This window comes from Phenylobacterium sp. P4_E10, from assembly GCF_056401675.1.
This window is the reverse complement of sequence record NZ_JBFUIW010000005.1, coordinates 220068-276169: the sequence shown is the minus strand read 5'-3', so window position 1 is coordinate 276169 and position 56102 is coordinate 220068. Positions and strand designations below refer to the sequence as shown.

At 67.8% G+C, this 56102-nt stretch carries 51 protein-coding genes, 1 tRNA gene and 1 riboswitch (2 of these 53 cut by a window edge); of the genes, 33 read left to right on the top strand and 19 right to left on the bottom strand.

The genetic code is table 11. The annotated features are described in order from the left end of the window. A protein-coding gene (locus AC1DQJ_RS08420) for a hypothetical protein (RefSeq protein ID WP_477602157.1) crosses the window boundary here: on the top strand, positions 1-228 show its 3' end. The gene continues 468 nt to the left of window position 1, outside the view; 228 of the gene's 696 nt are visible here — the last part of the coding sequence; the start codon falls outside the window, past its left edge; it ends in the stop codon at positions 226-228. On the opposite strand, the gene AC1DQJ_RS08415 is transcribed toward AC1DQJ_RS08420, so the two are convergent. From AC1DQJ_RS08415 to AC1DQJ_RS08405, 3 genes are read right to left on the bottom strand one after another with little or no spacing between them, the layout of a single operon-like run. After that, positions 225-1352, bottom strand: coding sequence for a glycosyltransferase family 4 protein (locus AC1DQJ_RS08415; protein ID WP_477602155.1), 1128 nt, complete (start codon positions 1350-1352; stop codon positions 225-227). The genes AC1DQJ_RS08420 and AC1DQJ_RS08415 overlap by 4 nt on opposite strands. After that, a complete protein-coding gene (locus tag AC1DQJ_RS08410) occupies positions 1349-4546 on the bottom strand; it encodes a glycoside hydrolase family 99-like domain-containing protein (RefSeq protein WP_477602153.1) in 3198 nt (1065 codons plus the stop codon). Before AC1DQJ_RS08410 ends, AC1DQJ_RS08415 begins: the two co-directional genes overlap by 4 nt. A 22-nt stretch (positions 4547-4568) precedes the next feature. Next, positions 4569-5588, bottom strand: a complete 1020-nt coding sequence (locus AC1DQJ_RS08405) for a sulfotransferase family protein (RefSeq protein ID WP_477602151.1) — start codon at positions 5586-5588, stop codon at positions 4569-4571. A 150-nt stretch (positions 5589-5738) separates the two neighbouring features. Between AC1DQJ_RS08405 and AC1DQJ_RS08400 the strand changes: the two genes are divergently transcribed. From AC1DQJ_RS08400 to AC1DQJ_RS08390, 3 genes are read left to right on the top strand one after another with little or no spacing between them, the layout of a single operon-like run. Beyond that, positions 5739-7601: a hypothetical protein gene (locus tag AC1DQJ_RS08400; RefSeq protein ID WP_477602149.1), complete on the top strand. Its 1863-nt coding sequence runs from the start codon at positions 5739-5741 to the stop codon at positions 7599-7601. 2 nt (positions 7602-7603) lie between these two features. Further along, positions 7604-8650, top strand: coding sequence for a hypothetical protein (locus AC1DQJ_RS08395; protein ID WP_477602148.1), 1047 nt, complete (start codon positions 7604-7606; stop codon positions 8648-8650). Between the two features lie 56 nt (positions 8651-8706). After that, positions 8707-9924, top strand: coding sequence for a hypothetical protein (locus AC1DQJ_RS08390; protein ID WP_477602146.1), 1218 nt, complete (start codon positions 8707-8709; stop codon positions 9922-9924). On the opposite strand, the gene AC1DQJ_RS08385 is transcribed toward AC1DQJ_RS08390, so the two are convergent. Further along, entirely contained in the window at positions 9906-10676 is a 771-nt protein-coding gene (locus tag AC1DQJ_RS08385) for a DUF6270 domain-containing protein (RefSeq protein WP_477602144.1), read from the bottom strand. The two genes, AC1DQJ_RS08390 and AC1DQJ_RS08385, sit on opposite strands and share 19 nt — an antisense overlap. A 158-nt stretch (positions 10677-10834) precedes the next feature. Between AC1DQJ_RS08385 and AC1DQJ_RS08380 the strand changes: the two genes are divergently transcribed. From AC1DQJ_RS08380 to AC1DQJ_RS08370, 3 genes are all read left to right on the top strand, one after another. Then, complete coding sequence (locus AC1DQJ_RS08380) at positions 10835-12613, top strand: type I secretion system permease/ATPase (RefSeq protein WP_477602142.1); 1779 nt, start codon at positions 10835-10837, stop codon at positions 12611-12613. Further along, positions 12610-13980: an HlyD family type I secretion periplasmic adaptor subunit gene (locus AC1DQJ_RS08375; protein ID WP_477602140.1), complete on the top strand. Its 1371-nt coding sequence runs from the start codon at positions 12610-12612 to the stop codon at positions 13978-13980. Before AC1DQJ_RS08380 ends, AC1DQJ_RS08375 begins: the two co-directional genes overlap by 4 nt. Positions 13981-14196: 216 nt before the next feature. Then, a complete protein-coding gene (locus AC1DQJ_RS08370; RefSeq protein WP_477602139.1) occupies positions 14197-16488 on the top strand; it encodes a beta strand repeat-containing protein in 2292 nt (763 codons plus the stop codon). Between the two features lie 294 nt (positions 16489-16782). Here the strand turns inward: AC1DQJ_RS08370 and AC1DQJ_RS08365 are convergent, their stop codons facing one another. Together AC1DQJ_RS08365 and AC1DQJ_RS08360 are read right to left on the bottom strand one after the other, a co-directional pair. Further along, complete coding sequence (locus AC1DQJ_RS08365; RefSeq protein ID WP_477602137.1) at positions 16783-17844, bottom strand: M23 family metallopeptidase; 1062 nt, start codon at positions 17842-17844, stop codon at positions 16783-16785. 53 nt (positions 17845-17897) lie between these two features. Beyond that, on the bottom strand, positions 17898-18629 hold the full coding sequence (locus AC1DQJ_RS08360; RefSeq protein WP_477602135.1) for a sulfotransferase domain-containing protein: 732 nt from the start codon (positions 18627-18629) through the stop codon (positions 17898-17900). A gap of 152 nt (positions 18630-18781) precedes the next feature. On the opposite strand from AC1DQJ_RS08360, the gene AC1DQJ_RS08355 reads away from it, so the two are divergent. From AC1DQJ_RS08355 to AC1DQJ_RS08325, 7 genes are read left to right on the top strand one after another with little or no spacing between them, the layout of a single operon-like run. Next, entirely contained in the window at positions 18782-19549 is a 768-nt protein-coding gene (locus tag AC1DQJ_RS08355) for a cephalosporin hydroxylase family protein (RefSeq protein WP_477602133.1), read from the top strand. Between the two features lie 3 nt (positions 19550-19552). After that, the gene (gene rfbF / locus AC1DQJ_RS08350; RefSeq protein ID WP_477602131.1) at positions 19553-20326 is read left to right on the top strand and encodes a glucose-1-phosphate cytidylyltransferase; all 774 of its coding nucleotides are present in this window, start codon (positions 19553-19555) and stop codon (positions 20324-20326) included. Continuing rightward, complete coding sequence (gene rfbG, locus AC1DQJ_RS08345; protein WP_477602129.1) at positions 20323-21381, top strand: CDP-glucose 4,6-dehydratase; 1059 nt, start codon at positions 20323-20325, stop codon at positions 21379-21381. The genes rfbF and rfbG overlap by 4 nt, the downstream gene beginning before the upstream one ends. Beyond that, the gene (locus AC1DQJ_RS08340; RefSeq protein WP_477602127.1) at positions 21381-22622 is read left to right on the top strand and encodes a methyltransferase domain-containing protein; all 1242 of its coding nucleotides are present in this window, start codon (positions 21381-21383) and stop codon (positions 22620-22622) included. Before rfbG ends, AC1DQJ_RS08340 begins: the two co-directional genes overlap by 1 nt. Further along, entirely contained in the window at positions 22622-23152 is a 531-nt protein-coding gene (locus tag AC1DQJ_RS08335; RefSeq protein WP_477602125.1) for a dTDP-4-dehydrorhamnose 3,5-epimerase family protein, read from the top strand. The genes AC1DQJ_RS08340 and AC1DQJ_RS08335 overlap by 1 nt, the downstream gene beginning before the upstream one ends. Before the next feature lie 6 nt (positions 23153-23158). After that, positions 23159-23650: an acyltransferase gene (locus tag AC1DQJ_RS08330; RefSeq protein ID WP_477602123.1), complete on the top strand. Its 492-nt coding sequence runs from the start codon at positions 23159-23161 to the stop codon at positions 23648-23650. Then, a complete protein-coding gene (locus tag AC1DQJ_RS08325; RefSeq protein WP_477602121.1) occupies positions 23647-24465 on the top strand; it encodes an NAD-dependent epimerase/dehydratase family protein in 819 nt (272 codons plus the stop codon). Before AC1DQJ_RS08330 ends, AC1DQJ_RS08325 begins: the two co-directional genes overlap by 4 nt. Here the strand turns inward: AC1DQJ_RS08325 and AC1DQJ_RS08320 are convergent. The 4 genes from AC1DQJ_RS08320 to AC1DQJ_RS08305 all read right to left on the bottom strand — a co-directional run bounded on the left by AC1DQJ_RS08320 (position 24462) and on the right by AC1DQJ_RS08305 (position 29909). Further along, on the bottom strand, positions 24462-26777 hold the full coding sequence (locus tag AC1DQJ_RS08320) for an O-linked N-acetylglucosamine transferase, SPINDLY family protein (RefSeq protein ID WP_477602119.1): 2316 nt from the start codon (positions 26775-26777) through the stop codon (positions 24462-24464). The two genes, AC1DQJ_RS08325 and AC1DQJ_RS08320, sit on opposite strands and share 4 nt — an antisense overlap. Positions 26778-26885: 108 nt before the next feature. Beyond that, positions 26886-27152 (bottom strand): SemiSWEET family sugar transporter, encoded by a 267-nt coding sequence (locus tag AC1DQJ_RS08315; RefSeq protein ID WP_477602117.1) that lies wholly within the window; start codon positions 27150-27152, stop codon positions 26886-26888. A 99-nt stretch (positions 27153-27251) separates the two neighbouring features. After that, entirely contained in the window at positions 27252-28304 is a 1053-nt protein-coding gene (locus AC1DQJ_RS08310; protein WP_477602115.1) for a sulfate ABC transporter substrate-binding protein, read from the bottom strand. Positions 28305-28394: 90 nt separating this feature from the next. Continuing rightward, entirely contained in the window at positions 28395-29909 is a 1515-nt protein-coding gene (locus AC1DQJ_RS08305; RefSeq protein ID WP_477602113.1) for an OprO/OprP family phosphate-selective porin, read from the bottom strand. 300 nt (positions 29910-30209) lie between these two features. On the opposite strand from AC1DQJ_RS08305, the gene AC1DQJ_RS08300 reads away from it, so the two are divergent. Continuing rightward, positions 30210-31526, top strand: a complete 1317-nt coding sequence (locus AC1DQJ_RS08300) for an ATP-binding protein (protein ID WP_477602111.1) — start codon at positions 30210-30212, stop codon at positions 31524-31526. A 69-nt stretch (positions 31527-31595) separates the two neighbouring features. Here AC1DQJ_RS08300 and AC1DQJ_RS08295 read toward each other — a convergent pair whose 3' ends face one another. Continuing rightward, positions 31596-34022: a TonB-dependent receptor gene (locus tag AC1DQJ_RS08295; RefSeq protein ID WP_477602110.1), complete on the bottom strand. Its 2427-nt coding sequence runs from the start codon at positions 34020-34022 to the stop codon at positions 31596-31598. Positions 34023-34303: 281 nt separating this feature from the next. Between AC1DQJ_RS08295 and pstC the strand changes: the two genes are divergently transcribed. The 5 genes from pstC to phoB are packed head-to-tail and all read left to right on the top strand — an operon-like array spanning position 34304 to position 39337. Further along, positions 34304-35746: a phosphate ABC transporter permease subunit PstC gene (pstC, locus tag AC1DQJ_RS08290; RefSeq protein WP_477602108.1), complete on the top strand. Its 1443-nt coding sequence runs from the start codon at positions 34304-34306 to the stop codon at positions 35744-35746. Continuing rightward, positions 35739-37031, top strand: coding sequence for a phosphate ABC transporter permease PstA (gene pstA, locus AC1DQJ_RS08285; RefSeq protein ID WP_477602106.1), 1293 nt, complete (start codon positions 35739-35741; stop codon positions 37029-37031). The genes pstC and pstA overlap by 8 nt, the downstream gene beginning before the upstream one ends. A gap of 36 nt (positions 37032-37067) precedes the next feature. Then, positions 37068-37916: a phosphate ABC transporter ATP-binding protein PstB gene (gene pstB, locus AC1DQJ_RS08280; RefSeq protein WP_477602104.1), complete on the top strand. Its 849-nt coding sequence runs from the start codon at positions 37068-37070 to the stop codon at positions 37914-37916. A gap of 11 nt (positions 37917-37927) precedes the next feature. Further along, positions 37928-38623 carry a phosphate signaling complex protein PhoU gene (gene phoU, locus AC1DQJ_RS08275; protein ID WP_477602102.1) on the top strand — a complete coding sequence of 232 codons (696 nt, stop codon included), beginning with the start codon at positions 37928-37930 and terminating at the stop codon, positions 38621-38623. A 21-nt stretch (positions 38624-38644) separates the two neighbouring features. Then, positions 38645-39337: a phosphate regulon transcriptional regulator PhoB gene (phoB, locus tag AC1DQJ_RS08270; RefSeq protein ID WP_477602100.1), complete on the top strand. Its 693-nt coding sequence runs from the start codon at positions 38645-38647 to the stop codon at positions 39335-39337. 77 nt (positions 39338-39414) lie between these two features. Here phoB and AC1DQJ_RS08265 read toward each other — a convergent pair whose 3' ends face one another. Both AC1DQJ_RS08265 and AC1DQJ_RS08260 read right to left on the bottom strand, forming a co-directional pair. Beyond that, positions 39415-40005: an HD domain-containing protein gene (locus tag AC1DQJ_RS08265; RefSeq protein WP_477602098.1), complete on the bottom strand. Its 591-nt coding sequence runs from the start codon at positions 40003-40005 to the stop codon at positions 39415-39417. A gap of 185 nt (positions 40006-40190) precedes the next feature. Then, complete coding sequence (locus tag AC1DQJ_RS08260; protein ID WP_477602096.1) at positions 40191-40883, bottom strand: PEPxxWA-CTERM sorting domain-containing protein; 693 nt, start codon at positions 40881-40883, stop codon at positions 40191-40193. A 298-nt stretch (positions 40884-41181) separates the two neighbouring features. Between AC1DQJ_RS08260 and AC1DQJ_RS08255 the strand changes: the two genes are divergently transcribed. From AC1DQJ_RS08255 to AC1DQJ_RS08245, 3 genes are all read left to right on the top strand, one after another. After that, positions 41182-41256 (top strand) — tRNA-Gly (locus AC1DQJ_RS08255). Positions 41257-41484: 228 nt separating this feature from the next. Continuing rightward, positions 41485-42186 (top strand): DUF2092 domain-containing protein, encoded by a 702-nt coding sequence (locus tag AC1DQJ_RS08250; protein WP_477602094.1) that lies wholly within the window; start codon positions 41485-41487, stop codon positions 42184-42186. A 9-nt stretch (positions 42187-42195) separates the two neighbouring features. Further along, entirely contained in the window at positions 42196-42588 is a 393-nt protein-coding gene (locus AC1DQJ_RS08245) for a hypothetical protein (RefSeq protein WP_477602092.1), read from the top strand. 18 nt (positions 42589-42606) lie between these two features. Here the strand turns inward: AC1DQJ_RS08245 and AC1DQJ_RS08240 are convergent, their stop codons facing one another. The 3 genes from AC1DQJ_RS08240 to AC1DQJ_RS08230 are packed head-to-tail and all read right to left on the bottom strand — an operon-like array spanning position 42607 to position 45580. After that, positions 42607-43662 (bottom strand): sensor histidine kinase, encoded by a 1056-nt coding sequence (locus AC1DQJ_RS08240; protein ID WP_477602090.1) that lies wholly within the window; start codon positions 43660-43662, stop codon positions 42607-42609. After that, positions 43663-44103 (bottom strand): response regulator, encoded by a 441-nt coding sequence (locus tag AC1DQJ_RS08235; RefSeq protein WP_477602088.1) that lies wholly within the window; start codon positions 44101-44103, stop codon positions 43663-43665. Between the two features lie 10 nt (positions 44104-44113). Then, a complete protein-coding gene (locus AC1DQJ_RS08230) occupies positions 44114-45580 on the bottom strand; it encodes a sensor histidine kinase (RefSeq protein ID WP_477602086.1) in 1467 nt (488 codons plus the stop codon). Between the two features lie 285 nt (positions 45581-45865). On the opposite strand from AC1DQJ_RS08230, the gene AC1DQJ_RS08225 reads away from it, so the two are divergent. Continuing rightward, complete coding sequence (locus AC1DQJ_RS08225) at positions 45866-47134, top strand: hypothetical protein (protein WP_477602084.1); 1269 nt, start codon at positions 45866-45868, stop codon at positions 47132-47134. A 7-nt stretch (positions 47135-47141) separates the two neighbouring features. Here AC1DQJ_RS08225 and AC1DQJ_RS08220 read toward each other — a convergent pair whose 3' ends face one another. Beyond that, positions 47142-47369, bottom strand: coding sequence for a hypothetical protein (locus tag AC1DQJ_RS08220; protein ID WP_477602082.1), 228 nt, complete (start codon positions 47367-47369; stop codon positions 47142-47144). Positions 47370-47413: 44 nt separating this feature from the next. Further along, positions 47414-47626, bottom strand: coding sequence for a cold-shock protein (locus tag AC1DQJ_RS08215; protein ID WP_477602080.1), 213 nt, complete (start codon positions 47624-47626; stop codon positions 47414-47416). A 387-nt stretch (positions 47627-48013) separates the two neighbouring features. Here AC1DQJ_RS08215 and AC1DQJ_RS08210 point away from each other — a divergent pair, with 387 nt between their 5' ends. Together AC1DQJ_RS08210 and AC1DQJ_RS08205 are read left to right on the top strand one after the other, a co-directional pair. After that, positions 48014-48205, top strand: a complete 192-nt coding sequence (locus AC1DQJ_RS08210; protein ID WP_477602078.1) for a hypothetical protein — start codon at positions 48014-48016, stop codon at positions 48203-48205. A 161-nt stretch (positions 48206-48366) separates the two neighbouring features. Continuing rightward, positions 48367-48990 carry a PEPxxWA-CTERM sorting domain-containing protein gene (locus tag AC1DQJ_RS08205; protein WP_477602076.1) on the top strand — a complete coding sequence of 208 codons (624 nt, stop codon included), beginning with the start codon at positions 48367-48369 and terminating at the stop codon, positions 48988-48990. Between the two features lie 58 nt (positions 48991-49048). On the opposite strand, the gene cobU is transcribed toward AC1DQJ_RS08205, so the two are convergent. After that, the gene (cobU, locus tag AC1DQJ_RS08200) at positions 49049-49555 is read right to left on the bottom strand and encodes a bifunctional adenosylcobinamide kinase/adenosylcobinamide-phosphate guanylyltransferase (RefSeq protein WP_477602074.1); all 507 of its coding nucleotides are present in this window, start codon (positions 49553-49555) and stop codon (positions 49049-49051) included. Positions 49556-49583: 28 nt separating this feature from the next. Beyond that, a riboswitch (cobalamin riboswitch) is annotated at positions 49584-49771 on the top strand. A 107-nt stretch (positions 49772-49878) separates the two neighbouring features. Here cobU and AC1DQJ_RS08195 point away from each other — a divergent pair. The 7 genes in view from AC1DQJ_RS08195 to AC1DQJ_RS08165 are tightly spaced (at most 5 nt apart) and all read left to right on the top strand, a layout consistent with a single transcriptional unit that may run on beyond the window. After that, positions 49879-51822, top strand: coding sequence for a TonB-dependent receptor plug domain-containing protein (locus tag AC1DQJ_RS08195; protein WP_477602072.1), 1944 nt, complete (start codon positions 49879-49881; stop codon positions 51820-51822). After that, on the top strand, positions 51803-52798 hold the full coding sequence (locus AC1DQJ_RS08190) for an aminotransferase class I/II-fold pyridoxal phosphate-dependent enzyme (RefSeq protein WP_477602070.1): 996 nt from the start codon (positions 51803-51805) through the stop codon (positions 52796-52798). The genes AC1DQJ_RS08195 and AC1DQJ_RS08190 overlap by 20 nt, the downstream gene beginning before the upstream one ends. After that, positions 52795-53409 carry a cob(I)yrinic acid a,c-diamide adenosyltransferase gene (cobO, locus tag AC1DQJ_RS08185; protein ID WP_477602068.1) on the top strand — a complete coding sequence of 205 codons (615 nt, stop codon included), beginning with the start codon at positions 52795-52797 and terminating at the stop codon, positions 53407-53409. Before AC1DQJ_RS08190 ends, cobO begins: the two co-directional genes overlap by 4 nt. A gap of 5 nt (positions 53410-53414) precedes the next feature. Next, on the top strand, positions 53415-54263 hold the full coding sequence (locus tag AC1DQJ_RS08180; protein ID WP_477602193.1) for an ABC transporter substrate-binding protein: 849 nt from the start codon (positions 53415-53417) through the stop codon (positions 54261-54263). After that, positions 54260-55237, top strand: a complete 978-nt coding sequence (locus tag AC1DQJ_RS08175; RefSeq protein ID WP_477602067.1) for a FecCD family ABC transporter permease — start codon at positions 54260-54262, stop codon at positions 55235-55237. The genes AC1DQJ_RS08180 and AC1DQJ_RS08175 overlap by 4 nt, the downstream gene beginning before the upstream one ends. After that, positions 55234-56010 carry an ABC transporter ATP-binding protein gene (locus AC1DQJ_RS08170; protein WP_477602065.1) on the top strand — a complete coding sequence of 259 codons (777 nt, stop codon included), beginning with the start codon at positions 55234-55236 and terminating at the stop codon, positions 56008-56010. Before AC1DQJ_RS08175 ends, AC1DQJ_RS08170 begins: the two co-directional genes overlap by 4 nt. Next, positions 56000-56102 carry the start of a CobD/CbiB family cobalamin biosynthesis protein gene (locus tag AC1DQJ_RS08165; RefSeq protein WP_477602063.1) on the top strand. The gene runs 920 nt beyond the window's last position, so only the first 103 of its 1023 coding nucleotides appear in the window; its start codon is at positions 56000-56002; its stop codon lies off the right edge, out of view. Before AC1DQJ_RS08170 ends, AC1DQJ_RS08165 begins: the two co-directional genes overlap by 11 nt.

The following is a 56102-nucleotide window of genomic DNA, read 5'->3' as shown; positions in this document are numbered from 1 at the left end:
GGCGGCGCTCCGGCGCTCAACGAGACGGTGGTGCTGGTCTACGACATGGCCAACCTGACGCGCGGCGGCGACGACTGGACCAATTCGCTGATCGACCAGATCCGCGTCGACACCGACGACGCGGCCGGCGGCGAGTTCCGGGTCCACCAGATCGCGGTCACCGAGAACCCCGGCGCCGTCGCCCTGGCCCAGGCCCCGATCGGCCCGACCGCGGTCGCCTCGCGCTAGGCCAGTTCCTCAAGCCGCGAGACGTAGCGCAGGCCGATGGCCCGAGCGCTGAAGTTCGTGCGGATATGACGGCGGGCCCGTTCGCCCAGCGCCCGCGTCCCGTCCGGATCGTCGACCAGTCCCCCGATCAGCTCCACCGCGTGATCGACCGACGGATCGGCCCAAACCTGGCCCTCGCCGAACAGATAGGCCCCCTCGGCCACGGGGATCAGCTTGCAGTCGACCAGCTTGCTGGTCTCCGGCGTCATGAAGTCCAGATTGCCGGAATAGTTGGTCGCCACCGCGGCGCGGCCCATGATCATCGCCTCGGCCGGGCCGCGGCCGAAGCCCTCGGAACGGTGCAGCGAGACGAAGGCGTCGCAGCAGCGCACCAGGTTCTTGATCTCGTTATCGGACAGCTGGCGGGTGATGGCCTGAATCTGGCCACCCATCGCTCGGATGCGGGCCTCCAGCGCCTTGCGGGCTGGATTGCCGTCGTCGCCGCCCTTGTACTTGACCACCGCATGCAGCGGCGCGTGCGGCCGCTGGGCCGCCAGCTTCTCGAACGCCTCCAGGATCGCGAACGGGTTCTTGCGCTCGGCGTAGGAGGAGAAGTCGAAGAAGAACAGGCAGACGAAGGCGTTTTCCGGGATGCCGAAGTGCCGGCGGCCGAGGAACGATGACATGGTCAGCTCGACCGACAGCGGCATGTGGGTCACCGGCCGCTTCGTCGCCGGCCTCACCGCCTCCTCGATGAACTTCGACGGCGCCCAGACCTCGTCGAAGCGGTCGAGGATCTTGGCCCACGGCGCGGGGTACTTCGACAGCTCCCAGGCTGGATAGATGATGTTGTAGGCCTTCTCGAACGCCGGCCCCGACCCCTGGTGCTCCAGCACCCCCATCGCCTGCTCCACCTCGTCGGCGTTGATGCAGAAGAGGTTGGTCTTCTCGCTGAGCCGGGGAACCAGGCAGCCCGCGAACTCGCGCTCGAAGTCGGCGTCCTTGTTGCGGTCCATGCCGTAGATGTCGATCAGCCCGGGGGTCGCGCCCGCCGCCCGGAAGGCGCGGAACGCCGAACGCACGTGCTCGGCCATGCCGATGGCCGAGAACGGGTGGCCCACGAGGACGAGGTCGGACGGGCTCATGGTTTGTCCAGCAGGTCGGCGTCGGCGGCGTTCTTCACAGCCTCCAGCCAGGCATGCCCGAACCGCTGGTCGGGCTCGAGGTGTGCGCCCTCGCCCCACTCGTTCCAGGCGTTGATGAAGACGATGCGTTCGTCGCCGAAGTTCTGCCGGCGGGTCTCCTCGAACATCGCCTCAGCCCAGGCCTGGAAGGCGCCCGGCGTGGCGTGCTGATAGACCCAGCCGCCGTCCTGGCGGCGCGGGGTGTTGTCCCAGGAGGGCATGATCCCGCGGAAGCGCTTGTGGCCGTTGATCTCGGCCCCGAGAAAGCCGCGCACCATCTGGCGGTAGTCGTTCACCCGGCCTTCGAAACGGGCGTTGAACAGCGGCCCCGGCGGGTGAATCAGCGCCCCGGCGCCGGCCGGCGGGAACTCCACCGAAGCGTCGAAGCCGATGCTGGCCGGATCGACCTTGCCGCCGGCCTTCTCAAAGCTCTCGACGAAAGCCAGGTAGATCTCGCCGACCCCGACCTTGCGGCAGTGATCGCGCCAGGCGTCGGCCCAGGCCTTGGGATCCGGCAGCAGGCCGGGACGATAGATCAGCAGCAGCGGCTTGCCGCCGACCCGGATGTAGTTGGGCTGCACCAGATAGGGCTCGATCTCGGCGATCGAGGCTTCGGCGTCGCCGGGCTCATAGGTCTGGGCCAGCAGCACGTCGCGTTCCTGGCCGTCCCAGGTGCGGGTCCAGTTCTCGTTCGCCCAGCAGAGGCAGAACGGGAAGTCGCCGGCCACGCTCTCGAGCAGCGGCTCCAGCGGCTTTTCGAGGATCCGCCGCCCGCCGGTGAACCAATAGAAGTAGTGGCAGAAGCCGCCGATCCCGTAGCGCGCCGCCAGCTCGGCCTGGCGCTTCATCGCCGCCGGATTGGACAGGTCGTAGAAGCCGAGGTCGGCCGGCACGTGCGGCTGGTAGTGGCCGCGGTAATTCGGAACCGCGCGGCTGACATTGGTCCACTCGGTGAAGCCCGGGCCCCACCAGCGGTCGTTCTCGGCCACGGTGTGGAACTGCGGCAGGTGGAAGGCGATGGTGCGGATCTTGTTGAGCGCTTCCAGCCGCTCGCCCCAGCGCTCGACGAACCGCTGCTGATTGCGCGTCGCCAGCCGGAGTTTGTAGCCGCTGTCGATCGAGTTGGCGGTGATGCTGAGGTGATGGACGATCTGCGAGGTCGGCTCGTAGATGATCCGCAGACCCCGCTCGCGCAGGCGGAAACAGAGGTCGGCGTCCTCGCAATAGGCCGGCACGAACGCCAGGTCGAAACCGCCCAGCTCGCCGAACACCTTGCGGCGGACCGCCAGGCAGGCGCCGGAGGCGTAGTCGACCTCGCGCCGCACGTTCCAGCGCGGCAGTTGTGGGTCTTCGAACAGGCCGATCATCTCAGCCGTGCCGTCGACGGCGATGCGCGCGCCGGCTTCCTGCAGCCGCCCGTCGGGGAACAGCATCTTCGGGGCGCTGGCCCCGACGTCCTTCTCCTCGGCGAACGGACGCAGGAGGGCCGGCAGCCAGCCGTTACGCACCTGGACGTCGTTGTTCAGGAAGATCAGGAATTCGCCCTTAGCCGCCTCGGCTGCGCGGTTGCAGGTGCGGATGAAGCCGAGGTTTTCGGGATTGGTGATCAGCCGAAGGCCTGCGACCTTGGCCAACACCTTGGAGGTCTCGTCGCTGGAGGCGTCGTCGATGACGATCACCTCGGCGGTGTCGAGCTCGCCCGCCGACTGCAGCGCAGCCAGGCATTCCAGGGTGAAGGTCAGGTTGTTGTAGGCTGGGATCACGATCGACACCGTCGGCTTGGCGACGCTGGCGAACTTCAGCTCGGCGGCGGACTTGGCGATATCGCGCTCAGCCACCTTGATCAGGTTGAAGGGCTTGACCCTCACGTCGCCGACGGCCCGCTCGCGGATGCGGCGGCGGGCGGCCTTCGTGTCGCGATAGGCCTGCAGGTCGTAGGCGCCCGGGTCCTTGGCCCGGCCGGCGGCGCGCAGCTGCTCGAATAGGCCCGCCTCGCCCGAAGGCCGCACCGTGGTGGCGCCCGGCTCGGGCTTGGGCGCGCGGCTGATCGCCCAGTGCTCGAGCGAGGAGACCGGATGATCGGCCGCCGCCGGGTTCTCCAGCAGGTAGGTCAGCTCGTTGAAGTCGGCGGCCGGCGAGACGCCCTCGAAGGCGCCCTCGGTCAGGTAGTGGATCACCGGGTGCGCGGCGTCCGAGGTTTCGGTCTGCTGCTCGAGATAGTATGCGGTGTCGAAGTGGATCGACGGGTCGCGGCGCTCTTCGAAGCCGTGGGCCAGGAAGTGCGCCAGGGCGCTGGTCCCCATCGGCGCCGCGTCGCGATAGCGGTCCATGTACCAGGCCGGATCGAACAGCGGGTGCGGGCTGCGGCCTTCCGAGGCTCCGCTGGCGGCGTAGTGCAGCAGCGGCGCGATCCCCGTCTCGGCCACATCCGCATTGATCGCCAGGTACCAGGAGCCGTTGAACAGCGGGTGGGGCTCGTAGCCCTTGCGCCAGCCTTCGCGCAGGTAGTGCAGCAGCGGGTTCTCGCCGCTGTCAGCGACTTCCTCGGCCTGGCCGACATAGTAGCGGACATCGAACAGCGGGTGCGGGTCGTAGCCCTCGGTGACGCCGCGATGCACGAAGTGCTGCAGGGCGGTCAGGCCGGTCGCGGCCACCTTCACCGCGTGGCGGCTGCGGTAATCCTTCAGGTCGAACAGCGGGTGCGGATCGCGGCCTTCCTTGTCGCCGGCGACCAGATAATGGGCCAGCGGCGCCCAGCGCGAGCCGGCCAGGTCGTCGTTGCGCTGGACGTACCAGGCCTGGTCGAACAAGGCCTTGGGATGGGCGCCGGCGTCGGGTCCGGCGCGGACATAGTCCACCAGGCCCTTCACCAGTCCACCGTCACGGCCGACGCCGGTCTTCAGGCGCACGTCCCACAGGCCCGATCGGGCGATCAGCGCGGCGCGGCCCGGCCACTTGGCGCGGGCCAGCATCAGGTCGAAGCGCTGCTCGGCCTCGCCCTTGTCGGCGACGCCGACGCGGCGGGCGGCGGCCTTGCGGAAGCGGTTCCAGCGGTCCTCGGCCACCACGCGGCGGGCGCGGTGCAGGTCGCGCCGCTTGGCCAGCAGAGCTTCGGCGGAAGGGTCGCTGGCGGGATTTTGGGTGTCGTTGGCCAAGGCTAAATCTCGGTCGCGGTAATTAGCGGCCGGCCAGCGCAGTGTCGACCACCGCTTCGATCCGGGCCCGTTCCTGGCGCAGGAGGGCGGCCTCGCGCTCCAGTTCCTTCAGGCGGCGGTCCTGCAGGTCGCCCAGCTGCCGCTGATAGAGGAGTTCGGCTCGGGTCGAATCAAGGGCGCTGGTCACTGGCGAGACGAATACGCCCATCTGAGTCTTCATTTGGACGATCTGGGCGGCGGCGCGGTCCAGCGGGGCGCGATCGGGTTCGGCTCCAGAGGCGGCGGTCTCGAACCAGGTCAGCACTTCCTGCGCCATCTGTCCGACCAGCGGAACCGCGGCGAGCTCGCCCAACCCGTCGTTGTGTCGCAGATCCTTGGTCAGGAAGCCGTCGATCTCGCGGGCGGCGCGTTCGTCCAGCCGCGGCAGCGGCGCGCCGTGCGCCTTCTCCATGGCGGCGACTTCCTTGCGCCAGTCGGCCAGCAACCCGTCATAGGAGACGAAGGCGCGTGGCAGGTCGCGCGTGCCGGCTTCTGAGGCCAGCATATAGAGCGTCCAGATCAGCACCGACTTCTCGACCGGGAAGGCGTCGCGGCGCGACAGCGACCCAGCCACCGCCAGCGGATGGCGCACCGGGATCACGACCCGGGCGGCGACGCCGGCCTCGTCCAGCACGCCGCGCCAGAACGGCAGCAGCACCGAGACGCGCGGATCCTTCAGCAGCGGGTGCAGCGACTCGCCGAACTCGGCGCGGAACAGGTCGACGGCGCGGACCTTCCAATCGGCCTCGGCCGCCTCGCCCAGCGGCGCGTAGGGTAGGTTGAAGGGGTCGTCCCAGGCGCTGCCCCCGGCGCGCAGGCGCTGGTCGTTGAACACCGAGATCTTCCAGGGCTCGAAGTAGCCCTTGGCGTTGTGCTCGTCGCCGGGCATCACGTTGTCGGGCAGTTCGGCGCCGGCCAGGGCCAGCAGCTGGGCGGTTGCGGACGTGCCGGAGCGGTGCATCCCCAGGACGAGGTAGGCCGCGCGCTCGGTGGTTTGTCGCATCTTGGATCGTCTCGTCTCGCCGCCTCAGGCGGCCCGATGGCATCCGCTGTATGGCCGCTTGCGCACTGCTGCAAGGGCGTGGCTGTTGATCGGCCTGTGCATCTGATGCACACCCAGTCCGGGCTTGGCGTCGTACGGGAAGATCGCAGCATGGCCGCCTTGGCCTCATCGGATCGTGTCCATCGCCTGCTGATGGTCGCCCTCGACACCGATTTCTATCGTCAGGCGCACGACGATCTGACCTATGCGCCGATCGATCCGCCGCGGCACTACGACGTGCAGGGCTGGCGCGAGGGGCGCGACCCCGCCCCCTGGTTTTCGACGCAGGGCTACCTGGCCCTCAATCCCGACATCGCCGCCGCCGACCTCAATCCGTTCGTCCACTACCTGCAGACCGGCCAGCGCGAGGGGCGTGAGATCGAGCCCTCCGAGCGGGCCGGAGCCTACTATGCCGAGATGGGACAGGCGCGGATCACGCCCCAGGAGCGGGCGCAGGCCGCCGAGGCCTTTGATGCGCGTTATTATCTGGCCATGAACCGCGACGTCGCCGAGGGCGGCGGCGATCCCCTCGATCACTTCCTGCGTCATGGCTGGCGCGAGGGCCGCGATCCCAGCCACGCCTTCAGCGTCTCCGACTATCTCGAGCTCAATCCGGACGTAGCCGCCAAGGGCGTCCACCCATTCATCCACTACCTGACCCAGGGGCGCTCGGAGGGTCGGATCGCCAGGGCCGACCTCGGCTTCCGCCATGATGCGCTGGTCAAGCTGAAGCCGTTCGAATCAAGGCTCGCCGATGCGCGGCGCTGGGCGCGGCCGGTCGAGCTTTCCCGCGCCGAGGACCTGATCGCCGCGCTGAGCGGCGCGAAGCGTAGCGGCCTGCACCTGACCTTCAGCCAGGACGATTACAGCCGCTCGGTCGGCGGCTCGCAGCTCTGCGTTCAGCGCGAGTCGGCCGCATTCGCGCAGATGGGGCGCAACCACCTGCACGTCCATCCGGCCAACGGTTGGCCAATGGTCCGGAGCGGTCCAACCGAAACGCCGATGGGCGTGCTGCTGAACGGCGAGAGCGTCGGGAACTTCGCCCCGCCGGCCATCGTCGAGGCGCTGAAGGCGGCGACGCCGCAGGGACCGAGCAGCTTTGCGATCCACAACATGCTCGGCCATTCCAGCCGCGACGTCGTCGACATCGTCCGCGCGGCCGGCCTGAACGCAGGCTTCTTCTGGCTGCACGACATGGGCAGCCTCTGCGCCGGCATCCATCTGCTGCGCAACGACGTGGAAAACTGCGGCGCGCCGCCGGCCGGCAGTCCGGCCTGCGGGATCTGCATCTACGGCCCAGTGCGCGCGGCCCAGGTGCGCGAGCACCAGCGGCTGTTCGAACGGCTGGACCTGACCCTGGCTGCGCCCTCGGCCGTGGCTTTGGATATGTGGCGGGGCGGCGGCGGCCTCGCGGCCTGCTCAGAGACTGTTCGGCCGCTGGCGACCCTGGCGCAATCCAACCAGGCCCCGCCGGTTCGCGAGGGTCCGTTCCTCTTCGCATTTCCAGGCACGCCCTCAATGCACAAGGGCTGGCCGATCTTCAACGACCTGGCCGCGCGCTTCGCCGCCGATCCGCGCTACGACTTCGTCCACCTGGCCACCCGACCGGTTGCCGGATCGATGGCGCGCCACCACGCTGTCACCGTCACCGCCGCCGATCCCCTGGCCATGCGCCAGGCGATGATCGAGCTCTGCGTCGATGCAGCCATGATCTGGTCGCTGTGCATCGAGACCTTCTCCTTTGCGGCCTATGAGGCGGCCTCGGCCGGCGCGGCGGTGGTCACCGGACCCGACAGCGGCAATGTCGCCGCTTTCGCGGCCGCCGAGGATCATGGCCTGGTGCTGCCGGACGAGAAGGTGTTGGCCGATTGGTTCGAGAGCGGCGAGATTCTGAAGCTGGCCCGCACCCGGCGCGGCGCGGCGCTGCAAGACTTGGCGTTCAGCACCCTGAGCGCCGAGCTGGTGGAGAACTGAAGTTGAAGGTCATCTGCTTCTCCAGCTTCACCTTTTCGTACCTGAACCGGGCGCGAGTGTTGTTCGCGTCGTTGAAGCGCTTCCACCCCGACTGGGATCTCGTCGCCCTTATCACCGACGATCCGCCGCCCGGGTTCACGCTGCGCCTGCGCGATGAGCCGTTCGACCGGGTGGTCTATGCCAGCGAGCTGGGAATCGCCGACTACAAGGCCTGGCTGTTCAAGCACGACGTCGTCGAGGTTAGCACCGCGGTGAAGGGCCCGTTCCTGCATCAGGCCTGCGCCGCCGGGCAGGCCGACGCAGTGATCTATCTCGACCCCGACACCGCGCTGTTCGAGAGCCTTGATCCGGTGGTCGCACGGCTGGAGGCCAGCGACATCCTGCTGACCCCGCACCTGCTCGACCCCAACACCGATCACCAGGCCATTCTCGACAACGACCTGTCGGCCTCGCGGACCGGGATCTTCAATCTCGGCTTCGTGGCGGTGCGGACGACCGGCGAGGGCGCGCGCTTCGCCGAGTGGTGGAACGATCGCCTGCTGGAGTACTGCTACGACGACATTCCGGCTGGCCTGTTCGTGGACCAGAAGTGGTGCGACCACGTCCCGGCCCTGTTCGAGAGGGTCGGAGTGGTCCGCGATCCGGGCTGTAACGTCGCCAGCTGGAACCTCAGCCAGCGGACGGTCGCTGTCGGCCGCGACGGGGCGATCACCGTCAATGACGCGCCGCTGCGCTTCTGGCACTTCACCAAGCTGGGCCCGACCGGCGATGTGATGACCAAGCGCTACGCCGGGGACAACCACGCCGTCTACGAGGTTTGGCGCTGGTACAAGGAGGCGGTGGCCGCCGCCAGCGATCCGGTGATCCCCGAGCGCTACTGGGCCTACGCTTCCTATGCCGACGGCACGCCGGTCGATCGGGCGCACCGCCTGCTCTGGCGCGAGCGCGACGACTTGCGAGACCGCTTCCCCGATCCCTTCGCGACCGAGGGCGGCGGTTACCTTGGCTGGCTCCGCGATGCGGGGCTTGCTCAGGACACGGCGGCTTGACAGGCGTCGAGCTGCGACCGACACGAAGCGCGAAGTCGAAGGAGGGCGGGGCCAGTATGGCGGCCGACATCACCGCCGGGGAAGGCCCTGATCTGGTCGCCAAGGTCGAGGCGCTGGCGCGCCTCAGCCAGACCCTGCAGCGAGCCAATCAACGCGCCACGACCCAAGGCGGCCTGACCCAGGCGCGGCTCGGCCTGGCGCTGTCCGAGGCGTTGCTGGCCCGCGAGGCGGACGCCGTTCGCGCCGGGGAATTGGCCATGGCCGGCTACCGCGGTGTGGCCGCCCGCCATCAGCGTCCGCGCCGCCGCAATCGAGTCGCCAAGCGGATCGACGATGCGCTCGACCGGTTCCTCTCGCCTGGCCGCGCCCTGGTGATTGCGCGCTCTGGGGTTTGGAGCGGCGAGGGCGGGCGACTGAGCCGGCTGCTGGCCATGGAGTCCTACGCCCGGCGCGGCGGCGATCCGGCGGCGGCGCCAGCGGCGCTGTTCGACCAGGCCTGGTATCTGAAGGCCCGGCCCGATCTCGCCGGTTCGGGCGTCAGTCCGCTGGTGCACTACCTGCTGCGCGGCGCGGCCGAGGGCGTCGATCCGCACCCGCTGTTCGACACAGCCTTCTACGCCGAGCGCAATGCCGCTGAACTCGCCGCGACCGGGCTGACGCCGCTGGAGCACTTCGTCCGGCTGGGCGCCGCGCAGGGGCGCGATCCGCATCCGCTGTTCGACGTCGCCTACTACCTGCGCCAGACGCTGGATCTGGTCGGCTCGGGCGGAAATCCGCTCCAGCACTATCTGGCGGCGGGGGCGGGGCTCAGCCCGCACCGGCTGTTCGCCCCTGACTTCTATGCCGGCCAGGTGGCCGCGGCCGGCCTGACCACCGCACCGACCCTGCTGCACTACCTGACCGTGGGATCCGAGCTGGGGCTCAAGCCGCACCCGCTGTTCGATCCGGCCTGGTACCGGGCGCAGAACCCGGACGTCGCGGCCGACGGCCTCGAGCCGCTGGTCCACTATCTGAAGTCGGGCGCCGCCGAGCACCGCCGGCCGAGCCCCTGGTTCGATCCGGTCCGCTATGGCGAACTGCGCGGAGCGGCGCTCCTGGCCAGCGCCAATCCGCTGCTCGACTACCTGCAAGGCGGGGCTTGGGCGATCAGCGAGCCCGACCTCGGTGCAACCACTGTCAGCTTCCTGGCTGCGGCGAGCGAACTCGGCGCCAGCGGCGTCACGCCCCTGGAGCACTGGGCGCGCCGGCAGGGCGATCAGATTCCAAGCGCCTGAAACTGCCGCCAGACTTCACGGTAGTAGCCTTCGACGTAGTGAAACGGGCTGAGCCCCCAGCGATGCCCAATGTCGCCAAGCCGCAATTCATCCGGCGTTGAGACCCGTTCCGCCTGCGGGAAGAGATCGCGGAAGGCGTCTTGGTAGCGGTCGAGCACCCGATTGTAGTCTGCGATCCTGGCCGGCTTGCCGGTGAAGATCTCGACCTCTTCCGAGAAGGCGCGCGGCTTGCCGTCGGCGTCCAGGTAATGGTCGGCCCAGCGCGCCTCGTGGACGATGATCTTTGCCTCACGCAGCGGCGTCGCCCGGATGAAGGCCGCCATCTCGCCGGCGGCCTGGCCCCAGAGCAGGTCACTGGCCGGAGAAGTTCGGGGGATGGCGCGCGCCGTGCCGAACGGCGGCTGGGCCAGATACCCGCTGACATCCAGCTCCCAGCTGTGGGTCACGATCGTCTCGCCAGTCGCCAGCAGGTCGAGTCTCTCATCGATAAAGTCGAAGATGATGTGGGTGGGCTGGTGGGCGAGCAGGGCGCCAAGCGCCGTCTTGGCGAGATCGGCGACCATCGCGCGATGGGGGAACGGCGCAAGTTCTGGGGGTAGCTCTTCAGCCAGCTGCACGCCGGTAAGAGGCGTAGAGAACAGGCTGGGAAAACTGGTTCGCGAAATGTAGAGCAAATCTTGCGGCGGCGCTTCGCCCATGATCGGCCATACATCGCGGGTAATGCAGCTGCCGACTATGGCGACCCTGGACAAACCCTAATCCTCGCGTCTCGGGCGATGCCCGCTTAAAAAGAAACACGCATGGCGCGAATTGACCGGCCGCGTGCGCCATTGACATCCTTAAGAGGCCCGATCATGTCTCCCGCGTTTTTGGCGCAATCCGCCTTGGACTTCGAGCACCCAATTCGGCCATGGTCGCCCCGGCCATCGGCGGCGAGCATCCACGGAACAGCGCGGCGCGCATGAAGATCTTCAATCCGTTCGCGGATATGCCTGACAATCCGCTGACCCGCGCGATCAAAGAGGGCCGGCGGCCGCTGATCTATGCGGGCATGTTCAGCTTGGTGTCGAACCTGCTGTACCTGGCGCTCCCAATCTTCACCTTCCAGATCTACGGTCGGGTGATGGCCAGTTACAGCGTCCCGACGCTGCTGGTCCTTACCTTCATGGTTCTCCTGGCGTTCGTGATCTCCGGACTGGTCGACGACTATCGAGCCAAGGTCCTCGTGAACTACGGCGTCATTCTGGACCAGCGCGTGTCGGGCCGAGTCTTCTCGGCGCTCTTCGATTCGGTGGTCCGCGGCAATCCGGCCGCACGTTCTCAGGCGCTGCGCGATCTCGACGGCTTCCGCCAGATGCTGACCGGGCCGGCCTTCGGCACGGCGTTCGACCTGCCGTGGATGCCGGTGTTCATGCTGGTGTTGTTCGTGATCGACCCGATCATCGGCCTGGTGACCCTGTTCGGCGCCGGCTTGCTGGTCCTCATCACCATCCTGCAGGACCGCGCAACGCGCCCTGCGCTGAAGGAAGCCAACGATGCGGCGCTGCGCAGCTACTCGTTCACGGACGCCGCCCTGCGCAACGGCGAGGTGGTCCGCGCAATGGGAATGGTCGAACCGCTTGGCTCGCGCTGGGCCAGCTTCCGCTCGATCACCATGGAACGCAGCGCCGCCGCCAGCGAGCGCGCCAGCGTCCTGAGCAACATTTCCAAGTTCACGCGCCAGGCCATCCAGGTGCTGATCATCGCGATCGGCGCCTATCTGGTGGTCAAGGGCAAGATTCACTCGGGCCTGCTGTTCGCCAACATGATCCTGGCCGCCCGCGCCCTGCAGCCGATCGAACGGCTGGTCGGCTCCTGGGATGCGCTGACCAACGGCTACCGCGCCTACGAGCGCCTGAACGCCCTGTTCGCCGACTACAAGCCGAGCAAGACCAGCACCGCTCTGCCCAAGCCGCTGGGCCAGCTCTCCGTCGAGGCCGTGAACTTCGCGCCTCAGGGCGCCTCCCGCTTCGTCCTGCAGGGGGTGAACTTCAAGATCGAGCCGGGCGAGATGCTGGGGATTATCGGCCCTTCCGGCGCCGGCAAGTCCTCCTTGGCCCGTCTGATGGTCGGCATCTGGCAGCCCAACAGCGGTCACGTGCGTCTCGACGGGGCCGACGTGTTTTCCTGGGACCGCTCGGAGTTTGGCCGGCATGTCGGCTACCTGCCGCAGGACACCGAGCTGTTCGCGGGCAGCATTCGTGACAACATCGCCCGCTTCCGATCCGACGTGGACGACGAGCAGGTGGTCAAGGCCGCCCAGGTCGCCGGCGTGCACCAGCTGATCCTGCGCCTTCCGAGTGGCTACGACACCGATCTGGGCGAATCTGGACACGTGCTGTCGGCCGGACAGCGTCAGCGGGTCGGCCTGGCCCGGGCGCTGCTGGGCCAGCCGCGCCTAATCGTGCTGGACGAACCCAACGCCGCGCTCGACGCCGAAGGCGAGGACGCTCTGATCAATGCATTGGATGCCCTGAAGGCGGGCGGCTCGACGATCGTCATCGTCTCTCACAAGCCGAGCGTGTTCCGTTCGGCGGACAAGATGCTGATGCTGCGCGACGGCCGCATGGAGATGTTCGGGCCGCGTGACCAGGTCATGGCCCGGGTGGTTCAGCCCGCAACCCCACGTGCGATCGAGGCCGGCCGATGAAAATGGATTTCAACGCGCCCAAGCCCTACGTCACCCCGTCCTTTGACGACAAGGATCTGGTGCCGCTCGATCCGGTGCTGGAAGAGCGGCTGCGTCGTCCGATCGTCCGCGGCGCTGCGGTGGTCGGCGTGTTCGTGGTGGGCCTGACCCTATTCTCCGCGGTCGCCAAGATCGACAGCGCGGTGGTCGCGCCCGGCATGGTCCGGGTCGAAGACAACCGCAAGACGGTGCGCCACCTGCAGGGCGGCACGGTCAAGGCCATCCTGGTCAAGGAAGGCCAGCACGTGAAGCAAGGCCAGGTCCTGCTGACCTTCGACCAGGTGCAGCCCAGGGCCACCAACGACGTGCTGCAGAACCAGCAGGATGCGTTGCTCGCTCAATCGGCCAGGTTCCAGGCCGAGGCGACCGGCGCGCGCGCCGTGACGTTCCCGCCGGAATTGACGTCGCGCACCGCCGATCCACGCGTGGCGGGGATCATTCGCGACCAAGACTTCCTGTTCATGACGCGACTGCAGTACTTCGAGACCCAGAGCGCCGTGCTCTCGCAGAAGCTGCAGCAGCTCGAGACCCAGATCGGCGGCGTCCAAGCCCAGGTCGATGCGGTCAAGGAATCCGACCAGCTGACCCGCGAGGAGTTGGCCGGCTACCAGACGCTGTATGAAAAGGGCTATGCGCCCAAGACGCTGATCCTGCGTTACCAGCGCCAGCTCGCTGATCTTGCGGGTCGCCGCGGGTCGCTGGTGGCCGAAATCACGCGCCTGCGCCAGCAGATCGGCGAGACCCGCCTGCAGCAGAACACGCTCAAGGAGCAGCGGGTCAGCCAGGCCGCGGAAGGCCTGCGCCAGATGCAGACGTCGTTGGCCGAGGTCACGCCGAAGCTCGCCGCCGCCAGCCAGACGCTCGACGCCGCGACGGTCCGCTCGCCGGCCGACGGGTATGTCCTCGACTTGACCCAGTTCACGGTCGGCGGCGTGGTCGGGGCCGGCGAACGTCTGATGAGCGTGGTTCCGGCCAACGCGCCGCTGATCGTTTCCTCGCGAATCAAGCCGCAAGACATCGACGTCGTGAAGCCGGGCATGGAGGCGCGCGTGCGCCTGTCGGCCTTCAACTCGCGCACCGCGCCGCCGGTCAATGCGACGGTCACCACGGTGTCGGCCGACCAGCTGGTCGACGAGAAGACTGGCGAGGGTTATTTCCGCGCCGACTTGAAGATCGAACCGCGGGAGCTGACCAAGCTTCCCAAGGGCGCGAAACTGAGCCCTGGCATGCCCGCGGAAACGATGATCGTCACGGGCAACCGCTCGATTCTCTCCTACATTGTCAGCCCCCTCACCGACACGATCCGGGATGCGCTCCGGGAAGACTAAATAGTTAACAATCGGTGTGTGAAGACCTCCGACTAGGAGAGGTTTTCTACCCGTTTTTGGTGTTGCGCATCCCCACGGCATCCGATACGTCTTCCTCGGGCTCGTTTAACCTTCGCCACGACCCTGTGGTGGCAGAAGAGGACCGCTGGGACCGCTCCATTGGAAAATGGTGGCCAGGCGTTTCGGGGGTCCATGTGACACAGACTGGAGAGAAACATGGCTGAACTAATCTTCGAAACCGCGACGCAGGCGCAGGCTGATGCGTTCGCCGCGGGCGACACCCTGAAGTTCTCGACCGCTGGAGCCAAGGGCTCGCAAGTGGTCGTGGCCTTCACGAACACCTCGTTCCCGGACCCCGTTGCTAACACCGCCACCCTGACCTTCGGCGGCAAGTCCCTGACCTTCCCGACTGCGATCCTCGGCAAGACCACGTCGTTCGCCGACGGCTCGGTGCTCTACGTTGGCACCACCGGCGCGGATACCGTCCTGGGCTCGGCCTTCGCCGATGGCCTCTGGGGCAACGACGGCGCCGACAACTTCAGCGGCGACGCTGGCGACGATGTCATCCAAGGCAACAAGGGCAATGACACGATCACCGGTGGCACCGGCAACGACTCGATCTTCGGGGGTCAGAACGACGACCTCATCAGCGCTGATTCGGGCAACAACTTCGTCCAAGGCAACATCGGCCTCGACGTGATCAGCGCGGGCGCCGGCAACGACACCCTGCTGGGCGGTCAAGACAGCGACACCATCACCGCTGGCGCTGGCAACGACTATGTCAGCGGCGACCTGGGCGATGACAGCATCGACGGCGGCGCGGGCGTGGACACGCTCCTCGGCGGCGACGGCGCTGACAAGATCAGCAACTCGAGCGGCAACGACTCGGTTGATGGCGGCGCTGGCAACGACACCTTCACCGGCACCGGCAGCGACGCTGAAACCATCTTCGGCGGCGCGGGCAACGACTCCATCGCTGCTGGCGCTGGCGCCGACGTCGTGAACGGCAACACCGGCGACGACCAAATCAAGGGCGAAGCTGGCACGGACACCCTGTCGGGTGGTCAAGGTGTCGACGACATCGACGGTGGCGACGACGCGGACTGGATCGCTGGCAACATCGGTGCTGACGTCCTCAAGGGCGGCAAGGGCGCCGACACCCTGATCGGTGGTCAAGACAACGACAACCTCAATGGCGGCGAAGATGCCGACCAACTGTACGGCGACCTCGGCGACGACGTCCTGGACGGCGGTCTCGGCAACGACAGCGTCACTGGCGGCGCGGGCATTGACACGATCACTAACCTTGGCGGCAAGGACACCGTGTCCGGCGGCGATGGCAACGACATCATCACCGTGACCGGCGACGGCACCAACGCCAGCACCGTCTTCGGCGACGCCGGCGATGACCAAATCAACGGTTCGGTCGGCGCTGATAGCCTCAGCGGCGGCGTTGGCCTGGACGTGATCAGCGGCCTCGCTGGTAATGACTACATCTACGGCGGCGCCGACAGCGACACCATCACCGCGGGCGACGGTAACGACACCGTTTACGGCGAAGATGGCGACGACCAAATCACTCTGGCTGCTGCTGGCGCGACCGAACAAAACTCGGCCGATGGCGGCGCGGGCGCTGACAAGATCTTTGGTGGCGTCGGCATCGACTACATCATCGGCGGCGCCGGCAACGACACCATCGAAAGCGGCCTCGGCGCTGGCGCTGGCGCTGACACCATCGAAGGTGGTGAAGGCAACGACCAGATCCTCGGCGGCGACGGTGCGAGCATCATCAACGGTGGCGCCGGCAACGACGTGATCACCGATGGCGCTGGCGCGGATGTCGTCAACGGCGGCGACGGCGACGACACCATCAACTTCATCGGTGGTGGCCTGGGTTCTGCCAACGGCGGCGCTGGCAACGACATCATCGCCGGTGGCACCTTCAACGACGTCATCAACGGCGGCGCTGACAGCGATACCCTGGCTGGCAATGACGGCAACGATACGGTCAGCGGTGGTGACGGTATCGATGCGCTCACTGGCGGTCTGGGCAACGACCAACTGCTCGGCGGCGTCGGGAACGACACCATCGACGGCGGCGACGGCACCGACACCATCACCGGCGGTGCTGGCGTTGACACCCTTACGGGTGGTCTCCTGGCGGATCGGTTCGTGTTCGCCGCCGGCGACTCTTCGGCCACCGCGACTGCCGGGACGACTGCGGACTCGATCACTGACTTCGTGAGCGCGACCGACACGATCGCCCTCGGCGTGGTTGGCTCGGTCGGGAACTACAACGAGCAAACTGGCCTCACCTACGCTGACGCTTATGCGGCTGCGAACGTGCTGGTCGCTGGTGGCACGAAGGATATCGTCGCGGTTCAAGTTGGCGCCGATACCTTCATCTTCGCCGACAGCGGAGCCACGAACGCTATCTCGACGGTCATCAAGCTGACGGGCGTTGCGCTCGCTGGTCTGGACGACGCGGGTGCGGACTTCGTCGCCTAAACTCGACGACAGTCACAAGATTGGAGCCGCCCTTCGGGGCGGCTCTTTTTTTGTCTGCGATTTGGGGATTTGAGCCGATCGGCTCGGGGGCGACGCTTGGGCCCAGAAACGAGATCGGGCGGCGAAGCGATTGCTTCGCCGCCCGATCAAAGCGACACAGCCATGGAGAGCAGGGCTGACACTGAACTGTAACCGAATGCGCCTTTCGGTCAAAGGAACTCTAGTGTCGCAGGGCCGGACTAACGGATTTGTGAGCGGAGCCGTAGCGGCCCGCGGCGCAGGGATTCCGGCGAGCTAGAGGGCCTGCTCGAAAATCCGGTCGAGGACCACGCGACCGTCCCGGCGGACGATGTAGCGGCCGGTATACTGTCCATGCTTCCAGGAACCCGCCGCGGCGCGTTTGCCTACGAAGCTCATGTACTGGGCCTTGGCCCGGTCGAGCGGGGGTTGGGAGCCCGAGGCGACGCTGGCGCCATCGGGGCCCTGGATGGTCAGCTCCTGGACGTCGCCCGGTCGCAGGTTGATCGCCCGGGCGTAGGCGATGAGCATAGGCGCAGCTGAGGTCGGCGCCGCGATGCCGCCGGCCTCAATGCCCTCCATTGACACTGGCGCGCCCGCGAAGCCGACGTTCAGCACCGCGCCGTCCTTGTAGGCCAGGGCCGCCGCGGCGGCCGGCGCCCACAGACCGGGACCCGCGCCGCTCGCGTCGCAGGCGTCGGCTGCAGCGCTCGGCGCGCCCGGATCGACCATCGCGCCGTCCTTGCGCACGGTGACGTGCAGGTGCGGGTACTCGGTGTTGCCGGAGAGTCCGACCCGGGCGATCGACTGGCCGGCCGCGACCTGATCGCCGACCTTCACGCCGATGCTGCCCTTGGCCAGATGGCAGTACTGGGTCTCCCAGCCGCCGCCGTGATCGACGACGACGCCGTTGCCGCAATCCTGTCCGCCCAGGGCAGCCTTGCCGATGGTCTTCACCGAGACGTCAGTCACCCCATCGCGTAGCCGAGCCACGCGTCCCGGGGCGGCCGCCAACACAGCGACGCCGCGGGCCTGGGCCGCCATGTCCAGCAGCCGAATATCGACGCCGCCGTGGGCGTCATAGGTGTTTGAGCCGCAGCGATAGTCCTTCGCGCCCGGTCCCGGGTCGTGATCGACGTAATTCTGGACCTCGCAGGTCTTGCCGATCTCGCAGGCGACAGGGAACTCCAGCCGCGGCGCACCGGCGACCGGCGGAGCTGGAGCCGCGGACGCGCCCGCAGGCGCCTGCCCTGGCGCGGCCTGGGCCTGTGCCTGCGTGTCGGCGGGCGGCGAACAGGCGGCGGCCGCGGCGATGAGAGCGAGTGGGGCGAGCTTCAATCGGCGTCTCCTTGACCGCGAGGGCGCCAGATCGATGGGCCCGAATTGTGACGTCACCAGAACGAGATTCCGCTGAGCGCGGCCAGCTGCTGCATGTCCTCGGCGTAGATCTCGCGCAGGAACGCGGCGTCCTCGTCTGACAGCGCCGCGCCGACGTCACGGCCTACATGCACCTCCCGATGATCAACCTGCGGAGACGGCGCAGCGCCCAGGAAGGCGTTGACCCGCCCGAGCGTCGCGTTCGGATCGCCGCGCAGATCGTCGGCCTGCAGGACCAGCACCTGCTCGCGTGGAAAGAGGCTGTAGAGACGCTCAAGCTGCTCGCCATAGAAGCCCCGCTCGACATAGGAAATCTCGCGATCGACGCCCCAAGGCTCCCGCTCGAACAGTCGCCGGCGGCCCGCGCGGATGCACCAGGAGAATGGCGCGGTCTCGACACCGCGCGAGGTTTCCATCTTCCAATGTGACCAGGCCCGCTCGACCGGATCGCGCAGCATGACGACCAGTCGAACCGCAGGATTGTAGCGCGCAATGCGCTCGAGGCTCCGCGGCCAGTAGATGTAGATCGGCGTCGCCTCTCCGCGGATCGCCGGCCGCTCCCAATGGAACTGCGCGTGATAAGGGCCGTAGTCGGGGGCGTTCCAGTCGACCGATTCGTCGTCGAAGAAATGGACCTCCTTGGTCGCGGAAACCGCATAGGCCGGATCGTCCGACAGGTAGTCGAAGAGCGCGGTCGTCCCGGCCTTCTGCACCCCGACGACGATGAAATTCACCAAAGGCTGCACGCCAGACCTCAGAATTGTTCGACTTGCGGCGCACAGCCGCCTCTCGATCCCTGGATACGGCTTCATCGCGCCCGCGACACGCGATAATAGAGGGCCAGTCTTCGGCGGGGCGAGGCGGCAGCCCCTTCGCCACATCACAAAGGGCCTAGAGCTTGATCACTACCATCGACGAAGAACGCGGCGAGGTCATCGTCAAGAACGGCGAGACCGAAGTGCGCCACAGCCTGGCGAGCGCCGAGGGCTTCGCGGCGGCGTCCAAGGCCTGGCTGCGCGCCACCTGGGACTCGAAGTACGTCTACTCGTTCGCCTGGATGGGCCGCCCGATCATCCAGCTGCCGGAGGACATGGTCCGTCTGCAGGAGGTGATCTATGCGCTGCAGCCCGACGTGCTGGTGGAAACCGGCGTCGCGCACGGCGGCAGCCTGATTTTCTACGCCTCGCTGTTCGAGGCCATGGGCAAGGGCCGCGTCGTCGGCATCGATATCGAGATCCGACCGCACAACCGCGCGGCCATCGAAGCCCATCCGATGAAGAAGCGTATCGACCTGATCGAAGGCTCCTCCACCGCGCCGGAAGTGCTCGACCAGGTGAAGGCGCTGATCAAGCCGGGCGAGAAGGTCCTGGTGGTGCTCGATTCCAACCACACCCACGCCCACGTTCTGGAAGAGTTGCGGCTCTACGGCGAGCTGATCGAGGTCGGCTCCTACGTGGTGGCGACCGACGGCATCATGGCCCAGGTCAAGGGCGGCCCGCGCACCGGCGATGACTGGGACTGGAACAACCCGCAAAAAGCGGTCCACGACTTCGTGGCGCAGGACCAGCGCTTCATCGTCGAAGAGCCGGCCTTCCCGTTCAACGAGGGCGCGGTGACCGAGCGCGTGACCTACTGGCCCGACGCCTTCGTCAAGCGGATCGCCTAACCCATGAAGGTCGTCCTGCTGGCCGGCGGTCTCGGCACCCGGATCTCCGAGGAAAGCCACCTCAAGCCCAAGCCGATGATCGAAGTCGGCGGACGGCCGATCCTGTGGCACATCATGAAGCTGTTCTCGCACTACGGCTTCAACGACTTCATCGTGTGCCTTGGCTACAAGGGCTACGTGGTGAAGGAGTATTTCGCCAACTACGTCCTGCATAACGCCGACCTGACCGTCGACCTGGCCCAGGGCTCGGTCGAGTACCACGCCACCAACCACGAGCCCTGGCGGGTGACCCTGGTGGATACGGGCGAGGAGTCCATGACCGGCGGCCGCATCAAGCGGGTCGCCAAGTACCTGGACCCGAACGAGCCGTTCTTCCTGACCTATGGCGACGGCGTCGCGGACATCGATCTCGGCGAGTTGCTCGCCTTCCACACGGCGCACGGCAAGGATGCGACGGTCAGCGCGGTGTTGCCGCCCGGCCGGTTCGGCGCGCTGGACATCGTCGAAGGCCGGGTCGATCGCTTCATCGAAAAGCCCCCGGGCGACAACGGCCTGATCAACGGGGGCTTCTTCGTGCTCGATCCGAAGGTGATCGACCGCATCGCCGGCGACGCGACGGTGTGGGAGCTGGAGCCCCTGCAGGGCCTGGCCGCCGATGGCCAGCTGATGGCCCGGCCGCACGACGGCTTCTGGGCGGCGATGGACACCTTGCGCGACAAGAACACGCTCGAATCGCTTTGGGCCTCCGGCAAGGCGCCGTGGAAGCTCTGGAAATGACGCGGCCTACCCCCGCCTTCTGGTCGGGAAAACGGGTCCTTCTGACCGGACACACCGGGTTCAAAGGCTCGTGGGCTGCGGTCTGGCTGGCGCGGATGGGCGCGCAGGTCACCGGCCTGGCATTGGCCCCAGACCAGCAGCCGGCCCTGTTCGACCAGGCCCGCGTCGAAGGCCTGGTCGAGTCGCACTTTGTAGACCTGCGCGACCAAGCCGCGGTAGAGGCGCTGGTCCGCAGTCGCCCGTTTGACCTGGTGCTGCACATGGCCGCCCAGCCGATCGTGCGCACCTCGATCGAGGACCCGGTCGCGACGTTCGCGGCCAATATCATGGGCACGGCCCACCTGCTGCAGGCCCTGCGCGCCCAGCCGGCGCTGGCGGCCTGCCTGGTGATCACGTCCGACAAGGTCTACGCCAACAACGAACAGGGCAGGGCCTTCGCCGAGGGCGACGCGCTCGGCGGCAAGGATCCTTATTCGGCCTCCAAGGCCGCGGCCGAGATCGTCACCCAGAGCTTCGCCCGCAGTTTCTTCGACAAGGCCGGCGTGCCGGTCGCCACAGCCCGCGGCGGCAACGTCATCGGCGGCGGCGACTTCTCCCGCGACCGCCTGGTGGCCGACATCGTCCGCGCCGGCGCCAGCCAGGCCCAGACTGTGCTGCGCCATCCCGAAGCCACCCGCCCCTGGCAGCACGTACTCGACTGCATGGCCGGCTACCTGGTCTATCTCGAACGCCTGGCCACGGACCCGAACACCCCGCGTGCGCTGAACTTCGGCCCGCGCCCCGGCGGCCCGGAAGTGACGGTCGGCGAGCTCGCCACCCGCGCGACCGCCGCGCTCGGCGCCCAACCGTGGCGCCACGAACCCGACCCCCATTCGATCGAGGCCCGCGCCCTCGGCATCGACGCCAGCCTGGCCCGCCAGGTGCTCGGCTTCGAAAGCCGTCTCGACGCGCCGGCCGCGGTCGACTGGACCATGGAATGGTACCGCGCCCAGGCCGATGGCGGCGACGCCCTTGGTCTCGTGCGTGAACAGATCACGCGTTACGAAAGCCTCTGATGACTGTCCCCGCCTGCCGCTTCTGCCGCGCCCCGCTGACCCAGACCTTCCTGGACCTCGGCGACCAGCCCCTGGCCAATTCCTACCTGACCAAGGCGCAGCTCGAGGCTGGGACCGAGGGCTTCTATCCCCTGCACACCCGCGTCTGCGGGACCTGCTTCCTAGTCCAGGCCGATGATCCGGTCGCGGCTGACGCCATCTTCGACGAAGGCTACGCCTATTTCTCGGCCTATTCCGAAAGCTGGGTGGCGCATGCCAAGCGCTATGCCGAGGCGATGGCGGGACGGTTCGGCCTGGGACCCGCCTCGCTGGTGATCGAGGTCGCCTCCAACGACGGCTACCTGCTGCAGCACTTCAAGGCGATGGGGGTTCCGGTCCTCGGTGTCGAGCCCACCGCCAACACCGCGCAGGTGGCGATCGAGGAGCGGGGCATCCCCACCGAAGTCACCTTCTTCAACGCGGCGACGGGCAAGGACCTGCAGGCCCGGGGCATCGCCGCCGACTTGATGGCCGGCAACAACGTGCTGGCCCACGTGCCAGACATCGGCGACTTCGTTGCCGGCTTCCAGTACGTGCTGAAGCCCGAGGGCGTGCTCACCTTCGAGTTCCCGCACCTGCTGAACCTGATCGAGAAGGTCCAGTTCGACACCATTTATCACGAGCACTATTCGTACCTGTCGCTGCTGGCGGTCGAGAAGGTGCTTCGGACCAATGGCCTGAGACCGTTCGACGTCGAACTACTTCCGACCCATGGCGGTTCTCTGCGGCTGTTCTGCGCCCATGAGAGTTCCAGCCACCAGGAAACCCAGGCTCTGCGCGACCTGCGGGCCCGCGAGCAGGCGGCCAATCTCGACAAGCCGGCCGGCTATGAAGGCTTCGCCGCCCGCGTGGAGGCGGTCCGTCGTGGGTTCCTCGACTTCCTCGCGAAAGCCAAGTCGGAGGGCAAGACCGTCGCCGCCTACGGCGCCGCCGCCAAGGGCAACACCTTCCTCAACTACGCGGGGGTGACGCCGGCCGACATCGTGGCGGTGTTCGACGCCAATCCGCACAAGCAGGGCCGTTTCCTGCCGGGCACGCACATTCCGACCCATGCTCCCGCCCAGATCGCTCAGTTCAAGCCGGACTATGTGATCATCCTGCCGTGGAACCTGAAGGACGAGATCATGGGCCAACTGGCCTACATCAAGGAGTGGGGCGGCCAGTTCGTCACAGCCGCGCCAGACACCAAGGTCGTCGGCTGATGAAGTTCACGGCGACGGAGATCGAGGGCGTCGTCATCGTCGACCTGGAGCCGGCAAGCGACGATCGCGGCTCCTTCGCCCGCCTGCATTGCCCGCAGGAGTTCGCCGCCGCCGGCCATCCGTTCGTCCCGCAGCAGACCAGCCTGTCGCGCAACTTGAAGGCCGGCACCCTGCGCGGGCTGCATTACGAGGCGGCTCCGCACGAAGAGGCCAAGCTGGTCCGCGCGCCTCGCGGGGCGATCTTCGACGTCGCCGTCGACCTGCGGCCCGCCAGCCCGACCTTCCGTCGCTGGACCGGAACCCAGTTGAGCGCCGACAACGGCCGCGCCCTGCTGATCGGCCAGGGCATGGCCCACGGCTTCATCACCCTGGAGGACGACACCGACGTCCTCTACCAGATCGATCGCATCTTCGAGCCCGGGCACGGTCTCGGCGCCCGCTGGAACGACCCGGCCTTCGCCATCGCCTGGCCGGCGTCGCCGCAGGTGATTTCCGAGCGCGACGCGGGCTATCCTGACTTCGAGGCCTGAGGCGACATGCTCGACATCGATCCGACCGCGAAGATCTCGAAACTGGCCGACATCGAGCCGTCGGCCCGCGGCACCCTGATCAGGATCGGGGCGCGGACCATGATCGACGCCTTCGTGAAGATCAAACCGGCCGGCGGAGTGGGCGAGGTGACGATCGGCGAGGACTGCGCGATCAACTCCGGGACCATGATCTACACCGGCAACGGTATCCGCATCGGCGACGCGGTGCTGATCGCCGCCAACTGCACCCTGGCCCCGACCAACCACGCGTTCGGCGACCGCACGCGGCGGATCCGCGACCAGGGGTTCCTGCCCTCGAAGGGCGGCATCGTCATCGAGGACGACGTCTGGCTGGGCGCCAATGTGGTGGTGCTGGACGGCGCGGTGATCGGCCAGGGAACCATCGTCGCGGCCGGCTCCGTCGTGCGCGGCGTGCTGGAACCCTATTCGATCTATGCCGGCGTGCCGGCCCAGCGCACCGGCGCTCGCGGGCAATGACCACCTACACCGTCATCGGCGCCAGCGGCTTCATCGGGTCGCGCCTGGTCGCGGCCCTGCGGGAGCGCGGCGATGAGGTCTACGCCCCGGCCCGCGGCGAGGCGGCGCTACTGACCCGTGACCTCGGCAAGGTGTTCTACTGCGCCGGCCTGACCGGCGACTTCATGGTCCGGCCATTCGACACGGTCGAGGCCCATGTCGGCCTGTTGACCCAGGTGCTGCGCCAGGCCCGCTTCGAGCGCCTGGTCTACCTATCCTCGACCCGGCTTTATGACAGCCTGGGCGAGCGGGGCGGGCGCGAGGACGACGTGCTGGAGTTCGACGTCGCCGCCCCGCGCAATGTCTACGATCTCTCCAAGGCGCTGGGCGAGAACCTCTGCCTGGCGCGCTCGGAAGGCCGCGCCTCGGTCGCCCGGCTGGCCAACGTGTTCGACTGGTCGGGCGACGCCGGCGGCTTCCTGTCGGACCTGCTGAAGCGGGCGCGGCGCGAGCGGCGGATCAGCCTCGCCTCCTCGCCGCAGGCTGGCCGCGACTACATTCATGCAGGCGACGTGATCGCCGCCCTGCTGGCCATGCAGGACCATGACGCCGACGGCGTATTCAACATCGCCCGCGGCGAGGCGATCTCCAACGCCGAGTTGGCTGACGTGCTGGACGCGGCGGGCTGGCGGCTCGAGCTCACCGGCCCGGAGTCCGCCCCGCACGGCCCGACCTGCGACGTCACGCGCTTGCAGGCGCTCGGCGTGCGCCCGCGCGACGTGCGACAGGTGCTGGCCGCCGCGCTCGCCGACCCCGACTTCTTCGTCGGCGCCTAAGCGGCGACCGGGATCTTCCCCGAGGCGCGGGCGCGGAGCACGGCGCCCTCGATCATGTCGTAGAAGTCAGCCGCGAACTGCTTGGTCTGGCCGAGCGGGCTGGCCTTCAGCATGCTCCGCAGGTCGGTGCGCAGCGCCGCGCGGCGGGCCGGGTCGGCCGCCAGCTTCAGGGCGATCTGGACGTATTCCTCAGGGCTGCGCGCGCAGAGATCGCCCAGGCCGGCATTGGTCAGGATCGAGTAGCTGAGCCGCTCGAACATCGCATCGCCGACCAGGGTGACCACCGGCACGCCCATCCACAGGCACTCGCAGGTGGTGGTGCCGCCGGTCTGCGGGAAGGTGTCCAGCGAGATGTCCATCTCGTTGTAGAACGGCATGTGCGCGCCGCGGATGTCGATGAAGCGGACGCGGTCGGCGCTTACGCCCTCGGCCGCGAACAGCGCTTCCATATTGGCGCGGAAGGACGGCGCGCCGCCCTCGGGCCGGATGAACAGGAAGCGGGCGTCGGGGACCGAGGCGGTGATCCTGGCCCAGGCCTGAACCATCTCGCGGCTGTACTTGTATGGGTTGTTGGCGGTGCCGAAGGTCAGGTAGCCGTTGCGTTGCTCGGGCGTGCCCGGGGTGATGGGGCGCTCGGGGAAGGCCAATTCGCCCATGGCGATCCAGCTCTTCGGCATCAGCAGCGGCTCTTCGACCAACAGTTCGGGGCGGGTGGGCGCCACATAGGGGTCGAGGATCAGGTGATCGATGGTCTCAAGGCCCGCCGAGTGCGGATAGCCGAGCCAGCTGGCCGACAGCGGCGCCGGCTTGAAGGCCATGACGTTCAGCTTGTTCATGTGGGTCGAGCCGCCCAGTTCGACCAGCATGTCGAGCTGGTCGTTGGCGATCATCTGGGCCGCGTCACGGTCGGAGATGTCCTTCTCCCAGCGGAACGCGTCGACCGCGGCGGTGATCTTGGCCTGGGTGGCGTCGACGCGATCTTCCTGGAAGTAGGAGTAGCAGTAGACTTCGAAGCGTGAGCGATCGAGGTGCTCGAACAGCGGCAGCGCGAAATACGCCACCGGGTGGTTGCGCAGGTCCGACGACATGATGCCCAGGCGGATCTTGCCGTTGGGCGTCCGCGCCGGCGGTAGGGTGATCGGGAAGCGCTTGGCGCCTTCGATGATCCGCCGCCCGCCGCGACGGTGCATCGCGACCAGCTCGACACGGTGCTCGTCGTTGCGGATACGGGCCAGGTGGGCCAGCAGGGCGGTCATCTTGCCGCCGTCGACCAGCCGGTCGCCGATGTCGGAGAAGCCGCCAAGCGCCTCGGCGCCGTCGTAGTCGGCCAGGCGGGTGAGAATCTCCAGGGCCACCTTCAGCTGGCTGGAGTCGAGCTCGCCCATCTGGTCTTGGGCCGCGCGCAGCACATGGTAGGCGTTTTCGATGTGGTCCGACTCGTCGCCAAAGCGCGACCGCGCCAGGCTTTCGGCATAGGCGATGCGGTAGTTGACCATCTCGGGATCGAGCTCGATGGCCTTGGCGTAGTGGGTGTTGGCGCGCTCGCGGTCGTAGTCGGAGATCACTCCGGCGATCTGGTAGTGGATCCAGGCGAGGTCGCCCAGATCGCCCAGCAACTGGGTCAGATAGGCCTCGGCGTCGCGCAGGCGGCCCGAGCGGCGCAGGGCTAGGGCCTTGCCCTCGCGCAGCTTGGCGCTGTCCGGCATCAGGACGAGGGCCTGTTCGAACAGCGGCAGGCAAGCCGCCGATCCCTCCTTCTCTGCGGTGACGGCGGTCAGGTCCAGCCAGGCGTCGAGGTAGTCCTGCTTGAGTTTGGTGGCCAGCCGCAGGCGGATCAGCGCCTTGTCGAGCTCGCCGCTAAGCCAGAGGCCGCGGCCGAGCCCGCGCTGGAACTCCGCGCTGCTCGGTTGCAGGCGGACCAGCTTGGTGAAGGCCTCCACCGCGCCGGGGCCGTTCTTCATGTCGTTGTGGATGTTGCCGCGGTTGCTGATCGCCGAGATGTTCTTGGGGCTGATCTTCTCGGCGCGATCCAGCGCCTTCAGCGCCTCCTCGTACTTCTTCTGGCGGCGATAGGCGACGCCGAGGATGTTCCAGAGGTCAAAGTCGCGGCCGTAGATTTCGACGCCGGCCCGGGCCCAGCGCTCGGCCTGGGCGAAGCGCTGGTGGCGGAACAGCAGGGCGGCGAAGTTGCGATAGACGCCGACCGCGGCGTTGGGGTTCGCTTCCAGCGCAGCTTCGGTCAGCGCGACGCCCTTCTCGGTGTCGCCGGACCGGAACGCCGCATCCGCCTCAGCAAAGTACTCGGTCGACATTCAAGCTTCCTGTCACGCCACACTGTGTGGGAATCGCCGGGGCGCGCTGCGCCGCTGGGTCGGCGCGCAATCTAGTGAGCTGCTCCTGCGGCGCCAACTATGGCGCGATTATCCGCCGCGGAACCGCCATTTGAGACCAAGGATGACACCCGACAGCACGAGACAGACACTGTTTGCTCCAGCCACGGGCCAGCTGCGGGTCATAAGGCCGTAGGCGATCCATAGCGAGAAGCCCGTGACCGTCACGACGTACATGCGCAGGCTGATCGAGGAAGCGTCCTTTTCACGCCAGATCTTGGCGATCTGAGGCGTGAAGCTGGCCATCGAGCAAAGCGCCGCGGCCGTGCCGATGAGGTCGGGCAGGGAAAGAGCCATGGGCTGCAAACGGGCCGGCATGGCCAGGGTTGCAGTCAACGAAAAGGGCGCGGAGCCTGCCGCCCCGCGCCCTTCGTCAAGCCAGCCTCCGAAGGGAGATCAGCGCGGCTTGTAGATGCGGTCGAACACCCCGCCGTCGCCGAAGTGGTAGGCTTGGGCCTTCTTCCAGCCGCCGAAGGTGTCGTCGATGGTCACCAGCGGGATCTTCGGGAACTTCTTGGCCCACTTCGCCGCCGCCTCGGGATTGCGCGGGCGGTAGTGGTTCTTGCCGATCAGGTCCTGAGCCAGCGGGCTGTAGAGGAAGTTCAGATAGCCCTCAGCGACCGTGCGGGTCTTCTTGCGGTCGACCACCTTGTCGACGATCGCCACCGGCGGTTCGGCCAGGATCGAGACCGACGGATAGACAATGTCGACCTTGCCCGGGCCGAGTTCCTCGATGGCCAGGTGGGCTTCGTTTTCCCAGGAAAGCAGGACGTCGCCGATGCCGCGCTGGACGAAGGTGGTGGTCGAGCCGCGCGCCCCGGTGTCGAGCACCGGCACGTGCTTGAAGAGTTCAGTGATGAAGGCCTCGGCCTTGGCCGCGTTGCCGCCCGGCTGGCGCAGCGCCCAGGCCCAAGCCGCCAGATAGTTCCAGCGCGCGCCGCCGGAGGTCTTCGGGTTCGGCGTGATCACGTCGATGCCGGGTTTGATCAGGTCGCCCCAGTCCTTGATCTTCCACGGGTTGCCCTTGCGGACCAGGAACACGATGGTCGAGGTGTACGGCGTCGAGTTGTTGGGCAGGCGCGTCTGCCAGTTGGCCGGCAGCAGCTTGGCCTTGGCGGCGATCTCGTCGATGTCGCTGGCCAGCGCCAGGGTGACCACGTCGGCCTGCAGGCCGTCGATCACCGAGCGGGCCTGCTTGCCCGAGCCGCCATGGCTCTGCTGGATGACGATGTCCTGGCCGACCTTTTCCTTCCAGTACTTGGCGTAGGCGACGTTGATGTCCTTGTAGAGCTCGCGCGTCGGGTCGTAGCTGACGTTCAGCAGCGTGAGCGCCTTGGCCTGGGCCGCCGCCGGCGAGGCGAGCATGGCCGGCGCGGCAACGGCCGCGGCGCCAGCGGTCCCGGCGGCTAGCACGCCGCGGCGGGACGGAAGTTTGCTGTTCTGGCTCATGGATCGCAGTCCTTGTTCTTCAGACTTGAGATTGTGTGGGGAAGGGCGAGCGCGCCGACCGGCCGTAGCCGGCGCGCCCGCCGCTAGGCATCAGAAAGCGTACTGGGTACGCAGCGAGTAGATGCTGAAGTCCTGGCCGACCTGGGCGCCGGCAGGCGGGGTCGCGGTCCCGGCCCCGAAGGCGGTCCCGCCGGGCGACAGACGGTCGACCGAGACGTCCTGATAGGCCGCCTGGAACCGCAGCACGTTGTTGACGTACCAATTGAGACCCAGGGTGACGATCTCCTGTTCGCCGCCGCGGATCGCCGAGGCGACCGGGGCCGTGCCGGCGTTGCCGGCAAGGTAGTTGAGGTCCAGCTTGGAATAACGCAGGCCGAGCTCCCAGGCTCCCCAGGTCCCCTTTTTCAGGTCGAACGGCTTGGCCGGGCGGGGCGAGTCGAAGGTGCCGGCCGAGTAGCGGCGCGGCTCGCCGGTGATGGTCCAGCCCGCCTGGGCGTACCAGCCGGAGAAGTCCGGGTCGCTGAGCGAGCCCTTACGATCGACGTCGATGTCGAAGTATTCGGTCTGGAGGTAGAGGCTCTTCCACTGGGCGCCGAACTCGGCCCCGATGACCGTCAGGCCGTCGGAGTCGATGTTGCCGGTGTCGATCAGGCGGGTGCCGTCGACGCGGATTTCCGGCCGGTCGCGCAGGCGGATGGTGGTCGCCGCGGGCGCGCCGCTGACGTCAGGACCGGTGGCGGCGGGGTTGATCACGATCGTCGTGTTCACGCCCAGGTGGATCAGAGAGTCGTCGCGGCGGAACGGCACATAGGTCAGGCGGCCGACGAAGGCGGTCTGCTCGTCGAAGCTGGCGGTGCCGATAATGTTGCCGGTGATCGCCGCGGTGCCGGTCCAGTTGTCGCCGCTGCCGAGCAGGGCGACGGCGGTACGGCCGTCGCCGGCGGCGATGCCGCGGACGGTCTCGGACGGCGAGGCGCGCTCGACGAACAGCGAGCCGTTCGTGGAGACCGCTTCTTCCAGGCCGCTCGGCGGCGAGAAGGCGCCGATCCGCAGCTTCAGGTTCGCGACCGGGAAGCCGTACTGCACCCAGGCGGCGCTGATCTTGCCGGCTTCTTCCGTGCCCGAACCGCCGAAGTCGTAGAGGAAGTTGTAGTCGAAGGCGCCGAAGGCCTTGCCCTCGATGCCGATGCGGGCGCGGCGGAAGTTGGCGCCGTCGGACAGGTCGCGCGCGTGGTCGTTCTCGGTGGCGTCGCCGAACGAGCCGCGGCGGTAGTCGGTGGCCAGCGGGCCGGCCGCAGCCTGGTCGTAGTGGGCGGCGTCGAGCTGGAACACGCCGCGGAACGAGGCGGTGAAGTTCCCATCAGCGCTGGCGATGGTCGGGCGGCCGTTGGCGAGGGAGACCGTCGTCGCGGTCGCTTCCTTACGCACGTCGGCGATGTTGTTGGCGGTCGACTGCTTGAGGTCGGAGATCTGCGCCTGCAGCAGCTCCAGTTGTTCCTCGAGCGCCTTGATGCGCGTGTCGGTCGCCTCGTCGGCGGCGGCCAGGCCCGGCCATGCCAAGGCGATCGCGGCCGCGCCGGTGATGAGTTTGGTTTTCCACGTCATGTGGTCTTTTGCCCCTCGTTGTTGGAGTTCGTTTTTCTCAAACTCGACCGCGTAAAGGCCCGATAATTCCTATGGGGAAAATCGAGTTTGACTTCAAGCGGTCGTAGATTTCCTGACAGCGCGCCCGTGACGCAGCCCATGCTTGGGTCGCTGTCATCCCGATGACATAAGGGTCGGGCTTCGTTGGTCGTTGTGTTTCAGGATCGATTCGCCTTGGCGCTCTCGCCCTCGTCCCCGCGGTATATCCCGCCAACCTGGCTCGGGCCGATCGGTCCCGTCCTGGTGGCTGGCGGCGCAGGCGTGGCCGCGATCCTGGGCTTCGCGTTGCTGGTCGGCGCTGATGTCCAGGCGGTGTCATGGATGCTGCTCGTGGTCGCCGGCGTCACCGGCCTGACGGCCTGGCACGTGGCCGAACGCACGTCGGACGCGCCGCCCGAGACGATCGCGCTGTCGCGGGCCGGACATGAGGACGCGCCGCCGTATGAGAGCCTCGTCAACGCCTTGCCGGACCCGGTCCTGGTGATAGCCGCCCATGAGCCCGATGACCTCACAGGCCGGCGTTTCGTGCTGGTTAACGCCGCCGCGCGCGAAACCCTCCGCGTACAATATGACGCAGGGTTGTTGGTGACCGTCATTCGCGACCCGGATGTGCTCGAAGCCGTCGATGAAGCGCTGTTCGGCGGCCTGGAGGCGGAGGCCGTCTACGAAATGGGCGGCGCCCAGGAGCGGGTCATGCGCGCCATGGCCAAGCCGCTAGGCGTGGCGCCCGACGGCGCCCGCCTCGCCCTGCTGGTGCTGCGCGACGAGACCGACATTCGCCGCGCCGAGCGCACCCGCGCCGACTTCCTGGCCAACGCCAGCCATGAACTCCGCACCCCGCTGGCCTCGCTGGCGGGCTTCATCGAGACACTCCGCGGCCACGCCAGGGACGACGCCGGCGCGCGCGAGAAATTCCTCAGCATCATGCATGCTCAGGCAGAGCGGATGTCGCGCCTGATCGACGATCTGCTGTCGCTCAGCCGCATCGAGCTCAATGAGCACATCGCCCCGCACGGCGAGCTCGACCTGGTGATGGCGGTCATGGACGTGCTGGATTCGCTGGGGCCGGTGGCGCGCGACCGCGGCGTGCGCCTGGAGCCGGAGGCGTTGCCGTGCCGGGGCGAAGTGATGATCGCCGGCGATCGCGACCAGATCATCCAGGTGATCCAGAACCTCGTCGACAACGCCATCAAGTACACGCCGAAGGGCGAGGCGGTTCGCATCAACCTGCAACCGAGCATCACGGCCGCCGCCGCAGCCATGCCGGCCGACCCGCGAGCTGGCCGCTTCTCGCTGCTGACCCCCGATCGCGCCGAGGATACCTACGCAGCGCTGCGGGTCTCCGATGCGGGGGTCGGTCTGGCGCGTGAGCACCTGCCGCGCCTGACCGAGCGTTTCTATCGGGTCGAGGGCCAGAAGAGCGGCGAGCGCTCGGGTACGGGCCTCGGCCTCGCGATCGTCAAGCACATCGTCAATCGCCACCGCGGCGGCCTGGCGGTGGAGAGCGTCCAGGGCGAGGGCGCGACCTTCACCGCCTACTTCCCGCTGGTCCGCGCCGAAGCGGCCGGCGAAGCCTGAGGCGCACAAACAAACATCCCCGGGACAAGCCCGGGGATGGGGAGTTCGACGGGGAAAGTCCGTCCGGCCCTAGAACTTAACGGTCAGCGAGGCGCCGTAGGTCTTCGGTTGGCCCGGGAAGCGGACCACCACGTTGGCGTTGCTGCTAACGGCGCTCCAGTAATACTCGTCGGTCAGGTTGCGGCCCCAGACCGAGAACTCCCAGCGGTCGTCCAGCGAGTGGATGCCGAGGCTGGCGTTGAGCAGGCCGTAGTCCTCGATCACGAAGCGCGGATCGCCTTCCAGGTCGGCGTGCGACTCCGACTGGTAGCGGCCGCTCAGCGCGCCCTGCAGACCGAGCTTGTCGTTGAGCTCGTGGCTGTAGAGCACGGTCAGCCCGCCTTGGAACTTCGGGCTGTAGAGGAACGGCTTGCCGTCGAAGCTGGCCGGCTGGCCGGCGGAGTTGATGCCGGTGTAGCCCTTCACCTCGGTGTGCAGGAAGGTCGCCGAACCGATGAAGGTCAGGTCGGTGGTGGCGCGCCAGGTGACCTCGCCGTCGAGGCCGTAGGCCTCCGACTCGGGCACGTTGGAGAGCCGCGCGAGAGCCGTGTAGATCGGGTCGGCGAAGTAGACGCTGAGCTGCTTGTCCTCGTAGTCGTAGTAGAAGGCGCTGACATTGGCCTGCACCCGACGCTCGAACAGGGCGGCTTTCACCCCCACCTCGTAGGCGGTCAGCAGTTCCTGCGTGGCCGGGGCGTTCTGAGTGGAGATGTTGGCGGCGTTGATCGGCGTGGCGCCGGCCTTGGCCCCGCGCGAGATCGAGCCGAACACCAGCACCTCGTCGTTGGGCGTCCAGTCCAGCGCCAGCCGCCAGGCGACGTTGTCCTCGTCCAACGTCGAGGTCACCAGGCCGAAGCTCTTCTTCACCGGGTCGAAGGTGTTGCACTGGCCCTGGCTGATCGGCGCCACCAGGCCGTATGCGGCGAAGAACAGCGCCCGGTTCACGACGTTCACGTTCGGCAGCATGTTGCCGTTGAAGTCGCGCGAGCAGCCCTCGTAGTCTTGCTTGTCCTGGGTGTAGCGGATGCCGGCGGTGAGCTTGAACGCTTCGCTGAGCTCGTACTCGCCATTGGCGAACAGGCTCCAGGTGTTGGTCTCGATATTGCCGATATCCTGGTAGGTGCGGAACGCCTGGCTCAGCTGCAGCGCCGTATAACCGCCGGAGTTGAAGGGCGTGGCGAGCAGCGGCGCGCCCACCGTGCGGATCAGGCTGACATTGGCGTTCTGGCCGAGCAGGGTCCGGTTGCTGTCGAGGATGCGATCGCGGGCGATATAGCCGCCGAACAGCCAGAAGGTCTTCTCGCTGCCGCCCTCGATATGCAGTTCCTGGGCGATCGACTCGATGTCGCCCTCGGCGTGCTGGACCAGGATTTCGTAGGGCGCGCCGCTCCAGTCGAACTTCGCGTCGCGGGTCAGCTTGTTGTAGCTGGTCAGCGAGACCAGTTGCATGTCGCCGCCGAGATCCCAGTCGACCCGCACCTTGCCGGCGTAGAAGTCGTTGTCCTCACGCAGCGGCCCGCCGATGCCCAGGCCGGTGCCGATGTCCGTCCCGCGCACCGAGATCGGCGCCCAGTCGGCCTGGCTGGCGTCGGTCGGCGGATTGGCGGCGATGTAGGCGGCCAGGCCGGGCGCGTTGAACGGGCTGCCGGTGGTGGCCGGCGTGAAGCCGATGCCCTGGGCCGCCACGGTGTCGGACTTGTTCTTCCAGGCCGTGAACGAGACGTCGATGTTGACGGTGTCGGACGGCTGCATAGCCAGCGAGCCGCGCACGCCGTAGCGATGCACTTCGCCCTGGCGCTCGCCGCGGCTGCGGCTGACCTGCCAGCCCTCGTCGCTGTCCTCCGTGCGGAAGGCCAGGCGGCCCTGGATGCGCTCGGCTATCGGGCCGCTGACAAAGCTCTCGAAGTTGTGGGTCTTGTAGTTGCCGATCTCGACGCTGGCCGACGCGTGGAACTCTTCGGTCGGCTTGTTGGTCACGAAGTCGATCAGGCCAGCGGTGGTGTTGCGGCCATAGAGCGTGCCCTGCGGCCCCTTCAGAACCTCGACCCGTTCCAGGTCGTAGATCGGGCCGGTGTTCATCATCGGATAGGCGTAGGCGACCTCGTCGGTATAGGTGCCGACGGTCGAGGTGGCCGACATGTTGATCGTGTTGAAGCCGATCCCGCGCAGGGTGTAGGTCGGCACCCCCTGATAGCTCTGCGAGACCGTGAAGCTCGGCGCGAAGGTGCTGAGATCCTTCACATTGGTCACGTGCAGGCGCGAGAGCGTCTCGCCGGTCACCGCCTGGATAGCCATACCGACCGAGTTGGCGCTCTCTTCCCGCCGCTGGGCGGTGACGACGATCGCCTCGATCTCAGTAGCGCCGCTGTTGCTGCTTTGCGCCGCGACCGGTGAAGCGGCCAGCATGGCGGCCCCCGAAGCCCCCAGCACCAAAGCCCTGCGCAGATTGCCCGACATGTTGTTTCCTCCCTTGGCGCCGCGCCTCTATCGTGCGGGTGCGCCTGCTGGGACCGCGGCGTTCGCGCGGCCTATCCTGGGTGGAGCCTGGGCGCGGGGCTCGCCTCCGGCTAGCTGACAGAAGTGATAGGGATGCCGGGGCGTCAGAGGCCGGTCCGCGATCGTAATGAAACTGTCATCGAACTGTCGCGGAGGGTCAGCATAAGGCGGGCAATTTCCGGCGTGCGAGGGCATGGGGCAACGGCCCCTTTCGCCTGCGCGCGCAACGGCATGGACCTCCGATGCTCACCTGGATCGCCCTTACGGCGCTGCTTCTGTTCTCCGCGGCCACCTATATGGCCGGCCGTCGCAAGGCGGTGACGGTCACGGCCGGCAAGCCCGTCCTTCTTCATTCCCTGCCCGGCTACTACGGCAGCTACGCGGCCCTTTGGGCCGGCGTTCCGGCGGCCCTGCTCATCCTGCTGTTCGCCATGTTCGGGCCGCGCCTGGAAGCGGCGCTGCTGCGGGTCGACCCGCCGGCCGCCGTCGCCGCCCTGACCGCGCCGCAGCAGGACGTCTTCTTCGACGACGCTCGCGCCATCGCCCACGGCGGCACGCCCAGCGAGACCATCTATGACGGCGCGCTGAAGACGGCGCTCGACGCCAAGGCCGCCAAGTCCCAGCAGCTGCGCAACCTGATCGACTACGGCTCCATCGCGCTCGGCGCGATCATCGCCCTGGCGGGCGCCTTCATCGCCTATCCGCGCATCTCCCCGCAGTTCCGCGCCCGCAACAAGGTCGAGGGCTGGGTCGCGGGCCTGTTCATCGCCTGCTCGGTGACGGCGATCCTGACCACGGCGGGCATCGTCGCCTCATTGGTCTGGGAGAGCTGGCGCTTCTTCCAGGCAGTGCCGATCCACGAGTTCCTGTTCGGAACCGAGTGGAACCCCCAGATCGCCATGCGGGCCGACCAGTTCGCCGGCGCCGGCGCGTTCGGCGCGGTGCCGCTGTTCGTCGGCACCTTCCTGATCATGCTGATCGCCATGATCGTCGCCGCGCCGATCGGCCTCTACTCGGCGATCTACCTCTCGGAATACGCCAGCCGGACCACCCGCGCGGTGGTGAAGCCGCTGCTGGAGATCCTCGCCGGGGTGCCGACCGTGGTCTACGGCTTCTTCGCCGCCCTGACCGTCGGACCGCTGCTGCGCGCCTTCTTCAACTGGATCGGCGCGGGCCTGGCCGGCGGGCCGCTGGACGACCTCGCCCAGTACCTGATGCAGGTTCAGAACCAGATGGCGCTGGTGGCTGGGGCGGTGATGGGGATCATGCTGATCCCGTTCGTCTCCTCGCTGTCCGACGACATCATCAACGCCGTGCCGCAGTCGCTGCGCGACGGCAGCCTGGCCATGGGCGCGACCCGCTCCGAGACGGTCAAGAAGGTGGTGCTTCCGGCCGCGCTGCCGGGGATCATGGCCGCCATGCTGCTGGCCGTCTCCCGCGCCGTCGGCGAGACCATGATCGTCACCATGGCCGCGGGCTTGCAGGCCAAGACCACGCTCAACCCGCTCGACACCGTGACCACCGTCACCGTCCAGATCGTCACCCTGCTCACCGGCGACCAGGAGTTCGACAGCCCCAAGACGCTGTCGGCCTTCGGGCTGGGGCTCACCCTGTTCGTGGTGACCCTGCTCCTCAACATCGTCGCCCTGCGCATCGTGCAGAAATATCGGGAACAGTATGACTGACGCCGCCATCCCGACCGCCGCGACCAGCCTGCGCCAGACCGTCGAGGCGCGGCTGAAGAAGCGTCACGCCCAGGAGATGCGCTTCCGCATGTACGGTCGCATGGCCATCATCGTGGCGCTCAGCTTCCTGGCGGTCCTGCTCGGCCGGATCGTCCACCAGGGCTACACGACCTTCATCGACTACCAGATCAGCGTGCCGGTGCTGCTGGACGCCAGCAAGATCGACAAGGCCGATCCGACCGGCGCCAACTACGACATGCTGGTCGCCAATTCGGTGCTGGCCAAGCTGGGCGAGACCGACGACGAGTTCGGCGAGAAGTCCGGCAAGGTCATGGAGATCATGTCCAACGACCTGGGCTTCCAGCTGCTGAAGATGGTCCGCGAGGATCCTTCGCTGATCGGCAAGACGATCACCGTCACCGGCCCGGTGAAGTCGGACGCCGCCCTCTATTTCAAGGGCGAGATCAAGCGCTCGACGCCCGAGGACGAGCGTAAGCTCGACAACCAGCAGCTCGATTGGATCGACAAGCTCAAGGCCTCCGGGGCGGTCACCTCCGGCTTCAACTTCGGCTTCCTGACCCGCTCGGACTCCACCGAGCCGGAACAGGCCGGCGTGCTGGGCGCGGTGGTCGGCTCGCTGATGATGCTGCTGGTGACCGCGGTCCTGGCCATCCCGATCGGGGTGCTGGCGGCCACCTATCTGGAAGAGTTCGCGCCGAAGAACCGCTGGACCGACCTGATCGAGGTCAACATCAACAACCTCGCCGCCGTCCCCTCCATCGTCTACGGCCTGCTGGGCCTGGCGGTGTTCATCAATTGGCTGGCCGTGCCGCGCTCCTCGCCGCTGGTCGGCGGCCTGGTGCTGGCGCTGATGGCCCTGCCAACGGTGATCATCGCCACCCGCTCGGCGCTGAAGGCGGTGCCGCCCTCGATCCGGGAAGCCGCGCTGGGCGTTGGCGCCTCGCGCACCCAGACCGTGTTCCACCATGTCCTGCCGCTGGCCATGCCCGGCGTCATGACCGGCGCGATCCTGTCGCTGGCCCACGCCCTGGGCGAGACCGCGCCGCTGCTGATGATCGGCATGGTCTCGTTCGTCCCGGGGGTGCCGGAAGGCTTCACCGGCGCGGCGACCGTCCTGCCCGTTCAGGTGTTCATCTGGGAGAACGCTTCCGAGCGCGGCTTCCATGAGCGCACCGCCGCCGCCATCATCGTGCTGCTGGTGTTCATGATCGTCATGAACCTGGCCGCCATTCTGGTGAGGCGCCGCTTCGAGCGGCGTTGGTAGGCGATGCGCCGACTTAGTTCCTCCCCGAGGTCCCTCATGACCAGCCAGCGAGACGACTCCATGGCCCACGACACCGCCGCCCCGGTCCACATCGCCGTCGACCGCGCCCACGCCAGCCTGCCCACGACGCCGGTTAAGATCCGCGCCCGCGAGGTGAACGTCTTCTACGGCGACAAACAGGCCCTGTTCGACGTCTCGCTCGACGTGCCCGAGAACGCAGTCACCGCGCTGATCGGTCCGTCCGGCTGCGGCAAGTCCACCTTCCTGCGCTCGATCAACCGGATGAACGACACCATCCCGGGCGCCAAGGTCACCGGCCGCATCGAGCTGGACGGCGAGGACGTCAACGACCGCTCCATCGACCCGGTGGTGCTGCGCGCCCGTGTCGGCATGGTGTTTCAGAAGCCGAACCCGTTCCCCAAGACCATCTTCGAGAACGTCGCCTACGGACCACGCATCCACGGCATCGCTACCGGCAAGGCCGAGCTGGAGGCGATCGTCGAATCCTCGCTCAAGCGCGCCGGCCTCTGGGCCGAGGTCGCCGACCGCCTGCACCAGCCGGGCACCGGCCTCTCGGGCGGCCAGCAGCAGCGCCTGGTCATCGCCCGCGCCATCGCCGTCTCGCCCGAAGTGATCCTGATGGACGAGCCCTGCTCGGCGCTCGACCCGATCGCCACGGCGCGGATCGAGGAACTGATCGACGAACTGCGCAACCAGTACTGCATCGTCATCGTCACCCACTCGATGGCGCAGGCCGCGCGGGTGTCGCAGAAGACCGCCTTCTTCCACTTGGGCAAGCTGGTGGAGGCTGGTCCGACCGGCGAGATCTTCACCAATCCGCGCGACAGCCGGACCCAGGACTACATCACCGGCCGGTTTGGCTAGGGGCGAGCGACATGAACGAGCACATCGTCAAATCCTACGAAGACGAACTGAACACCCTCACCGCCGACTGCGCGCGGATGGGCGGCCTCACCGAGGCTCAGGTCGGCGACGCCCTCGACGCGGTGGTCAAGCGCGACCAGGCCCTGGCTGAGAGCGTGGTCGGTCGCGATGAGCGACTCGATCTCCTGGAGGCCGACATCGAGCGCAAGGCGATCCGGTTGATCGCCCTGCGCCAGCCGATGGCCAACGATCTGCGCAAGACCGTGGCGGCGATGAAGATCGCCTCCAATCTCGAGCGCTGCGGCGACCTGGCCAAGAACATCGCCAAGCGCACCCTGATCCTCAACGAGGCCGAGCCGATCAGCCCGCTGACCCGATCGATCGAGCGCATGGGCCGCCTGGTGCTGGGTCGGCTGAAAGACGTGCTGGACGCCTACACCGGCTCGGACCTCGACCGCGCCCTGGCCGTCTGGTCGCGCGACGACGAGGTGGACGAGCACTACAACAGCCTGTTCCGCGAGCTGCTGACCTACATGATGGGCGATCCGCGCACGATCACGGCCTGCGCCCATCTGCTGTTCGTGGCCAAGAACCTCGAGCGGATCGGGGACCACGCCACCAACATCGCCGAGATCATCCACTACGAGATCACCGGTGAAGAGATGATCGCCGCCGAGCGGCCGAAGACCGACGCCCTGCGCGTCTAGCGCAGGCAAGGAGTTACTGAATTGACCCCATTTATCCTGGTGGTCGAGGACGAAGACGCGCTCTCGACCCTGCTGCAATACAACCTCGACAAGGAAGGCTACGACGTGGTCGTGGCCGCTGACGGCGAGGAGGCCCTGACCCTGGTCTCCGAGCGCCTGCCCGACATCATCATTCTCGACTGGATGCTGCCGAAGATCTCAGGGATCGAGGTCTGCCGCCGCCTGCGCCAGCGCTCGGAAAGCCGCAACGTTCCGATTATCATGCTCACCGCCCGGGGCGAGGAGAGCGACCGGATCCGCGGCCTCGACACCGGAGCCGACGACTACATCGTCAAGCCGTTCGCGATGAGCGAGCTGTCGGCCCGCATCCGCGCGGTGCTGCGCCGCATCCGTCCGGGCCTGGCCGAGGACCGCGTCCACATCGGCGACCTGACCATCGACCGCGTCGCCCACCGGGTGAAGCGGGCCGGCAAGGAGATCCACCTCGGCCCGACCGAGTTCCGCCTGCTGGACTACCTGATGCAGCACCCGGGCCGGGTGTTCAGCCGCGAACAGCTGCTCGACGCGGTGTGGGGCTCGGACGTTTATGTCGAGGCGCGCACGGTCGACGTCCACGTCGGTCGCCTGCGCAAGGCGTTGAACCGCGAAGAAGCGATGGCCGACCCGATCCGCACCGTCCGCTCGGCCGGCTATTCGCTGGATTTGGACGCCTAGAGGGTCCCGTTCGTGTCGTCCCGGAAGCCGCGCAGCGGCTGTCCGGGATCCATGAACACCAGATGGCTCAGCGGGGCCTACGCCTCCGCGCGCCGGTAGATCGACCGCTTCGGCGTCGCCAGCACCCGACGCACCATCGGTTCGAACGCCTCCAGCGGCATCGACTCGTAGTTCGGATCGAAGCTGTTCTGGTCGTACAGGTGGCAGAACTGGGCCGTGTATTCGAAGTCCGGGTGGCCGCGGAACTGCTCGCGCATGTCGCGGTCCAGACCCAGATAGTGGAAGAAGTAGTAGCCCTGGAAGACGCCGTGCTTATCGAGCATCCAGTGGTTCCGCTCCGACACATAGGGTTTCAGGATCACCGCCCCGATCTCGGCATGGTTGGCCGGGCCGAGCAGGTCGCCGACATCGTGCAGCAGAGCGCAGACCACATATTCCTCGTCGCGGCCGTCCTTGAACGCGCGGGTGGCGGTCTGCAGCGAGTGCTCCAGCCGGTCGACCGGATAGCCGCCGAAGTCGCCGCCCAGCATCTTCAGATGTGACAGGAGCCGGTCGGGCAGCTCGCGGTTGAACGGGCCGGCCGCGCTGATGATGGCCATCCAGTCTTCCTGGGTGCCGTCAGTCATGGCGGTGAACTTCGCCTGAGCCTGAACTTCGCCGTCGGCCATGGCGCCATCTCCCTCTGTTTGCGCCATCGTGCGACCAAGCCGAGGACAGGTCAACGAAGGCGCTCGACGCATGCCGCGACAAAAAACGGGCCGCGCCATGCCCTGGCGCGGCCCGCTCGTTTGCACCGCTGAGCCTCGGTGCGGAGGCAGCGGGCGGGTTCGCTCGGAAACCCGCCGGGCCCCGATCAGTACGCCACGGCGCGCTTTTGATCGCGAACGACGCGGCGGATTTGCGAGCCGGCCAGGCCGAACCCGAGGATCATCATCGCCCAGGTCGCCGGTTCCGGCACTGCGGAGCCGCCAGGAGTGGTCGGGATCGCCGAGGCGGTCACGCTCTTCAGCCAGAACTTGTCGTTGTCGCCTTGGCCTTCGTCGATTGCGGCGAAGAAGAAGTAACGACCAGTCAGGCTCGTGGTCCAGGTCGCGGTGCCGTTGCTCGAGCTCAGGTTGCTGCTGATGTCGGTCAGCGAGCCGCTGTTGAACGGGTTGCTGCTGTAGCGATAGTCAGCGTCATCTTGCCCGCTAGACCATTGCGAGAATTGGGCTTGGGTCAGGTTCACCACTTGACCGAAGTCGAGCAGAAGGCCTTCACCCTCGTCGTTGCTGGTATTGACGCCGTCGTCATTGTTGCCGTCGACGCCGAGCCCATTGCCGCTCCAGGTCACGTCGTCCTGGTCGCCGAGATTGACGGACGAACCAAGACTACCAAAGCCTTTCACCGTGACGGTGAGGCCGGAAATCGTGAGGGAGTAAGTGTCGGTCCCGGACGTGTTGAGACCGCCAGGGTTACTGTTAAACGCGAACACCGCCGCATTAGCGGAACCCGCAATCACAAGTGTTAGCGCAGCCGCAGCGGCGCTCGTGAACAGCCTCTTCATTGGTATTCCCCATATAACACCGTTATGGAATTAGTTAATGCGGAATTAATTTCCTGTCACGCGAAAGGCGCCGGTAATTCTTGAAAACAACTGAAGCGAGTTGTTTTCATGGAAAAGTTGCGAACGCCGTCGTCACACTCGTGCGGGGCGCGAAATTGCCCGCGCCACATTCGCGCCATGCGTGAATAGGACGTGGTGGAGCGGCGGCGGGCGGGCCTGCAAAGGTCCGCTCTTGAGGCGCCGCTGCAGAACCGCTAGAGAACGCCAACCGTGAGAACGGTTGCCCCGCGAGGGGTCTGCGGGCGTAGCTCAGGGGTAGAGCGTCAGCTTCCCAAGCTGAATGTCGTGGGTTCGAATCCCATCGCCCGCTCCAATTCTCCGTAGAATTCAGCCCAGTTTTGCGCCGGCCAGCCGGTTCACCTGACGGCGGCGTGGCCGGGCCGCCGGGGATCACCCACCGGGCGTCTACGTCATCAGCCCCCAGAGACTTAGGCGATCACCCCATAGTTCCCGCCCTCGGGCCGCGGTACCCACAGTCATGGATAACGGTCCGAAGCGGGCGCAAGCGCCAAAACGAGCGGGTGGGATCAAGATCGCACCTTTGATCATCGCAGCTGCGATGGGATGTATCGCGATCGGGGCCCACGCGGCGCCGGCGGAGGTCGATCCCAAGGCTGTCGACGCGCTCACGCGGATGAGCACCTATCTGCGCTCAATCCCGGCCTTCGAGATCGGCCTGCAGACGCAAACTGACGATGTCGACGTCTATGGGCAGCTGATCACGCTCAGCGGTAAGGCGAATTACAAGGTCCGCCGTCCGGACGCGTTCTCCTTTGATCTGGCGCTGCCCACCCAGGCTGGACGGTACGTCTACGACGGCAAGACGGTGACCGCCTACGATGCGAAGGCCAACGCCTATAAGACGCTCCAGGCGCCCTCGACGATCCGCGCCACCCTTGAGCTCGCCGAGCAGAAGTACGGGGCCTCCGTGCCCCTGGACGACCTCTTCACATGGAGCGAGGGCGATAGCCGGGCGCAGGCGCTGACGTCCGCGCACTACGTAGGCAAGACCCAGATCGGCGGCCAGACCGCAAGCCACTACGCCTTCCGGCAGCCCGGGAGGGATTGGCAGATCTGGATCGCTGACGGAGACAAGCCGACGCCGTTGCGCGTCAGCATTATCGCCAGCGACGACCCCGCCCGGCCGGAGTTCCAGGCCGACCTTTCCTGGAACGTCGCTCCACAGTTTGATCAGGATGCGTTTGCCTTCGCACCCCCGCCGAAGGCGCGTCCCATCCCCTGAGGGCTTGCAATGCCGAACCTCAATGTCGCCAAAGTCGTGCTCCTCGCCGGAGCGTTAGCGCTTGCGCTTCCCGTGGGTATCGCTGAGGCGCAGCGCGCCGGAGGCCGGGGTGGCGGCGCCGGAGCCGGCGCGGCGCGCAGCGCGCCCACGAGCGTCAACCGCGGCGCAAACGTCAACCGCGGGGCAAACGTCAATCGCAGCGGAAACGTGAACGTCAACTCCAACCGCAACGTGAACGTCAACAGCAACGGCAACTTCAACGGCAATGGCGGCTATTACGACGACCGGGAGTACCATCCTGTCGCCGCCGGCATGGTCGTCGGGGCGACCTCGGCCATCGTCAGCAACGCAATGACGCCGCCACCGCCGCCACCGCCGCCCGTTCCGCCGTACCCTTACTGATCGCCGCGCGCCCCGCGCCTAAACGGCGAACTCGAGCATCGCCCGCATGCCGCTCGGGCCGCGGTCTAGGGTGAGGTCGCCCTTCAGATTATTGGTCATCGCCTTGATGACCTTTGATCCCAGGCCGCTGCCCTTCGGTGGATCGGTCGGGTCGAAGCCGGGCCCGTCATCCTCGACGCTGAGCGTCACGCGTCCCCCCGCGACGCTGCGCACGACGATCCGCACCTCCCCGGAGACATCCGCCGGATAGGCGTACTTGGCGGCGTTGGTGACCAGTTCGGAAACGATCACCCCAATCGAGACCGCCGCGTCGGTGCGCACCTCGGCGCTGTCGCCGAGCAGCCGGACTTCGCGCCGCGCCCGCGGCGTGGAGCAGGTGTCCGATAGATCCCGGGCCAAGCCATCGAGGTAGGATGCCAGGTCCACGGCCTCGACGTTCTCGGACGTATAGAGCCGCCGGTGCACCTGGCCGATCGCATGGATGCGGCTCTGAGCGTCCACCAGCGCCGAGCGGGCTGAATGGTCGTCCAGCGACGACGCCTGCATGCGCACCATGGCCGAGACCATCTGCAGGCTGTTGGCGACGCGGTGGTTCACCTCGGCCAGCAGCACCGCCTGCCGCTCGACCAGCGCCTCGAGCCGCCGGTTGGTCTCCTGCAGCGCCTGTTCGGCCAGCACCTTGGCCCGGCGCAGCCGCAGTTGCGACAGGGCCTGCATGAAGCTGTTGTTCAGGAGGTCGAAGAAGTCGTCGTCCGTCGATTTGACCACGTAGTCGTACGCGCCGGCCTTCAGCGCCGCGACCGCGATCCTGGTCTCATCCGATCCGGTCACGAAGACGATCGGTGTCTCCGGGGCGACCTCGCGCAGCTGCTCCAGAGTGGTCAGGCCGTCCTGGCCGGGCATGTAGTGGTCGATGGCGATGAGGTCGAAGTTCTGGGCGCCCGCGAGTTCGAGACCTTCGCGGCCATCCCCGGCAGGGGTCACCCGGAAACCGAGAGCAGTCATTCGGCGCTCGACGAGCCGGCGCAGGCCATCGTCGTCGTCGATATAGAGCACGTGGGCGTTGTTGGGCATCTAGGCGTCGATCTCCGGCACCTGGATCACCGACAGGAACAGGCCAAGCTGCCGGATCGCCTGGGCGAAGTTCTCATAGTCGACTGGCTTGGTGATGTAGACGTTGCAGCCCAGGTCGTAGCAGCGCTGGATCTCGACCTTGTCGTCGGTCGTGGTCAGCACCACGATCGGCGTGCGCTTCAGCCGCTCGTCCTGCTTCAGGTTGGCGAGGATATCGGTGCCGCTCATGTCTGGCAGGTTGAGGTCGAGAAGGATCAGCGCCGGGCCGTTCAAGGCCGGCCCCTCGGCGGCGTTGCAGAGGAAGTCCAGCGCCGTACTGCCGTCGGTGAAGTGGCGGATGTTGTTGGAGATCCCGGCTCGGCGAATGTTCTTTTCGATGAGGCGGGCGTGCCCCTCGTCGTCCTCGATCATCACGATGGTGACGGATTGATGGTCGCTCATGGTCTCGTCCTTAGGCTCCGGCCGTGGTCGGCAGGGAAATTCTGAAAGTCGCGCCCTGGTCCAGTTCGGAGGCGCAGGTGATCACCCCGCCCAGGCGGTAGACGAGGGCGCGGACGTGGGCCAGGCCCAGGCCCTCGCCCGGCTGGTCCTGCGTCCCGGCGCGGCGGAACAGGTCGAAGATGCGCTCGTGGTCCTTTGGCGCGACGCCGCGGCCGTTGTCCTCGACTTCGAATACTAGGCGGCCAGGCTCGCGCCAGCCGCGCAGCCGGATAAGCCCTGGCCGCCCCGGCTTCAGATACTTGACCGCGTTGTCGACCAGGTTGCCGAACACCTGCTCCATGACCAGGCGGTCGGACACGACGTCGGGAATGCCCGCTTCGACGACGATCTGGGCGCCGGCCTCGCCCAAACGGTGGCGCACCCCATCCGCGACGCTGCCCAACAGGGCCGCCATGTTCAGGCGTTCGGGCGTGATGATCCGCTGGCCCTGGCGTGACAACTGCAGGATGGCGTTGATCAGCCGGTCCATCTTCTGGGTCGACGAGCGGATGAAGCCGATCGCCTCGGGCAGGTCTTCGCGCACCGCCAGCCTCGCCTCGGCGTTGACCACCTCGGGCGCGGTCTTCTCGGCGTTGTCGAGCAGTTCGTTCAGCGGTTTCAGACTGGCGTTCAGCTCGCTGGTGAAGCCGAGCACGTTGACCAGCGGCGAGCGAAGGTCGTGCGAGACGATGTAGGCGAAGCGCTGGATCTCCTCATTGGCCCGCTTGAGGTCGGCGGTGCGCTCCAGCACCGCGTCCTCCAGCCCCGCGTTGAGCTCCTCCAGTTCGTGGTGTGACTGGGCGATCTGGCGCATGAATCGGCTGACCACCCAGACCGACACCGCGGCGACGATGGTCAGCGCGACGCCGGCCGCCGCCAGCGCGGCGACCAACAGGGCGCCCGTGCGCTGTTGCGCGTCGGTGCGGACCTTGAGCAGCCGGCTCTCCTCGGCCGCCATCTCGGTGGCGAGGCGGCGGATCTCGACCAGGATCTCGGCGCCGCCGTCCTCGTCGAACCGCGCCACGGCCTGGGCGTGGTTCCCGGTACGGGTGAGGACGATCGATTCCTCCAGCAGCCTCAGTCGCCGCTCGGTCAGCACCCGTAACTGCGCGATGCGCTGCAGCTGGGTCGGGTTGTCCTCGGTCAGGGCGGCCAGCCTGTCGAGGCGCTGGGGCAACTCGCCCGCGGCGGCGCGATAGGTCGCGGCGAAGCGTTCGCCGGGCCGCAGCAGAAAGCCGCGCCGCGCGGTCTCGGAGCGTTCGCTGAGGATCCGGAATTCGGACAGCTCGTGCATCACGTCGTTGGTGTGGCCGACCAACTGGCCGTAGTCGCGATACTGGCCCACCGTCCAGGCTGTCAGGGCGACCACCAGGGCGAGGGTGACGAAGCCGACCAGCAGCCCGTACAACGCGAAACGGTTGGCGCCCTTCTCGGTCACTCGAAGTTCCGGGCCTGGTCGGTGCGCGGCTGTTCGTGCCTTGCGCGCAATTGCATTCTCGTCCCCCCGGCCGCCGACGGGCCATATCAGAAGCCACGCTGGGGCACCGTCGCCTATACGACATTGCGCCATCGCGGGTGTGTCACAGTTGTTACTTTCCCGCGTGCATCCGCCTCATGCCTGAACAGAAGGTGACGCCGCGCTCAAGCGCGGTTCAGGCTCATGCGTTCAAGGTGGGTGCTCCAGGCGCCGACTTTGGCGTCGCTCAGCCGCGAGGAGGTCGCCATGTCGTCTCGATCCGCCCGCGCGACCTTGATGGTTTCAGGGCTGGCGGCGATCATCCTGGCCGGTTGTCGCGAGGAGGCGGCCGTGCGGCCACCCGAGCCTCTGTTCGTGCCGGCCGGCGGGGCGGCCGCCTATCTGCCGACCCTGGCGCCCGCCTGGCAGGACCTGCCGTCCGCGCCGCCGGCCCCGGTTCGCCACGCCGCCTACGCGCCCGACTACGGCTACGCCGAGCGCGCCTACGCCCTCGACCAGGCCTTCTACGACGCCCCGCCGGACTACGGCGTCTACGATCTGGAGGGCGAGCCCTGGGCCTGGCGCAGCGACGACGGCTATCTGATGTTCGCCGAGCCGATCGATGTCGGTTACCGCTACTATTACTACGAGCCCGGCCACGACTATCCGTTCTTCGTCCGCACGCCCGACTACGGCTACGGCTACGGCGCAGGCGGGGCGTTGCTCGCGGCCTATGCCGCCAGCGGCGAGTTGCTCCCCTATGGCCGAGCCTACGAATTGGCGGCCCGCGCAGGCCGCTACTGGGGCCGCGCCCGGGCCCTCTATGCGTCCGCCCAAATCCGGCCCGCGCCGGTGGTCTACGAGACCTGGCTGTCGCGCCGCCCGCAGCTGGCTTCCAGCCGCGAACCCTGGATGAGCGCCGCCGTCCGCGCGCCGGGGTGGCGCAGCTATCGGGAACGCCACGAGTCCCGGGACGTGCGCCACTTCGCCCGCGAGCGCGAGCGTCGAAGCGAGCAGGTCGAGCGGCTTGAGCGCCGCGAGATCCGCCAGGCCTTGCGTCGCGAGGAACCGGTGCGGGTGGCGCCGATCGAGCGCGAGCGCGGACCCCAGCCGCAAGGCGGTGATCAAGGTCGTCGCGAGCAGGCTCGCCGAGCGGAGAGTCGCGTTCAACGCGCCCAAGACGAACGCCGCGCGGACCAGGTCCACCGCGAGCGTCAGGCGCTCCGTCGCGAGGAGCAGGTGCGCGTCGCCTCCATCAAGCGTGAACGCGGCGAGCAGCGCCGTCAGCAGGCGGAAGCACAGCGCCGGCAAGCGAGCCGTGAGCAGGCCGAGGTGCGCCGTCAGCAGGCGCAAGGCCGGCATGAGACGCGCCAGGCTGAGGCCCGAGGCGATCGCCCCGCGCGCGACATGCGTCCGCCGCCGCAGCGCGTCGAGCGTCAGGAGCGCGCTGAAGATCCGCGGGCTCGTCCCGAGCGCTCAGAGCGTCAGCCGGAGCGGCGCCAAGCCGCTCCGCACGAACGCGGTCGCGGCCATTGAGCGGCCGCTAGGCCTCAGCCTCGACCTTGGCGGCGGCCTTCTTGCGCGGGGCCTTAGGCGCGGGGGGCGGCTTTGCGGCCTCCCGTGCGCCCATTTCACCCTCGATGATCGGCAGCAGGCCCTCCGCCGCCAGCTTGCGCTCCGGCGTCCCGATGTCGATCTGGCGCAGGGCGTTGACCTTCAGGGACGCCAGTTCGGCGTCGGTCATCGAGGGGATCATGTCAGTCAACGGCATGCGGTCTTCCTTGTGGGTTTGGCGACGAAGCCGGGGCGGCGTCGCTAGGCCGCCTCCAGCAGCAGGGCGGCGTAGGGGCTTTGCGAGCGCTCATCCGGCTCGACTTCGTAGTCGAAGCGCTGGCCCGACAGCATCGCGGGCATGCCGGAAGCCACCACGCAGGAGGCGTGGACGAAGACATCTGGTCCGCCATCGTCCGGCGTGATGAAGCCGAGGCCCCGGGAGGCGTCGAACCAGGTCAAAGTGCCTGTATTCACGAGACTTCTCCAATACGCGAGAAGGCGGCGCCAAATGCAGCTTCCGCAACCGCGGGCCATCGGCGCCTGATCTCAATTTGCTCGTACATGAAAAAGGCCCCAACGCCCTTGGCGTCGAGACCCCCTCCGCGGTCAATTGGGTCCGAGCCTATCGTCCGCATGTCTTGAATTGCCGAAAGCCAAAGTTGTTCCGCCAATTGTCAAAATAAAAATATCAGACTTCTGGGAATAAAGCGCGTCCAATTATTTCATAATATCGCCACACTAAGAGCAGTGACTGTCGTTCTAACGAGCGTCATCCTCGGGCGATGAAGGAAATACGGCCCAGCAGCCTGTTCTACGCCCAGTCCGGATGGCGTGCGTTCGGCCCATGAAGGGAGCCGAGCCATGAAACTTTATCCCGGCGCCGCCGCGCACGATTCCTCGGTAAATCGCAGTTGGCTCACGCAGGAGAACGGGCGCCAGGCGCCCGCTTTCGTCCGCCGCGACGAGGCGAGATTCGCCTACGCCAATTGGGAGGACGACGGAGGCGCGCTGCGCGCGATGCGCAGCGCATTCATCGGACCGCCGCGCCCCTGACCTGACCGGGCAGCGCAAGCCCCCGGGGAGTTTACAATTGTTTTCGCACGTATTGCGCGAACGCCGTTGCGCCAACCCTTGCCCTATGGTGTACAGCCGTTAACCGCGCGTCCGGGGGGCTATCCGGAATCCGCGCTCAGCTATCTCACCTGATGGGTTCCATGAAGTTCAAGTCGATCGTCGCCGCCGCCGCTCTGCTGGCCGCCGCCGCTTCCGCTCAAAGCGCCTCCGCCGGCGTGCTGTTTTTTGAAGATTTCGATTCCTCGACCCAGGGCCTGAACTGGGGCGGCAACGCCAACTTCACGGTCGGCAGCCCTCCCGGATCGGTCGACCTGATCGGCACGGGTTTCTATGACCTCTATCCGGGTCAAGGAAACTACGTCGACCTCGACGGCACCACCGGCAGCGGCAACGATCCGGCCGGCCAGCTGATCTCGACGCAGACCTTCGGCGCCGGCTCCTACACCCTCGACTTCCTGCTCGGCGGCAACGCCCGCGGCTACGGCGCGCGCACCACCACGATCAAGATCGGCAACTGGTCGACCGTGGTCGGCCCGCTGGAGTCGAACTCGGGCCTGAACGCCTACTCCTTCACCTTCGCCACCAACGGCGGCGCTCTGGAAATCACCCAGACCGGCCCGTCGAACCAGCAAGGCAACGTCATCGACAACATCAAGCTGTCGTCCGCGGTGCCGGAACCGGCCACCTGGGCGATGATGATCGTGGGCTTCGGAGCCGCCGGCGCCATGGTCCGCCGTCGCCGCGTGGTGGCGTTCGCCGCCTAACGGCGCCGACACCGACCAGATCAAGGGCCCGCTTCCGCAAGGAGGCGGGCCTTTTTCTTTAGCCCTTCAGCACTAGCGGCAGGCCGGCGCTCACCAGCACCGCGCGGTCGGCCGCGGCCGCCAGCGCCTGGTTCATCCAGCCGGCCTCGTCGCGGAACCGGCGCGCCAGGGCATTGTCGGGCACGATGCCCTGGCCGACCTCGTTGGAGATCGCCAGCACGCGAGCCGGGCACGCGGCCAGGGCGGCGACCAGATCGACGATGGCCAGCGACAGGTTCGCGTCGTCCAGCATCAGGTTGGTCAGCCACAGGGTCAGGCAGTCGATCACCGCAGTGTCGCCGGGACCCAGCGCCCGCACCGCGGCGGCCAGTTCGCGCGGCGCCTCCACCGTCTCCCAGTTGCCGCCGCGCTCGACCTGATGGCGGGCGATGCGGTCCGCCATTTCCCCGTCGAGCGCCTCGGCCGTGGCGATCATCACCAGCCGGCCGCCCATCGCCTGCGCTTCGCGCAGCGCATAGCTGGTCTTGCCGGAGCGGGCGCCGCCAAGAATGTAGGTCAGGCTCATCGGGATTGACGCTCCGCATGGCAGAGCCTAGGCAGGCCCCGCGACAGGTTCCCCGCAAGGGGATTAATAGGGAACTCAGGTTTAAGACCTGGGCTGCCCCCGCAACTGTAAGCGGCGAGCTCGCGCGTCATAGGCCACTGGACGGAAGTCTGGGAAGGCGGCGCGCATCGGCTGTGACCCGTGAGCCAGGAGACCTGCCTGACGCGGTCGTCCTTCGTACGCTCGGTGGGAGCGCGCGAACGGGGAAGTTTCCCGAGAGACGACGTCCGTCGACCTGCGTGCAAACGCGGGTTCAAGTCGTCACGCGTCAGGGGGAACACCCGATGAAGACCGTTCTACTCGCCACCGCCGCCGCCCTTTGCGGCCTCTCCACCACAGCCTTCGCCCAGACCGCCGGCCCGGTGACGGTCGCCAGCGTCAGCGAACTGGTGGTCACCGCCAACCGCTCGCCGCAGCAAGCCGACCGCGTCGGCCAGAGCCTCAGCCTCCTCACCGCCGAGGAAATTCGCGCAGCCCAGACCATCGACGTCTCCAGCCTGCTGGCGACCACGCCGGGCGTCTCCTTCTCGCGCAACGGCGGGGTCGGCGGCTCGACCTCGCTGCGCATCCGCGGCGCGGAGAGCGACCAGACCGTGGTGGTGATCGACGGCGTGAAGCTCAATGACCCCTCGACCTCGGGCGGCGGCTACAACTTCTCGAACCTGCTGGCCGGCGACATCGCCCGCATCGAGATCCTGCGCGGCGCGCAGTCGACCCTGTGGGGCAGCCAGGCCATCGGCGGGGTGGTCAACATCGTCACCGGTCAGGCCGAGCAGCCTTTCGAGGGCGAGCTGGTCCTCGAGGGCGGTTCGATGGGCACGAGCTACGTGCGCGCCGCCGCCGGTGGCAAGGGCGAGCGCCTGACCTGGCGTCTGGCCGCCAGCCGCTACGACACCGAGGGTGTCTCGTCCTACAAGCTCGGCGCTGAGAAGGACGGCTATGCGAACACCGGCGCCAGCGGCCGCGTGGTGTTCCAGCCCACCGACACGCTCTCCTTCGACCTGCGCGGCGTCTACTCCAAGGGACGCAACGACTTCGACGGTTTCCCGCCGCCGACCTTCAGCTTCGGCGACACCCCCGAGTACGGCGAGACCGAGGAGTACGTCGGCTATGCTGCGGTCAATCTCGACCTGTTGGAAGGCGCCCTGAAGAACCGGCTGGCCTACGGCTACACCCGCACCGACCGCCTCAACGTCAATCCGGACCAGCCGGTGACCACCACCACTTTCGACGCCCGCGGCGAGAACAAGCGCTGGGAGTATCAGGGCGTCTGGACGATCAACCAGGCCTGGACCGCGACCTTCGGCGGCGAGGTCGAGGACTCCTCGATGCGCACGGTCTCGCCGAGCGAGTTCGCGCCGAGCCCGCCGGTGACCCGCGCCAAGGCCGGCATTGATGGGATCTACGCTCAGGTCCAGGGCGAGGTGGTCAGCGGCCTCACCCTGACCGGCGGTCTGCGCCGCGACAGCCACGACACCTTCGGCGATGCGACCCTTGGCCAGCTGGCCGCGGCCTGGTCGCTCAACGATGGAAACACCGTGCTGCGCGCCAGCTGGGGCCAGGGCTTCAAGGCGCCGACCCTCTACCAACTCTATTCGGAGTACGGGAACACCGCCTTGGAGGCCGAACAGGCCGACAGCTGGGACGCGGGGATCGAGCAGCACTTCGCCGAGCGCTTCATGGTTCGCGTCACCTGGTTCCAGCGCGACACCGACAACCAGATCGACTTCTTCTCCTGCACTTCGACCACCACCAATCCGCTGTGCTTTGCGAATGGGGTGCGGCGCTTCGGCTACTACGCCAACACCGCCCAGACCAAGGCGCACGGCGTCGAGCTGGAAGGCAGCGCCGACCTTGGCCCGCTGGCGCTGGCGGCGAACTACACCTGGACCGACACCGAGAACGACTCCCCAGGCAATGTGAACCGCGGCAAGCACCTCACCCGCCGACCCGAGCACCAAGCCAACATCCAGGCGACCTATAGCTGGGACAATGGGGCCAGCTTCGGCGGCTCGATCCGCTATGTCGGCGACAGCTTCGACAACGCCGCCAACAGCTATGTCCTGCAGAGCTACACCCTGCTGGACCTGCGGGCCGCCTATCCGGTGAACGAGAACCTGGAGCTCTACGGCCGCGTCGAGAACGCCCTCGACGAGACCTACGAGACCACGCGCAACTACGGCTCTCCGGGCCACGGGGTCTATGCCGGTGTCCGCGCTAGATTCTGACCCTGGCCTGGAGGGCTTCCTCCGGCACGGCGGCCGCCTGGCCGCGGCGCGGGCGGCGTTTCCGAACGTCCCCGGGCCCTGGCTCGACCTGTCGACCGGGATCAACCCGCGCCCCTATCCGGCGCGGCGGGCCGACGCCGCGGCCCTGCGGCGGTTGCCCGATCCGGAGGAGGTGGCGGCCCTGGAGGCCGCCGCCGCGCAGGCGTTCGGCGTCTCGGCCGATCGAGTGGCCGCCACACCAGGCACGGAGGCGGCGCTACGCGCCCTGCCGCGGCTGCTCGGCGCACGCTCGGTGGCCATCGCCGCCCCGACCTACGGCGGCCACGCCGAGGCCTGGCGACTGGCCGGAGCCAAGGTCGATCTGGTTCCGCGCGACCGGCTCGCCGCCAGCGCGGCCGAGGCGGTGGTGCTGGTCAGTCCGAACAATCCCGACGGCGCCCGAACGCCCGTTCCGCACGCCGGCGATCGCTGGCTGATCGTCGACGAGGCCTTCGTCGAGACCGCGCCCGAGCTCAGTATCGCCGACCGCGTCGGTGGTCGCACCGTCATCCTCCGCTCGTTCGGCAAGTTCTATGGTCTGCCAGGCGTGCGCCTGGGATTTGTGATCGCCGAGCCGGGCCTGGCCGCACGGGTCTCGGCCCAATTCGGCGACTGGCCGCTAAGCGCCGAAGCGATCGCCGCCGGCCTTGCAGCCTATCCGGACGCGGACTGGCGCGAGCGCACGCAGGCGCGGCTGGCGCACGACGCCGATCGGCTCGACGCCCTGTTGACCGCCGCCGGCTTCGAGATCGTCGGCGGGACTTCGCTGTTCCGGCTGGCGGCGACGCCGGACGCGGCGGCGCGCTTCATCGCCCTGGCCCGTCGCGGCGTGCTGGCTCGCCCCTTTCCCGATCAGCCGACCTGGCTCAGGTTCGGTATTCCGAAACCCAAAGACTGGCCGCGCCTGGCGGCCGCCCTGGAGGGCTCGCGCCGATGAGCGACGAAGAGCAGAAGAACGCCGAGCACAAGGCCGCCATGCAGGCGCTGAAGGCCGAGCGCGAGGCGCTGATGGCCAGCAAGACCGATGAGGCGCCCGGCCTGCTCCTGGTTCACACCGGCGACGGCAAGGGCAAGTCCACCGCCGCCTTCGGCATGGTCGCGCGCGCCCTGGGCTGGAACCAGAAGGTCGGCATCGTCCAGTACATCAAGGGTAAGTGGATCACCGGCGAGCGCCAGTTCTTCAAGCGCTTCCCTGAGAGCGTCCGCTACGAGGTGATGGGCGAGGGCTTCACCTGGGACACCCAGGACCGCGCCCGCGACATCGCGGCCGCCGAGGCCGCCTGGGCCATCTCGGTGGAGATGCTGCACGATCCGGAGCTCGATCTGGTGCTGCTGGACGAGCTGAACATCGCCCTGCGCTACGACTATCTCGACATCGACAAGGTGGTCGCCGACCTGCAGGCCAGGCCGCGCGACAAACACGTGGTCATTACCGGCCGAAACGCCAAGCCCGAGCTGATCGCCATCGCCGATCTGGTCACCGAGATGACCCTGGTCAAGCATCCGTTCGAGCAGGGCATCAAGGCCCAGCGCGGGATCGACTTTTGAGCTGGATGCTCACCCGGCGGTCGGCGCTCGCTGCGGGCGCCGCCGTGGGCCTCGGCGGTGCCGGCGCGCCCGAGCCGCGGCGCATCGTGTCGCTCAATCCCTGCCTGGACGTGATCCTGGTGGCGGTCGCCGACCGCAGCCAGATCGCCGCGATCAGCCACTATTCGCATGACCAGTCCTCCTCCAGCATCGGCCCGGCCGGCGCGACCTATCCGTTCACCTATGAGAGCGCGGAGGAGGTGCTGTCCCTGCGGCCCGACCTGGTGCTGACCGGGCGCCATTCCTCGCCGGCCACCCGCGCGGCCCTGGCCCGCCTGGGTATCCGCGCCGAACTGTTTGCGGTGCCCAACTCGGTCCAGGACAGCCTCGACCAGGTCCGCCAGGTAGCCCGCGCCGTGCATCGCCCGCAGCGCGGCGAGGCGCTGGTCGCGCAGATCGAGGCTGCCCTCGCCGCCGCCACGCCGCCGCCGGGCGCCCCGCGGCTCAGCGCTCTGAGCTACCAGGCCGGCGGCTTCGCCAGCGCTCCCGGGACGATGATGGACGAGATGATGACCCGCTGCGGGCTCGACAACGCCGCCGCCCGCTATGGCCTCAAGCGCACCGGCAACGTCCCCCTGGAGCTGCTGGTCGCCGACCCGCCCGACGTGTTGCTGGCCGCAGAGTCCGAGCCCGGCGCCCCGACCTGGGCCGACCGCATCTCCAACCATCCGGCCCTGGCCCGCGTCGCCGGACGGATGCACCGCGCCACCTTTCCCCAGCAGCTCACTTTCTGCGGGGGGCCCGTGCTGATCCGTACCGCCCAGATGCTGGCCAAGGTCCGCCGTGAGGCGCTGGATATGCGAGGTAGGGTATGAGCCGCCGCCAGACCACCCTCGCGGTTCTCGCCGGCCTCGCGGTGCTGCTGGCCCTCGTCAGCATGGCGGCGGGCCGCGTCTGGGTGCCGCTCAGCGAGTGGACGGATCCCAGCAATCCGCGCCGGGCGATCATCTTCGAACTGCGCCTGCCGCGCACCATCCTGGCCATCGCGGTCGGTGCGGCGCTCGGCATGGCCGGAGCGGCGATGCAGGGCTACACCCGCAACCCGCTGGCCGATCCGGGCGCGCTCGGCGTCTCCTCGATGGGCGCGCTCGGCGCCGTACTCACCCTCTATCTTGGGGCCGGCGCCGCAGAGCCGTGGGTCATCGCCGCTGCGGCCATGCTCGGCGCCCTGATCGCCGTCTTCCTGTTGCTGGCGCTGTCGGGCCAGGCGTCCAGCATCGTCACCTTCATTCTGGCCGGAGTGATCCTGCAAACCATGGCCGGGGCCGGCGTCGCCCTGGCGCTCAGCCTGGCCCCCAATCCCTGGGCGGTGAACGAGATCGTCAACTGGCTGATGGGCTCCCTGGCCGACCGCAGCCTCGGCGAGGTGCAGATCGCGCTGCCGCTGATCGGCGTTGGCTGCCTGCTGCTGCTGCTGATCGGCCGCAGCCTCGACGCCCTCACCCTGGGCGAGACCGGGGCCCGCTCGCTTGGCGTCAACATGACCCGCGTCCGCTGGATGCTGGCGCTCGGCGTCGCCCTGACCGCCGGAGCCAGCGTCGCCGTCACCGGCGTCATCGGCTTCGTCGGCCTCATCGTGCCGCATCTGCTGCGCCCGCTGGTCGGGGCTAGGCCCGGCGGCCTTCTGTGGCCCAGCGCGCTCGGCGGCGCAGTGCTGGTGCTGGCCGCCGACATCGCCGTGCGTCTGACCCCCGCCGCCGGCGAGGTGAAGCTCGGCGTCGCCATGGCCGTGCTCGGCGGGCCGTTCTTCTTCGCCTTGCTGCTGTCCCTGCGCCGGAGGATCGCATGAGCGCACTGATCGCCCAGGAGGTCCGCGTCCGGCTCGGCGGCAAGCCGGTGGTCGACGGCGTCACCGCCACGTTCGAGCCCGGAACCGTCACTGCCATCCTCGGCCCCAACGGCGCGGGCAAGTCGACCCTGCTCGCCTGCCTGGCCGGTCTTCGCAGGCCGCAGGGCGGGAGCGTGGGGCTTGGCGACCACGCTCTGCTGGAAATGGCGCCGCGGGCCCGCGCCCGCCGCATCGGTTTCATTCCCCAGACGCCCGAAGTCGCCTGGGCGGTGGAGGCGCGGATTCTGGTCGGGCTCGGCCGTACCCCTTTCATCGGCTCCAGCGGCCTTAGCCTGGAGGACGCCGCCGCCATCGACCGGGCCATGGCCGCCGCCGGAGTCGTCGAACTGGCCGACCGCGACGTCACCACCCTTTCCGGCGGCGAGCGCGGCCGGGTGCTGATCGCCCGCGCACTGGCCGGCGACCCCGAATGGCTGCTGGCCGACGAGCCGCTCACCGGCCTCGATCCCGGCCACCAACTCGACGCCGGCGACCTGTTCCGCGCCATGGCGCACGATCAGGGCAGGGGCGTGGTCGTCACCCTGCACGACCTCTCGCTGGCCGCTCGCATCGCCGACCGGATCATCGTCATGGCGGCCGGGGCGGTGCTGGCCGACGGCCCGCCGGCGCAGGCCCTATCGTCCGAGGTGATGAAGGCGGCCTATGGCGTCGACGCCCGGGTCGTGGGGGGCGAGGGCGGCCCGCTGATCGAGATCGTCGGACGTGCCGGCTGATCCCTGGCTGGTGCTGGCCGCCGCCGGGGTGGAGGGCGTCGTCGGCTATCCGCGCCGTCTGCATGCGCTGGTTCCACATCCGGTGGTGTGGA

Bases quoted from the DNA above. Each gene is read 5' to 3' on its own strand.
- AC1DQJ_RS08340 (WP_477602127.1), top strand. From the start codon at position 21,381: ATGACTGTCCCCGCCTGCCGCTTCTGCCGCGCCCCGCTGACCCAGACC.
- AC1DQJ_RS08265 (WP_477602098.1), bottom strand. From the start codon at position 40,005: ATGGCCGACGGCGAAGTTCAGGCTCAGGCGAAGTTCACCGCCATGACT.
- pstC (WP_477602108.1), top strand. From the start codon at position 34,304: ATGCTCACCTGGATCGCCCTTACGGCGCTGCTTCTGTTCTCCGCGGCC.
- AC1DQJ_RS08375 (WP_477602140.1), top strand. From the start codon at position 12,610: ATGAAAATGGATTTCAACGCGCCCAAGCCCTACGTCACCCCGTCCTTT.
- pstB (WP_477602104.1), top strand. From the start codon at position 37,068: ATGACCAGCCAGCGAGACGACTCCATGGCCCACGACACCGCCGCCCCG.
- AC1DQJ_RS08310 (WP_477602115.1), bottom strand. From the start codon at position 28,304: ATGAGCCAGAACAGCAAACTTCCGTCCCGCCGCGGCGTGCTAGCCGCC.
- AC1DQJ_RS08240 (WP_477602090.1), bottom strand. From the start codon at position 43,662: ATGCCCAACAACGCCCACGTGCTCTATATCGACGACGACGATGGCCTG.
- pstA (WP_477602106.1), top strand. From the start codon at position 35,739: ATGACTGACGCCGCCATCCCGACCGCCGCGACCAGCCTGCGCCAGACC.
- AC1DQJ_RS08175 (WP_477602067.1), top strand. From the start codon at position 54,260: ATGAGCCGCCGCCAGACCACCCTCGCGGTTCTCGCCGGCCTCGCGGTG.
- AC1DQJ_RS08335 (WP_477602125.1), top strand. From the start codon at position 22,622: ATGAAGTTCACGGCGACGGAGATCGAGGGCGTCGTCATCGTCGACCTG.
- AC1DQJ_RS08380 (WP_477602142.1), top strand. From the start codon at position 10,835: ATGGTCGCCCCGGCCATCGGCGGCGAGCATCCACGGAACAGCGCGGCG.
- AC1DQJ_RS08260 (WP_477602096.1), bottom strand. From the start codon at position 40,883: ATGAAGAGGCTGTTCACGAGCGCCGCTGCGGCTGCGCTAACACTTGTG.
- AC1DQJ_RS08295 (WP_477602110.1), bottom strand. From the start codon at position 34,022: ATGTCGGGCAATCTGCGCAGGGCTTTGGTGCTGGGGGCTTCGGGGGCC.
- AC1DQJ_RS08210 (WP_477602078.1), top strand. From the start codon at position 48,014: ATGAAACTTTATCCCGGCGCCGCCGCGCACGATTCCTCGGTAAATCGC.
- AC1DQJ_RS08320 (WP_477602119.1), bottom strand. From the start codon at position 26,777: ATGTCGACCGAGTACTTTGCTGAGGCGGATGCGGCGTTCCGGTCCGGC.
- AC1DQJ_RS08170 (WP_477602065.1), top strand. From the start codon at position 55,234: ATGAGCGCACTGATCGCCCAGGAGGTCCGCGTCCGGCTCGGCGGCAAG.
- AC1DQJ_RS08400 (WP_477602149.1), top strand. From the start codon at position 5,739: ATGGCCGCCTTGGCCTCATCGGATCGTGTCCATCGCCTGCTGATGGTC.
- AC1DQJ_RS08405 (WP_477602151.1), bottom strand. From the start codon at position 5,588: ATGCGACAAACCACCGAGCGCGCGGCCTACCTCGTCCTGGGGATGCAC.
- rfbF (WP_477602131.1), top strand. From the start codon at position 19,553: ATGAAGGTCGTCCTGCTGGCCGGCGGTCTCGGCACCCGGATCTCCGAG.
- AC1DQJ_RS08330 (WP_477602123.1), top strand. From the start codon at position 23,159: ATGCTCGACATCGATCCGACCGCGAAGATCTCGAAACTGGCCGACATC.
- AC1DQJ_RS08195 (WP_477602072.1), top strand. From the start codon at position 49,879: ATGAAGACCGTTCTACTCGCCACCGCCGCCGCCCTTTGCGGCCTCTCC.
- rfbG (WP_477602129.1), top strand. From the start codon at position 20,323: ATGACGCGGCCTACCCCCGCCTTCTGGTCGGGAAAACGGGTCCTTCTG.
- AC1DQJ_RS08325 (WP_477602121.1), top strand. From the start codon at position 23,647: ATGACCACCTACACCGTCATCGGCGCCAGCGGCTTCATCGGGTCGCGC.
- AC1DQJ_RS08205 (WP_477602076.1), top strand. From the start codon at position 48,367: ATGAAGTTCAAGTCGATCGTCGCCGCCGCCGCTCTGCTGGCCGCCGCC.
- phoU (WP_477602102.1), top strand. From the start codon at position 37,928: ATGAACGAGCACATCGTCAAATCCTACGAAGACGAACTGAACACCCTC.
- AC1DQJ_RS08370 (WP_477602139.1), top strand. From the start codon at position 14,197: ATGGCTGAACTAATCTTCGAAACCGCGACGCAGGCGCAGGCTGATGCG.
- AC1DQJ_RS08225 (WP_477602084.1), top strand. From the start codon at position 45,866: ATGTCGTCTCGATCCGCCCGCGCGACCTTGATGGTTTCAGGGCTGGCG.
- cobO (WP_477602068.1), top strand. From the start codon at position 52,795: ATGAGCGACGAAGAGCAGAAGAACGCCGAGCACAAGGCCGCCATGCAG.
- AC1DQJ_RS08390 (WP_477602146.1), top strand. From the start codon at position 8,707: ATGGCGGCCGACATCACCGCCGGGGAAGGCCCTGATCTGGTCGCCAAG.
- AC1DQJ_RS08245 (WP_477602092.1), top strand. From the start codon at position 42,196: ATGCCGAACCTCAATGTCGCCAAAGTCGTGCTCCTCGCCGGAGCGTTA.
- AC1DQJ_RS08220 (WP_477602082.1), bottom strand. From the start codon at position 47,369: ATGCCGTTGACTGACATGATCCCCTCGATGACCGACGCCGAACTGGCG.
- AC1DQJ_RS08305 (WP_477602113.1), bottom strand. From the start codon at position 29,909: ATGACGTGGAAAACCAAACTCATCACCGGCGCGGCCGCGATCGCCTTG.
- cobU (WP_477602074.1), bottom strand. From the start codon at position 49,555: ATGAGCCTGACCTACATTCTTGGCGGCGCCCGCTCCGGCAAGACCAGC.
- AC1DQJ_RS08180 (WP_477602193.1), top strand. From the start codon at position 53,415: ATGCTCACCCGGCGGTCGGCGCTCGCTGCGGGCGCCGCCGTGGGCCTC.
- AC1DQJ_RS08415 (WP_477602155.1), bottom strand. From the start codon at position 1,352: ATGAGCCCGTCCGACCTCGTCCTCGTGGGCCACCCGTTCTCGGCCATC.
- AC1DQJ_RS08235 (WP_477602088.1), bottom strand. From the start codon at position 44,103: ATGAGCGACCATCAATCCGTCACCATCGTGATGATCGAGGACGACGAG.
- AC1DQJ_RS08315 (WP_477602117.1), bottom strand. From the start codon at position 27,152: ATGGCTCTTTCCCTGCCCGACCTCATCGGCACGGCCGCGGCGCTTTGC.